30 protein-coding genes and 2 pseudogenes are annotated in these 41,924 nt (G+C 50.5%); 11 read left to right on the top strand and 21 right to left on the bottom strand.

Annotation, left to right across the window (positions count from 1 at the left end):
• Both V7D78_RS05800 and glnK read right to left on the bottom strand, forming a co-directional pair.
• A pseudogene (locus tag V7D78_RS05800) lies at positions 1 to 504 on the bottom strand (ammonium transporter); the annotation flags it as partial.
• 11 nt (positions 505 to 515) lie between these two features.
• Positions 516 to 854 carry a P-II family nitrogen regulator gene (gene glnK / locus V7D78_RS05795; RefSeq protein ID WP_333607492.1) on the bottom strand — a complete coding sequence of 113 codons (339 nt, stop codon included), beginning with the start codon at positions 852 to 854 and terminating at the stop codon, positions 516 to 518.
• A gap of 273 nt (positions 855 to 1,127) precedes the next feature.
• On the opposite strand from glnK, the gene V7D78_RS05790 reads away from it, so the two are divergent.
• Positions 1,128 to 4,445 carry a two-component regulator propeller domain-containing protein gene (locus V7D78_RS05790; RefSeq protein WP_333607491.1) on the top strand — a complete coding sequence of 1,106 codons (3,318 nt, stop codon included), beginning with the start codon at positions 1,128 to 1,130 and terminating at the stop codon, positions 4,443 to 4,445.
• On the opposite strand, the gene V7D78_RS05785 is transcribed toward V7D78_RS05790, so the two are convergent.
• From V7D78_RS05785 to V7D78_RS05770, 4 genes are all read right to left on the bottom strand, one after another.
• Positions 4,442 to 4,828, bottom strand: a complete 387-nt coding sequence (locus V7D78_RS05785; RefSeq protein ID WP_333607490.1) for a YacL family protein — start codon at positions 4,826 to 4,828, stop codon at positions 4,442 to 4,444. The genes V7D78_RS05790 and V7D78_RS05785 overlap by 4 nt on opposite strands.
• Positions 4,829 to 5,147: 319 nt before the next feature.
• Positions 5,148 to 7,745, bottom strand: a complete 2,598-nt coding sequence (gene acnB, locus V7D78_RS05780; RefSeq protein ID WP_333607489.1) for a bifunctional aconitate hydratase 2/2-methylisocitrate dehydratase — start codon at positions 7,743 to 7,745, stop codon at positions 5,148 to 5,150.
• Between the two features lie 396 nt (positions 7,746 to 8,141).
• Positions 8,142 to 10,205, bottom strand: a complete 2,064-nt coding sequence (locus tag V7D78_RS05775; RefSeq protein WP_333607488.1) for a M13 family metallopeptidase — start codon at positions 10,203 to 10,205, stop codon at positions 8,142 to 8,144.
• A gap of 130 nt (positions 10,206 to 10,335) precedes the next feature.
• Positions 10,336 to 11,838 (bottom strand): DUF3612 domain-containing protein, encoded by a 1,503-nt coding sequence (locus V7D78_RS05770; RefSeq protein WP_333607487.1) that lies wholly within the window; start codon positions 11,836 to 11,838, stop codon positions 10,336 to 10,338.
• 168 nt (positions 11,839 to 12,006) lie between these two features.
• On the opposite strand from V7D78_RS05770, the gene V7D78_RS05765 reads away from it, so the two are divergent.
• The gene (locus V7D78_RS05765; protein ID WP_333607486.1) at positions 12,007 to 12,522 is read left to right on the top strand and encodes a malate synthase; all 516 of its coding nucleotides are present in this window, start codon (positions 12,007 to 12,009) and stop codon (positions 12,520 to 12,522) included.
• Here the strand turns inward: V7D78_RS05765 and V7D78_RS05760 are convergent.
• Genes V7D78_RS05760 through V7D78_RS05750 form a run of 3 tightly spaced genes read right to left on the bottom strand, consistent with a single transcriptional unit; the run spans position 12,519 to position 15,051 of the window.
• Entirely contained in the window at positions 12,519 to 13,505 is a 987-nt protein-coding gene (locus V7D78_RS05760; RefSeq protein ID WP_333607485.1) for a DUF4862 family protein, read from the bottom strand. The two genes, V7D78_RS05765 and V7D78_RS05760, sit on opposite strands and share 4 nt — an antisense overlap.
• A gap of 44 nt (positions 13,506 to 13,549) precedes the next feature.
• The gene (locus V7D78_RS05755) at positions 13,550 to 13,858 is read right to left on the bottom strand and encodes a hypothetical protein (protein WP_333607484.1); all 309 of its coding nucleotides are present in this window, start codon (positions 13,856 to 13,858) and stop codon (positions 13,550 to 13,552) included.
• 11 nt (positions 13,859 to 13,869) lie between these two features.
• Positions 13,870 to 15,051, bottom strand: coding sequence for an NAD(P)/FAD-dependent oxidoreductase (locus V7D78_RS05750; RefSeq protein ID WP_333607483.1), 1,182 nt, complete (start codon positions 15,049 to 15,051; stop codon positions 13,870 to 13,872).
• 387 nt (positions 15,052 to 15,438) lie between these two features.
• Here V7D78_RS05750 and V7D78_RS05745 point away from each other — a divergent pair, with 387 nt between their 5' ends.
• Complete coding sequence (locus tag V7D78_RS05745) at positions 15,439 to 17,181, top strand: S8 family peptidase (RefSeq protein WP_333607482.1); 1,743 nt, start codon at positions 15,439 to 15,441, stop codon at positions 17,179 to 17,181.
• 93 nt (positions 17,182 to 17,274) lie between these two features.
• Here V7D78_RS05745 and V7D78_RS05740 read toward each other — a convergent pair whose 3' ends face one another.
• Both V7D78_RS05740 and waaA read right to left on the bottom strand, forming a co-directional pair.
• Positions 17,275 to 19,563 carry an SEL1-like repeat protein gene (locus V7D78_RS05740; protein WP_333607481.1) on the bottom strand — a complete coding sequence of 763 codons (2,289 nt, stop codon included), beginning with the start codon at positions 19,561 to 19,563 and terminating at the stop codon, positions 17,275 to 17,277.
• Between the two features lie 126 nt (positions 19,564 to 19,689).
• Entirely contained in the window at positions 19,690 to 21,672 is a 1,983-nt protein-coding gene (gene waaA, locus V7D78_RS05735; protein WP_333607480.1) for a lipid IV(A) 3-deoxy-D-manno-octulosonic acid transferase, read from the bottom strand.
• 140 nt (positions 21,673 to 21,812) lie between these two features.
• Between waaA and V7D78_RS05730 the strand changes: the two genes are divergently transcribed.
• Together V7D78_RS05730 and V7D78_RS05725 are read left to right on the top strand one after the other, a co-directional pair.
• On the top strand, positions 21,813 to 22,721 hold the full coding sequence (locus V7D78_RS05730) for a glycosyltransferase family A protein (RefSeq protein ID WP_333607479.1): 909 nt from the start codon (positions 21,813 to 21,815) through the stop codon (positions 22,719 to 22,721).
• A gap of 45 nt (positions 22,722 to 22,766) precedes the next feature.
• A complete protein-coding gene (locus V7D78_RS05725) occupies positions 22,767 to 23,696 on the top strand; it encodes a glycosyltransferase (protein WP_333607478.1) in 930 nt (309 codons plus the stop codon).
• Between the two features lie 40 nt (positions 23,697 to 23,736).
• On the opposite strand, the gene V7D78_RS05720 is transcribed toward V7D78_RS05725, so the two are convergent.
• The 5 genes from V7D78_RS05720 to prlC all read right to left on the bottom strand — a co-directional run bounded on the left by V7D78_RS05720 (position 23,737) and on the right by prlC (position 28,445).
• Complete coding sequence (locus tag V7D78_RS05720; RefSeq protein ID WP_333607477.1) at positions 23,737 to 24,210, bottom strand: peroxiredoxin; 474 nt, start codon at positions 24,208 to 24,210, stop codon at positions 23,737 to 23,739.
• 66 nt (positions 24,211 to 24,276) lie between these two features.
• Positions 24,277 to 25,041: a class I SAM-dependent methyltransferase gene (locus tag V7D78_RS05715; protein WP_333607476.1), complete on the bottom strand. Its 765-nt coding sequence runs from the start codon at positions 25,039 to 25,041 to the stop codon at positions 24,277 to 24,279.
• Positions 25,038 to 25,742, bottom strand: coding sequence for a DNA-3-methyladenine glycosylase I (locus tag V7D78_RS05710; RefSeq protein ID WP_333607475.1), 705 nt, complete (start codon positions 25,740 to 25,742; stop codon positions 25,038 to 25,040). The genes V7D78_RS05715 and V7D78_RS05710 overlap by 4 nt, the downstream gene beginning before the upstream one ends.
• Before the next feature lie 29 nt (positions 25,743 to 25,771).
• Complete coding sequence (locus V7D78_RS05705) at positions 25,772 to 26,281, bottom strand: hypothetical protein (RefSeq protein WP_333607474.1); 510 nt, start codon at positions 26,279 to 26,281, stop codon at positions 25,772 to 25,774.
• 121 nt (positions 26,282 to 26,402) lie between these two features.
• Entirely contained in the window at positions 26,403 to 28,445 is a 2,043-nt protein-coding gene (gene prlC, locus V7D78_RS05700; protein WP_333607498.1) for an oligopeptidase A, read from the bottom strand.
• Positions 28,446 to 28,657: 212 nt separating this feature from the next.
• On the opposite strand from prlC, the gene gorA reads away from it, so the two are divergent.
• From gorA to V7D78_RS05685, 3 genes are all read left to right on the top strand, one after another.
• Positions 28,658 to 30,013 (top strand): glutathione-disulfide reductase, encoded by a 1,356-nt coding sequence (gorA, locus tag V7D78_RS05695; protein WP_333607473.1) that lies wholly within the window; start codon positions 28,658 to 28,660, stop codon positions 30,011 to 30,013.
• Positions 30,014 to 30,159: 146 nt separating this feature from the next.
• Complete coding sequence (locus V7D78_RS05690; protein ID WP_333607472.1) at positions 30,160 to 30,651, top strand: TspO/MBR family protein; 492 nt, start codon at positions 30,160 to 30,162, stop codon at positions 30,649 to 30,651.
• Between the two features lie 212 nt (positions 30,652 to 30,863).
• A complete protein-coding gene (locus V7D78_RS05685) occupies positions 30,864 to 31,931 on the top strand; it encodes a DUF3083 family protein (protein ID WP_333607471.1) in 1,068 nt (355 codons plus the stop codon).
• A 13-nt stretch (positions 31,932 to 31,944) separates the two neighbouring features.
• Here V7D78_RS05685 and V7D78_RS05680 read toward each other — a convergent pair whose 3' ends face one another.
• Positions 31,945 to 34,020 carry a GGDEF domain-containing protein gene (locus V7D78_RS05680; RefSeq protein WP_333607470.1) on the bottom strand — a complete coding sequence of 692 codons (2,076 nt, stop codon included), beginning with the start codon at positions 34,018 to 34,020 and terminating at the stop codon, positions 31,945 to 31,947.
• Positions 34,017 to 35,201, bottom strand: a complete 1,185-nt coding sequence (locus tag V7D78_RS05675) for a sugar ABC transporter substrate-binding protein (RefSeq protein ID WP_333607469.1) — start codon at positions 35,199 to 35,201, stop codon at positions 34,017 to 34,019. The genes V7D78_RS05680 and V7D78_RS05675 overlap by 4 nt, the downstream gene beginning before the upstream one ends.
• A gap of 247 nt (positions 35,202 to 35,448) precedes the next feature.
• Between V7D78_RS05675 and V7D78_RS05670 the strand changes: the two genes are divergently transcribed.
• From V7D78_RS05670 to V7D78_RS05660, 3 genes are read left to right on the top strand one after another with little or no spacing between them, the layout of a single operon-like run.
• Positions 35,449 to 36,498 carry a hypothetical protein gene (locus tag V7D78_RS05670; protein ID WP_333607468.1) on the top strand — a complete coding sequence of 350 codons (1,050 nt, stop codon included), beginning with the start codon at positions 35,449 to 35,451 and terminating at the stop codon, positions 36,496 to 36,498.
• 23 nt (positions 36,499 to 36,521) lie between these two features.
• Positions 36,522 to 37,124: a hypothetical protein gene (locus V7D78_RS05665; RefSeq protein ID WP_333607467.1), complete on the top strand. Its 603-nt coding sequence runs from the start codon at positions 36,522 to 36,524 to the stop codon at positions 37,122 to 37,124.
• A gap of 9 nt (positions 37,125 to 37,133) precedes the next feature.
• Positions 37,134 to 38,858 (top strand): GMC family oxidoreductase N-terminal domain-containing protein, encoded by a 1,725-nt coding sequence (locus V7D78_RS05660; protein WP_333607466.1) that lies wholly within the window; start codon positions 37,134 to 37,136, stop codon positions 38,856 to 38,858.
• 5 nt (positions 38,859 to 38,863) lie between these two features.
• On the opposite strand, the gene V7D78_RS05655 is transcribed toward V7D78_RS05660, so the two are convergent.
• From V7D78_RS05655 to V7D78_RS05645, 3 genes and pseudogenes are all read right to left on the bottom strand, one after another.
• Positions 38,864 to 40,636 (bottom strand): GGDEF domain-containing protein, encoded by a 1,773-nt coding sequence (locus V7D78_RS05655; protein ID WP_333607465.1) that lies wholly within the window; start codon positions 40,634 to 40,636, stop codon positions 38,864 to 38,866.
• Between the two features lie 202 nt (positions 40,637 to 40,838).
• Positions 40,839 to 41,495 carry a PEP-CTERM sorting domain-containing protein gene (locus tag V7D78_RS05650; protein WP_333607464.1) on the bottom strand — a complete coding sequence of 219 codons (657 nt, stop codon included), beginning with the start codon at positions 41,493 to 41,495 and terminating at the stop codon, positions 40,839 to 40,841.
• Positions 41,496 to 41,631: 136 nt separating this feature from the next.
• A pseudogene (locus tag V7D78_RS05645) lies at positions 41,632 to 41,924 on the bottom strand (EAL domain-containing protein); the annotation flags it as partial.

The raw sequence follows: 41,924 nt of genomic DNA, 5'->3' as shown, positions 1-41,924 counted from the left end.
TAACTCATACAAGCCAAATACCGCTTTTCCGCCCCAGGTCCAGCCGCCTTGCATCGGATAGATAAAACCGGTCATCACCACCGCAAAGGCTAAAAAGGCCCACAATTTCATGCGCTCTGCTACTGCACCAGAGACAATAGACATCGCCGTGGCGACAAAGACCACCTGGAAGAAGAAGTCGGACGCGCCGGAGTAAACCGCATCACCGGTAAAGTCATCTTGCTCAGCAAAAGATGCCAGGGTGGCATCAACATCAATCTCGGCAATACCTTGCAGGAATAAGCCGCCGTCGTACATAAAGTAATAACCACACACCAGATACATGATGCAGGCAATAGAATAGAGCGCGACGTTTTTGGTTAGAATTTCAGTGGTGTTTTTTGCCCGGACCAAACCCGCTTCCAGCATGGTAAAACCGGCGGCCATCCACATCACCAACACCCCGCACATCAGGAAGTAGAAGGTGTCCATGGCAAACTGTAAATGATAAATTTGTTCTTGCATGTTAAGGCTCCTTAGATCGCTTCAGCGTCAGTCTCGCCGGTACGGATCCGTACGGCCTGCAGCAATTCATACACAAAGATTTTGCCGTCACCGATGCGTCCGGTATGGGCGGCTTTCTGAATAGCTTCCAGCAAGCGATCTACCTGATCATCCTGAGTGGCAATTTCCAGTTTCACCTTAGGTAAAAAATCAACCTGATATTCGGCGCCCCGATATAATTCGGTGTGACCTTTTTGACGTCCGAAGCCTTTTACTTCGGTAACCGTTAAACCTTCTACCCCAATGTCAGCAATAGCTTCGCGAACATCGTCCAGTTTGAACGGCTTGATGATGGCACAAACAAGCTTCATGATGGTTTTCCTTATTAAACTTCTGCGATTGCACTACAGACAAGGAAACCTCGTGCCACTTTTATTTATATGCTTAATATCAATCGCTTAGGTAAAAACCTTGGGCATTGATTAGAAATAACGCACCATTAAGGTGCGTTATTTCCCGCTCAGTGTGCAAAATATTATCTCGCGGCAGCATGCTTGCAGAAGCGTTATTAACAACTATGCTAGTAGTGTTTAGCTGAGCATATAAATAACAACACTCACCCTACTCTGGCCCAAGGTTGAATTATGTACTTGGTGGTAAAATTAACTGGCTATCTGCTTTTACTGTTGTTGGCTGCGGGCTCATTTGCGCAGCACTCATCATTGCTTAGCCGATTTCCTGATGCGTCCCGTTTTGCCCGGCTTAATATTGATCAGGGACTGTCGCAAGCAACGGCAATGGCCTTGGCTCAGGATCATGCGGGTAATATCTGGATAGGTACGCAAAACGGTTTAAATCGTTATGATGGATTTGAGGTGAAGGTATTCAGGCCAGATAACCTGCAAAGCCTGTCTATCAGTGATAATTTTGTTACCTCGATACAGATAGATAAGCATGACACCTTGTGGCTGGGTACCTTAAATGGCCTCAATCGTTTTAACCCGTTACTGGGGCAATTTGAAAAAATCAGCTTAAAACGCAGCCAGCAAGACGATGAACCTATGGTGTTAGCCTTGCACTTTGACCATCAACATCAGCTATGGATAGGCACTAATCAGGGTTTAGCTTTACTAAAAGAACCTGCAGCTACAGTGCAATGGACAACCGGTAATGAAGCAAATGTTACGTCAATTTCTGCGGATACTGCAGGCAATTTATGGTTTGGTACCACCCGGGGTCTGGCGCGCTTAGATCAACAGCAGCAACTGATAGCTGTGCCCAATTTTCCGTTTGCCAATGCTTCTGTGATGGCGGTATACCATGACAAGGATGATCGGCTATGGGTTGGGCTGGAGCATGAAGGTCTGCTTTATAGCGAACCGCACAGCGAGCAATGGATTGCGCTTACGGTGTCCGGTTATACCCATGGCGTGCAAAATAAAGGTATCCATAGTATTACTATGGATAGCCATGGCGATATCTGGCTGGGCACCCAGCATGGCTTAAGTCAGTTACGGCTGATAAACGGTCAATGGCAGCAACAAGTGGCTTATCATTACCAACGGCATAATTCGGCCGCACTGGGCAGTGGTAAGGTGGTGTCTCTGTTGGAAGATAAAGACGGCAGTCTGTGGGTTGGCAGTTGGAGTGGTGGCGTATCGCGTTTGCATTTCGCTAATAACCTTTTTGTCAGTCTGACCCATGATTCAGCGTTACTTGCAACGTCGAGAAACCCTGCCACCATTAGTTTGGCTTCGGCTAATAATTCACTGTGGGTCGGTTCAGCAACCGGTCTGTTCCGACTGGATTTAGCCACTGCAGACTTTCAGTCAGCAGCTGATCCGGACCACAGTTTCCAGTTTTTTTGCGTGTTATCAAGAGAGCACGAAGTATGGTTTGGCCATGCGCAGGGTATCACTGCCATCAATAAGCTGTCTGGTGAGTATAGGCCTGTGCACCTTATGGCAGATATTCCAGAGGGGGCCATACGAAGACTATGGACCTCTGGCAACCTGCTGTGGCTGGCCATTGAAAATCGGGGCTTGTTTATTGTGAACGAGCAAGCTCAGCACCTTATCAAGCAACACCCTTTTGACCGCGAGATCACCTTTATTCAGTCCATTAACGAGCAGCTTGTTCTGGTAGGGTCTTACAGCGGACTCTTCTGGTTTGATGCTAAAACGGGCAGTCTGATTTATAAACACCAACTTAGCAGCCCTGAAGTACAGAGTGCAGCCAGTTTAGCCTCTGCACCTATGGCTTATCTGGCAACGGCCGATGGCCGCCATTGGTTAGCCACAAACGGTAGCGGGCTCTACGAGATACTGCCTGAAGACAGCTCCTTGCGTCCACAGGGTGTGCGTTTTAAGCAGTTCGCTGAAGCCGATGGTCTGGCAAGTGGCCAGCTGAAAGCGGCAGAAACCGACCGTCATGGCCATATCTGGCTTAGTAGCGCTTTTGGCGTGTCAGTGTTTATGCCCCAGACAGGCCAGTTTCGTCACTTTGCCTATCGGCATGGCACTTTACGCCGCGACTATATCAATGGCTCCAGCACCACCTTGGCAGACGGTACTATTGTATTTGGTGGCATCGATGGTTTTACCTTGTTTCAGCCGGACCAAGTACTGGCTTATCAGGTTGGTAACATTGCCAAACCTGCAGTACTGGACATCAGCATTAATGGTGCCCCGTTAACGTCTGAGACGACCTTAATGCACGATCTAACCCGAATTCACATTCCGGCTTCTGGTAACCGCAGCTTTAGACTGCTGTATTCCACACCAGAATACATTGAAACAGAACAGGTACAGTTTCAGTATAGGCTTGATCCACTTAACTCAGATTGGCTGAACCAAAGCGCTGCGCTGCGACAAGCCAGCTATGACCGGCTACCACCGGGCCTTTATCAATTCCGGTTACGTGCCGGCTTAGACAATGCCCATTGGAGTGATGAAAGGGTACTTGAGATTGAAGTCTTACCTTTTTGGTGGGAAACCTGGCAAGCCCGGCTACTGCTATTTTGTTTATTGCTGGCAATGCTGCTGATAGCACATAGTTTTCGCCTGAAAAGTTTGCATAAGAAACAAGAAGAAATGGCCTGGTTGGTAGAAGAACGCACAGATGCACTCAACGAAAAAACCAAAGCGCTGCAGGAATCTAAAAATAAAGCTGAGCAAACTCTTAAACAGCTTGAGTCGACCATGACCGAGCTGGTACGTACCGAAAAAATGGCCGCTCTGGGCCAACTGGTGGCAGGCGTAGCGCACGAAGTGAATACCCCTCTGGGTGTTGCATTAACCGCCAATAGTGTGCTGACAGAAGAAAGTAAGTTACTTCGTAGTAGGCTGGCTGCCGGGAATATCCGGCGTCAGGAGTTTGAAGAATACCTGGAGAAATCAATGCAGGCCGGGCATTTGCTGGAGCGCAATTTGCTCCGGGCTGCGCAATTGATATCTAACTTTAAACAGGTTTCCGTAGATTTAACCGCAGATCAGCAGCGCCATTTTAATCTTGCGCAGTATTTAAACGAATTACTGGAAAGTTTGAGTCTGATGTGGCGTAAGCGCCAAATCAACATAGAAGTGAATTGCCCGGATAATATTAATATGTTCAGTTACCCGGGGGCTATTGGTCAGATCATCACGAATTTTACACAAAACTCGCTGATTCATGGTTTTAAAGACCGGGAACATGGCAACATAATGATTAGTTGTCGCCAGCAGGATAATCAGGTGCAAATTGTATTTGCAGATGACGGAGCTGGCATCAAAAGCGAGCATATTGCGCGTATTTTTGACCCTTTTTTTACCACTAACCGTTATCATGGGGGCACCGGTTTAGGCTTGCATATCGTGTTTAACCTCATCAGTCAAAAACTCGGTGGCAGTGTCGACGTTGCTAGCAGCCCGGGTCAGGGTACCCGCTTTACCTTAGTCCTGCCCTTACAGATTGAAGCAGGTTAACCCATCAAAAATTGCTGCCACTGCCGCAGTAATTGCAGTAAATCTTCCAGGCCGCACTGACAGCTACTGCCATGCTCGTCCAGTTGCAGTGATTCATCCAGCTCAAGCGCCTGCAGTTGCGCGTGGCTTGTGGCATCTTGCTGTAACAGGCCATTCAGGCTAAGTGTCACTTCGGCTTTCTCTACCTGTAGCAGGTATTCCCTGCCCTGATATTGCAGGCTCTGGTAGGGCTTTAGTGCGCTAAGCTGGTCTATTAATGGCTGATAGGCCGCTGGCTGCTGACCAAATTCGTCCAGTAAAAACCGCCCCAGCATCTCATGCTCGGCTGAAAGGCTCAGGCTAAAGCGGCGGCTTGATCTGTCGTAAGTAAAATCGTGTTCCATGCTTTTCCTATTACGAAAAAATAAGCTGATGCTTATTTACGTGTGCCGAACCGGCACCTAAACAGAAGAACCTGCAGCGGCTTTGCGCGCAGTTCTTAGCGGGCCTGCATCTCTTATCGGGGCGACACAGAGTGTCTGAACGCACGCGCCAGCGGGAGTGAGTTGCTGTGGCGCGCCCGTAAGAGTATGCAGGCTCCGCTCACGCAAAGCCCCATCTATTGCGTAATCGCTATCACCAGATATTCTTAAGTAACTCACTTAATGAAAAAGGCCTGCATCAGCAGGCCTTTGTTCATCCACACAGATTATAGCAAAGCCATTACACCGCTTGCTGAATAATCACGTTGTCCGCTTTTTTAGTGTACTGCGGCATACGGTGGAAGTTCAGGTAACGGTAAGTATCGGCGGCGGTAGCGTCGATTTGCTTAGCGTAATCCAGATACTCTTCTACTGTAGGCAATCTGCCGATAATAGAGGCTACCGCGGCCAGTTCTGCTGAGGCTAAGTACACATTGGCACCCTGACCTAAGCGGTTCGGGAAGTTACGGGTAGAAGTAGAGACCACCGTCGACTTTTCTGCTACCCGAGCCTGGTTACCCATACACAATGAACAGCCTGGCATTTCAGTACGGGCACCTACTTTACCAAAGATACCGTAGTAACCTTCTTCGGTGAGCTGTGCCTGATCCATCTTGGTAGGCGGCGCTATCCATAAACGGGTAGGTAACTGGCCTTTAAACTTGTCCAGCAACTTACCTGCGGCACGGAAGTGACCAATGTTGGTCATGCAAGAGCCGATAAACACTTCATCAATTTTGTCGCCAGCCACTTGTGACAGTAAACGCGCATCATCCGGATCGTTTGGTGCACATAATACCGGCTCTTTAATATCGGCCAGGTCAATTTCAATGATTTCGCTGTACTCCGCATCAGCATCGGCATCCATCAGTTGTGGATCTTTCAGCCAGGCCTGCATCGCCTGCACCCGACGTTCGATAGTACGGACATCGCCATAACCTTCGGCAATCATCCACTTTAACATCACGATGTTCGATTCCAGATATTCGGCAATCGACTCTTTTGACAGCTTAATGGTACAGCCCGCCGCTGAACGCTCAGCTGACGCATCTGACAGCTCAAACGCCTGCTCAACCGTTAAGTGTGGTAAGCCTTCGATTTCCAGAATGCGGCCAGAGAAGATGTTCTTCTTGCCTTTTTTGTCTACCGTTAACAGGCCCTTTTGAATGGCCACGTAAGGAATAGCATGCACTAAGTCTCGCAGCGTAATACCTGGCTGCATTTCACCTTTAAAGCGCACTAAGACTGACTCAGGCATATCCAGTGGCATAACACCGGTCGCTGCCGCAAAAGCCACTAAGCCAGAGCCGGCCGGGAAGGAAATACCAATAGGGAAACGGGTATGGGAATCACCACCGGTACCAACGGTATCAGGCAGTAACATACGGTTTAACCAGCTGTGGATAATACCATCGCCCGGACGCAGTGATACACCGCCACGGTTCATAATAAAATCTGGCAAGGTGTGGTGCGTATCGACATCTACCGGCTTAGGATAGGCGGCAGTATGACAGAACGACTGCATGGTTAAATCGGCAGAGAAGCCTAAACAGGCTAAGTCTTTTAACTCGTCACGGGTCATTGGCCCTGTGGTGTCTTGTGAACCCACAGTAGTCATTTTCGGCTCGCAGTAAGTGCCCGGGCGTACGCCTTTGACACCACAAGCTTTGCCCACCATTTTTTGCGCCAGGGTAAAGCCTTTGCCTGAATCGACCTTGGCTTGTGGCCGACGGAATTTGTCTGACGGGCCATGGCCTAAGAATTCACGGGCACGGTCAGTTAAACCACGGCCAATGATTAACGGAATACGGCCACCGGCGCGCACTTCGTCAATTAATACGTCTGTGGCCAGGCTAAACTCGGCTAACACTTCATCGCTGCCGTGGCGCACAATTTTGCCTTCATAAGGCAGAATGTCGATCACATCGCCCATTTCCAGCTTGCTGACGTCTACTTCAATCGGCAGGGCACCGGAGTCTTCCATGGTATTAAAGAAGATAGGAGCAATTTTGCCACCCAGCACAAAGCCACCACCGCGCTTGTTAGGCACGTATGGAATGTCGTCACCCATAAACCACAGCACTGAGTTAGTGGCAGATTTACGTGATGAACCGGTACCCACCACGTCACCTACATAAGCCAGTGGGAAGCCTTTTTTGTTCAACTCTTCTAACTGCTTGATCGGGCCAACGCTACCAGGTTGATCCGGGTGAATGCCTTCACGGGCGTTTTTCAGCATAGCAAGGGCATGCAGCGGGATATCTGGCCGTGACCAGGCATCCGGTGCCGGTGATAAGTCATCCGTGTTGGTTTCGCCAGACACTTTAAATACCGTCACTGTGATTTTTTTCGCCAGCTCAGGCTTAGCTTCAAACCACTGTGCATCAGCCCAGCTTTGTAATACTTGCTTGGCATACTGATTACCGGCCTCGGCTTTGTCAGTGACATCATGGAAGGCATCAAAAATCAGCAGGGTGTGCGATAAGGCTTTCGCCGCGACCGGGGCTAATGCTTCGTTATCCAGCAGGCTGATTAACGGCTCTATGTTGTAGCCGCCCATCATGGTGCCTAACAGCTCGGTTGCCCGCTCAGCGCTGATCAGGCTGCAGCTGGCTTCGCCTTTGGCTAAGGCAGCTAAAAAGCCGGCTTTTACGTAAGCGGCTTCGTCTACACCAGGTGGTACCCGGTTAATTAATAAGTCCAGTAAGGTGTCTTCTTCACCTTGTGGCGGGTTTTTTAACAGGTCAACTAAGGTAGCAACTTGTTCAGCATTAAGCGGTTTTGGTGCAATGCCCTGTGCGGCGCGCTCGGCCACATGTTCACGATATTGTTGTAGCACAGTAAGATCCTCTTGGTCGTTGGCTGTATTTTTGTCACCACAGCGTCATGCACTGGAATGAATGTGGCTAATTATATGAAATTTCGTTGTTGATTGACATCAGGCCGCTACAGCCCGCAATTATAGCCACTATAAATACGGTGAATGTGAAGCCGGATGTTATATAAACTTTGTTATAGTGGTATGACCAGAAAAAAGGCTGAGCAACCTAATGCTCAGCCTATGCATTGTAGCAGAAAAACCTTACCCAAAGGATTACCCTATGGATTTCAATATGCACGAAGGCGGCAAGACCGATTACTGGTACGCCAGTCCGACCCCATGAGCTTAGCTGTACTAAGTGATTGGGGTAACAGGTGTAGCCAGCACCCGTACAGATTGAAAGACGACGGGTAATTACCAGATCTTAACGCGCTGCTCTGGCGGTAAGTACATAGCATCACCCTCTTTAATATCAAAGGCGCTATAAAACTCTGGGATATTTGGCAGTACCCCGATAACACGATAATGCGCCGGAGAGTGTGGCCCGGTGCTTAACTGACGGCGTAAGGCTTCTTCCCGGAATTTAGTGCGCCAGATTTGTGCCCAACTGATAAAAAAGCGTTGCTCGCCGGTAAAACCATCCATTACCGGCGCCTCATTACCGCCTAACGATAATTGATAGGCCTTTAACGCTACGGTCATCCCCCCCAGATCGCCAATGTTTTCGCCCAGTGCTACAGCACCGTTGACGTTGACGCCCGGTAGTGGCTCAAAGCGATTGTACTGACCAATCAACTTGCCACCACGCGCCTGGAACTGGGCTTTATCCTGCTCTGTCCACCAGTTACGCAGGTTGCCGTCGCCGTCATACTTAGCGCCCTGATCATCAAAGCCATGGCCGATTTCGTGGCCAATAACACCACCAATACCGCCATAATTTACCGCATCGTCCGCGTCCATATTAAAGAATGGCGGCTGTAAAATGGCCGCCGGGAACACGATTTCATTGTTTACCGGGTTATAGTAAGCATTGACCGTTTGCGGGGTCATAAACCACTCGCTTTTATCAATCGGCTGGCCCAGCTTGGCTAACATCTGATCGTAACTCCAGTGGCTGGCGCGCATAAAGTTACCCACCAGATCATCCGCTTTGATTTCCAGCGAGGAGTAATCTTTCCAGTTATCCGGGTAACCAATTTTCGGCGTAAATTTGCTGAGTTTTTCCAGTGCCGCTACTTTGGTATCGTCAGTCATCCATTCCAGCTCTTTAATTGACTGTTCATAGGCTTTAATGACGTTAGCGACCAATTGCTCCATGCGCGCTTTGGCTTCTGGTTTAAAGTGCCGCTCAACATACAACTTACCGGTTAACTCACCCAGCACCTGATCAGAGGCATCCACTGCGCGCTTCCAGCGTGGTTGCTGCTCTTCAATGCCACTTAGCGTAGTGCCGTAAAAGGCAAAACGACGGTCAGAAAAAGCGCTGCTTAAACGATCGGCATAGCCATGAATGGTTTTCAGGCTCAGATAATCTTGCCAGCTTTGTAAATCGGTGCTGTCCATGACATTGGCAAAGCCAGCAAAATAGCTGGGCTGACGCACGATAATGTCGTTTATGCCAGTGAGTTTCACGCCATTGGCAAAGTCGTCCCAGTTAAAATTACCCAGGCTGGCATTCAGCTCTGCCACTGACATCTTGTTATAGGTTTTATCGGCATTACGGTTATCAAGCCTGGTCCAGTGGTGCTCTGCCAGCGCTTTTTCCAGTGCATACACGCGCGCTGCCGCCCCAGCGGGATCGGCGTAGCCAGCCAGAGCAAACATATCGGTTAAATAAGCCTGATAGGCGTTAATAATCTTTAATGAGGCTTCGTCTTCGTTAAAATAGTAATCACGATCTGGCAAGCCTAAGCCGCCCTGACCGATATAAACCGCATATTCGGTGGAGTTTTTTGCATCGTTATTGATAAACCAGCTAAAAGGAATAGCGACGCCGTCACGCTGCAGTTGGGCAAATAAACCAGCCAGCTGTTCTTTGTTTTCCAGTGAACTAATAGCATTTAATTGCGGCTGTACCGGGCTGATACCCAGCCGCTCTATGGTCGCTTCATCCATAAAGCTGTTATAAAAACTGCCCAGCTTCTGCTCGTCTGAGCCGGGTGTTAAATCAGTACGGGCTGCCACTTCATCAATAATATCTTTGACGGCTTGCTGTGAGCGCTCTGCCAGAATATGAAAAGAACCGAAGGTTGCCCGATCAGCTGGGATCTCGGTTTCTGCCAGCCATTTACCGTTAACGGCTAAAAAGAAATCTTCTGAAAAAGCCACGGCCGGGTCAAAATACTGGGTATCAACACCTGATACCAATACTGATGTGGTCTGGGTAGTGCTAGTGCTATCCTGTTGTGCTGGTTTACTGCAAGCGCTTAAGCCAAGTGCTAAGGCCACGGCTGTGGCAACCAGGGTAAGTTTTTTCATTATCGTTATCCTGTGTTTGGTTACAAAAAGTTCGCCAGGCTATGGTACTCCGCCCCTGGCTGCCTTGCCAATTAGCTGACACATTAAGTTGTAACAGAATATAAATATGTCTTTCGTATATCGTGTTTTATTATGTACAACGGCTATAGCAGCTAGGGTTACGGGGGCAACTATTGCCTCTGGCACAAATCAGCTGCACCGGTTTTTCTAAACTACGCGCTACCCAGTTAATATTTAAAATATGGGCGACACTGGTCAGCGCCGTTTGGATACTTTTTGGCACTTTGGCGCCGCCGGCACTGTTAATGCACAGTTGTTTTAACTCTGCGGCCATGCCATCGGCATCTTCGCCTTGCGCCAGCAGCGCAGGGTTCACATCGATACCGGCACACAGCACATGGGTATTACCGGCTAAATCCTGGACTTTGGTTGACTCGCAGCAGTAAATGCGCGGCACGCCGTTGACATCCAGTAAGGATAACTGGGCAGAGCTGGCCACGCCTTCCACATCAAACATCCGAAAAACAGCCCAATGCTGACAGGGATCTTCTACCTGACGCATATTGCCCCAGGGCAGCGGTATGCCATTGCCCCGATAAACGGCTTTTAGTTTACCCGGGGTGTAAGCATCAAAGTAATGCCAATGGGTATAGGATGACACCGCCGTCATGCGGCGCATCGCCACTGAGGCCGACACACCGGCTTGCTGATGGCTGCTGATTTCATAACCATGGCGATCAAGCAATTGCCGGAACGGTAATTTAGGGCAAAGTAAGGCACCGGCAAAAAAACTGGATTCAAAATCGCGCCAGGCATGAAGCATATCCTGCGGCTGCACCGCCGTAGAGTGCGACAACTCATCGTCATGGGCACCACCTACAGTCATGCTGCTTTTTACGCCATCTTTGTTATGCAGTACAGCATGGCCAATATGTACCGCTAATTCGTATTTCAGCCGGGTAGGCACTTGCTGTAATAACCGGTTTAAGTGCAAGGTGCCAGGCGGGGTAAAAAATGAGGTCGCCACGTTTTTTGAGCGCACCCCCAGTTCATCCAGCAGCTCTTGCGGGGCCTCTTCAAACCAGCTGATGTGCAGGCCTAATTGCTGCGCTATCGCCATTAACTCCTCAACACTGAGTGGCATGCGCTTTTGGCCCACCTCTTCGGCGGCACGTTCCAGCTCTGGAAAATGGTTTTGATGGTGTTCCTGATGTGCACGGATCAACAATTGTGCAAATTGTTTACCACTGGTGCCGGTTTGCGACAGCATTTCCGGGATGGCAATTTGTAAAATCTCATTTGAAAATAAAAAGCTTGGCTCCAGCGCCATACCGTTAATGCCGCCACGACTGCCTTTTTGCGGTGTTAAGTCCTGGCCGGCGTCTTCACCATCTAAAAACCAGTCGAGATCTTTTTGAAACACTTCAGCAATCACTTCCAGCATTTCAACACCTGGCGTACGCTTACCACGCTCAATCATCGATAAATACGACACCGACGGCGCCTGCTCCGGGTTAACCCGGATGCAGCGTGTTGATAAATCTTCCATGGTTAAATTATTGCGTTTTCTCAGGTTTCTAATCTTAGTTCCCAGAAAATGCGACTTTCTCAGCAGGCTTTTATTGGCTTTCATTTTGTAAAATTCACACTGTAAAATTTTTATTGTCAAATTATGCTGTTTTTTAGACTAGACTAGTTTCTAACCGATAGCAACTGGTCTGATGTTTAAGGCTACACAAGATTGCACAGCGGTAACCTAAAAAACTAAACACTGTACCTGACACCAAACGAGGATGAGATTATGACCACACTGGCCCAACAACAGAGCACACCGTCACATAGCCATACCGCCTGGATGGCGACTGAGCTTAACGTGATTAATGAGCTGAATCAGCGCCATGTCAAACAGGTCATGGACTATTCAAAAAACTTTTTAGATAAAACCTTTCCGCTGGCTCAGGGCTCGCATAAAGATGTGGTGAGCTATGTGGTGTATTTTCAGCATTTGCTGGCGTTTTTTGCCGATGGCCGTAAAAGTGGTTTGCAAAACCCGGCGCAGTTTGTCGCCTTAAGCGGCCACCGCGAAGCGCCAGAGTCACTATTACTGCACAATGATGGGCGTCATGTTGAGCTGGTGTTTAACCGCCATGGCGAGCAAGGTTGTCAGGATAGCGCCGGTATTGACGATATTCAGCTGCAAACCACTGAGCCTGACTGCGTCTGGTTTAGTATGGTCAGCGGCCGTCAGGTCAGCTGTCGCCATAAAGCCGATAAAAGCTTTACCGGCAAAGATGGCGAGCGCTATAACCTGGGTTAAATATCTGCGCTTGCTTGTGCAAAATAACGATCTAAAATCGCCAGCGTATCGCGCAGATAACCGATACGCTCGGCAATGTCTGCCGCGAGTGGACGGATACCAATTTTCACACCTAGCACGAACAACTGGCGGGCATAAGAGCAGGCGGCTAAACATTGGTGCATCGCTTGCTCGGTCATCCAACTGCCCGGCTCGCCATGTACTACCTGTTCACTGCGGCGCGGCGGTTGATGGCTATCACGCCAGGCACCGTAGGCGCTGTCCTGATCTGATACGCCTGAAAACATCACACCACTTAACAGGCCCGCTGCTTGGGCTGCTTTAATATGTTCCAGCGCCCCTGCTACCCGACGCGTCTCAAACACCGAGCGGCCCCAGTTAATCACCATGCCTAGTTGCTGCGCTGCTGGCAGGTTGGCATTTAACTGCGTTAATACTTCAAGCTCATCGGTAAGGGCTAAAAAACCTTTTGAGGGGGCATGGCTGTCAACATAGGCATCACAGTGCTCGATCACGATCTTCGCGCCCTGCCAGTCCCAGCTAAGCATGGTGTTAATTGATGCCGCAAGCGCAGCTTTAGATGAGTGCGCCTTATGACGGGCTGGCGCCGTTTGAATTTGAATAGCGCGAACGGCCTGCCGGCCTAAATGAGCATTGAGTTTAGCAATGGCCGCACAGGCCTGCTGCATAAAACCCAGTGCAGCCTGGCGCCCCGCTTCATCGTTTGAGGCAATACCAAACAACGGGTTTTGACCGAGCGCATTCATAATGCCGGGGATACAGGTAAACACATAATCCCAGCTGGGGTCGATATTGGCTAAAAACCAGTTATCGTCATGTTGATGCAAGGCACTTAAAAACGGGTGCTCCAGGCCTTTTACATTCGGCAACACTTTTAATTGCTGATAAAAAGCGGTTTCCCGTGCGGGATTCCACTCGCTGTGATTGGGGGAGGCGGCATAGGCGCCAACATAATATTTCATCACACTCATTATCCGTATGGAAGCTTAGTCAGTTGAGGTTTAACTTAGTCATTAGGGCTATTAAGCGTAAACACCAGATGTTTACGCATGTCTTTTAGTACCACACCCTTTTTCAGCATATGGCCGCTGAAACGCTTTTGCCAGCTTAATAACTGTGGCTGTGCTGCGGCAAGTGCAGCATCATCAGCAAATTGCACCCGCACCAACAACGAGCCCGGAAAGGCCTCATACTCCAGGCTAAACCAGCACTGCACTACGCCGGCGAATTCTGCCAACGCCTGCTGCTCCAGTAAGGTTACCGCAGACAGCACCGCAGCTTGTTGTTTAATTTGTACTGTTGAGAGTTTTTTCATCGATTATTCACTTAACAATACTGTCCTGCTACCCAGCCGCTGGCCCAGGCCCACTGGAAGTTGTAACCACCGAGCCAGCCGGTGACATCGACGACTTCGCCAATAAAATACAGGCCGGGCTGATGTTTCGCTTCCATGGTTTTGGACGATAAGCCCTCGGTATCTACACCACCAATAGTCACTTCTGCCGTGCGATAACCTTCAGTGCCATTCGGTTTAAAAATGTAACCATGCAGGCTGTCGGCAATCTGTTTAATGCTTTTCGGGTTAAGTGCTTTCAATGGCTGGTTAGTCAATATCTGTATCTCTAGCAGTTTTTCAACGAGTCGTTTGGGTAATAGTTTGCTAAGAGCCGTTTTAACTTCCTGCTCAGGGTGGGCCTGTTGCTGATTGGCCAAAAACGCTGCCACATCGGTTTCTGGAGACAGATTAACCAGCACCTCATCACCCGGCTGCCAATAACTGGATATTTGCAAAATGGCCGGCCCGCTTAAGCCGCGATGGGTAAACAGCATATCTTCCGGGAACAAGGTGCCATTGGCCTGTGCCGTCACCGGTAGCGATACACCGCTGATTTCTTCAAATACGGCCTTATCACTCGGCTGCCAGGTCAGGGGCACCAGCGCCGCACGCAGTGGCAGTACGGTTAAGCCAAACTGCTCAGCCAGCTGAAAACCAAAAGGGGTTGCGCCTAAATTAGGCAGGCTCAGGCCGCCACTGGCCACCACCAGGCTGGAACATTGCCGCTCTAGCTCTGGCGTGCTTATAGTGTATTGGCCTGCAGCAAAGCTGACAGCGCTTATCTGCTGCTGCAACGCAATCTGCACATTGGCCGCTTTGGCTTCAGCGAGCAGCATATCCACAATGTCTTTGGCGCTGTCATCACAAAATAGCTGGCCCAGCGTTTTCTCGTGATAGGGAATCGCATGCTGTTGTACCAGGCCAATAAAGTCCCATTGGGTATAGCGGCTTAATGCCGATTTACAAAAATGCTTGTTTTGCGACAGGAAGTTTTCGTGGCTGGTATAGATATTAGTAAAATTACAGCGGCCACCGCCTGACATCAGAATTTTACGGCCCACCCGCTTGCCATTATCAAGCACCAGCACCTTACGACCACGTTTACCGGCCTCAATGGCACACATTAATCCGGCAGCGCCGGCTCCTATTACTATTACATCCCACTGCTGCATTTAGTGTTCAACTTACTGTTACGCTAATTCAAAGTGACTATTGTCGGCTACCTTTGCTAACGATGCAATCTCAGCCTTCTGACTGTTCAAGTCAATCATAAAGACATATCTTATAACGATAAGCTATAAAAAAAATTGTATATAAAACTCAACACCCTGCAGCAATGCTGCGCTGGCATTCAAGTAATAAAACTGATTAACAGCTAAACAATCCTTTTTTTGAAACAGTTGTTAACAGCTTTACTCGCTGGCTATATGTTGTCCATATTTTGTGCATTTACATATTCTTACAATTTCATTAAAACAGTTACGATGTTGCTGTGGTGTAACAGCATGCAGTCATCCGTTCCAGGGAAGCCACTAAACAATAATAATTAAGAGAACATAATGACATCATTTCCATTTAAATTAAGCCGTCTGGCTTTACTTTGTTTACCAGTAGCCCTCTGTAGCAATCTGCAGGCTGAAGAACGAGCTGATTACAACGATGGTCCCGTTACCCGCGTTATTGTTAAATATAAAGACAACCACAGTGAGCGTATGAGCCAGCAGTTACCCGTCAGTGTTGGTGCCCTGCGTCGGGCCGCGCGCATGCAGGAAAAAGCCGAGCGTTTTAGCAATCGTGCCGGTAAGCGGGTACGTTTTATCAGAGAAACTGCACTGGAGCGCCATGCGGTTTTTGGTGCTGATCGTCAATTATCTAAGCGCGAAACCGCGACACTGTTAGCTGAGCTGGCCGCGGATGACGAAGTAGAATATGTTGAGGAAGATCAGCTGCTGCAGGCCGCTTTTACGCCTAACGACACCAATTATACCAACCAGTGGCATTATTATGAAAACACAGGCGGCCTGCGTGCCCCTGCAGCATGGGACAAAGCGACCGGCCAGGGCGTGGTGGTAGCAGTTCTGGATACCGGTTTTCGGCCGCATATTGATTTAAATGCCAACCTGTTACCAGGCTACGACATGATTTCAGATGCCTTTATCGGCAACGATGGCAATGGCCGTGACAACGATGCCCGCGATCCGGGTGATTGGACCAATGCCGGCGAATGTGGCAATGGTCAACCCACCTCATTCCGCGCTTCTTCCTGGCATGGTACCCATGTGGCCGGCACTATTGCTGCGGTAACCAATAATAACCGTGGCGTAGCTGGGGTCGCTTACAATGCCAAAATTGTACCGGTCCGGGTGTTAGGGAAATGTGGTGGCTATACCTCAGATATCGCTGATGGCATTATCTGGGCAGCCGGTGGCACTGTATCCGGCGTACCGGCCAATGCCAACCCGGCACAAGTGATCAACATGAGCTTAGGTGGCGGTGGCGCTTGTAGCACCACCACCCAAAATGCCATTAATCAGGCGCGTAGCCGTGGCGCTGTGGTCGTGGTCGCTGCCGGTAACAGCAATGCCAACGCCAATAACTTTAATCCGGGTAACTGTAATGGTGTCGTTAACGTTGCTGCCACTAACCGCCAGGGCGGTCGTGCCAACTACTCCAACTTTGGCACCAGTATTGACGTGGCGGCTCCGGGCGGACAAATGACCTCAGCTAATGATCCTAACGGTGTCCTCTCTACCTATAATACCGGTAGCACCACGCCAGGTTCAGATAGCTATGGTTATAGCCAGGGCACCTCTATGGCCGCGCCACATGTTGCCGGTGTAGCCGCCTTAATCAAACAAGTTAAACCTTCAGCCACTCCAGATGAAATTGAAACCATCCTGAAAAACACCGCACGCAGCTTCCCTGCAGCCTGCAGTGGCTGTGGTACCGGTATCGTTGATGCCAACGCGGCAGTAATTGCTGCTCAGGGCACAGCCAGTGGTGGCGGTGGCACCCTGACCAACCTGTCAGCGACCACCAATAACTGGTTGCATTACACCATTACGGTGCCAACGGGTATGAGAAGCCTTACCGCTGCTATCTCTGGTGGCAGCGGTGATGCTGATCTCTATGTGCGCCGTGGTGCCCGCCCCACGACCACCTCGTACAATTGCCGGCCTTATCTGCAGGGTAATAACGAAAACTGCAGCTTTACCAACCCGGCAGCCGATACCTGGCATATCAGTATCCGTGCTTACAGCAGCTTTAGCGGTGTTAGCCTGGTAGTGGAATACAAACCTTAATGCTTGGGTAATGCAACAACAATAAAACAGGGCGCCATAGGCGCCCTGTTTTATTGTTTAAACAATGTTATGTTACTTATTAAGCAACTTACATCAAGGGCTTAACAAACGCTGCAATTGTGCGCGGGCCAGAGGCTCGTTTTGCGCTGCGGCTAACTGAAACAGATCGCGGGCTTTAACTAAATCACGTGCCACACCGCGGCCATTTTCATACATCCAGCCAAGGTTATATTGCGCCACTGAGTAGCCCTGAGCGGCGGCCTGAGCAAATAACTCTACCGCTATTTTATCGTCGGCCCTCACCTGGCGGCCATTTTTATAAAACAAGCCCAGTGCGGTTAAAGCTCTGGGGACCTGCGCCTCACGCGCTTGCTGATATAACTGAAAAGCCCGGCGTTCGTCCTGCGGCACACCATAGCCTTTTTCGTACATCCAGCCTAAATGCGCTCTGGCCCGGCCATGGTTCTGCTCTACCGCTTTTTGAAACCACAACACCGCCAGTTCATCATTCTGCGCCACACCGCGGCCAGTCTCATAGCGTAAGCCTAAGTTAAACTGCGCATCAGCATCACCTTGTTCAGCCACTTTTTTATACCAGTATACCGCCTGCTCGTCGCTTTGCGGCACACCTCGCCCCGCTCCGTGCATAAAGCCCAGATTATATTGGGCATAAAGCTCACCCTGCGCTGCCGCTTGCTGATACCAATGCACTGCTTGCTTGTCATTTCCAGCGACCCCTTGCGCGTTGGCATAGCGCAACCCCACCAAATATTGCGCCGGGCCATGCCCTTGTTCAGCGGCTTTTAGCAACCAATTAAAGGCTTGCACCTCATCCGCAGCTATGCCGTTACCATTGGCATAGCTCAGGCCAAGTTGATATTGCGCTAAGGCAGAGCCCTGGTTCGCTGCCAACTTAAATAACTCAACCGACCTGGGTAAATCCTGACTGCGTCCACGCGCTTCACTCAGCATAATACCTAAATAGTAACTGGCATCGGCATCGTTCTGTGCTGCCGCCCGCTCCAGATATTCCTGCGCCCGGCTGGTATTGGCGCGAACGCCCCGACCTTGTAATAAGCTTACGCCTACTTCACGTTGCGCTTGCAGCAGTCCGCGATCAGCAGCCAGCAAATAAAAGTTATATGCGCGCTCATCACTTTGCGGCACACCATTGCCTTGCTGATACAACAACGCCAGTTGCCAAGCCGCCCGCGCATGCCCCTGCGCTGCAGCTTGTTGCAGCAGGTTTACAGCCTGACTGACATCTGCTGCCACGCCACGGCCTTGTAAGTAGCGGTTACCTAACACAAATTGCGCATCTTCATCGCCTTGCTCTGCAGCTAATTGATACCACCTGGCTGCGGCAGCATCGTCTTGCGTTACCCCACGGCCACTGCCATACATAAAGCCCAGATTATATTGAGCCAACACATGCTGCTGCTCTGCAGCCTGTTTGTACCAATAGACCGCCTGAGTGTAATCTTGTGAAATACCTCTGCCATTGGCTAGTAAGGTAGCCAAATGGTATTGCGCAGCAGCCATGCCACGCTCAGCAGCTGCGGTAAACCAGTAAGCAGCATTAACATAATCTGTTGGCACACCGTGACCATTGGCATAAAGCGCCGCTAAATTAAATTGGGAATCTGTATCGCCATTTTCTGCCAGTGGCAGCCAATGCTCAAAGGCTTCAGAATAGTTTTGCCGGCGAAATGCCCGCATGCCGGTAGCAAAATTGGCATTGGCTAAGCTTATCGAGCTGGTTTGCTCCGGGGCCGGATTAATAGCGGTAGTGCTTTCGGCTATTGACGCCTGCTGTAGTTGTGGCTCAGTTGCCTGCGCCACTTCCGTGACTAAGGCTTCTTCCGGGACGTCATCAGGCTGTTGCTGCAGACGTAATACCGTAGCGGGGTTAGAGGGGCCAACAGGCAGTGCTTCCACCGTACCCGTGTAGGCTACTATAGCACTGCGAGGCTCGGCTATAGCGGCTACTGTTGTCTCATCAGCTGTCGCTTCCGCTACTGGCACGCTGGCAGCAACTGTCTGCTCAACCACAGCTTGCCGTATTTGAGCAGCGGCTTGCTCGATATCACGTTGTGCTGCACGCTGGTCAATAAAATCGGTACCGCCTGACGCCGACTGCTCCAGCCAATAGGCTGCCTGCAATGGGTCCTGCTCAACACCATGACCTAATGAGTATAATCTGGCCAATTGTAACTGTGCTTTAGGCACACCCTCCAGAGCAAGATCCTGGAACAGACTGGCTGCTTCCTGATATTGTCCCTGTTGATATAAAGCCATAGCACGTTCAAAGTCTGCCGTTTGATCTGCCAGCGCAAAAAAACTCGCCGCATACATTGTTATTATTATTTTATTTAGCCGCATAGATGCCCTCCAGCGGTCAGTTATACCAAAGAAGCTGGCATACACCAAGTGCTGAATGCAGGCTGAGCGTGCAGCAAATAACCAAATAACTGCGGTAAAGCGCAAGATATATGGGTTTAGCGGTTTTTAATCATTGTGATAGCCTTGCAATAACGCCGTCCAATCCTGCAGCTGCCAATAAAAGCCGGGCAACCTGGCTTGCTCTTTTAACAATGAGCGCTTTAAGCGGGCCAGGTTGTGTTGCTGCCATTTGCCAGGCTCTCGCCGGCCACATTTATCAAAGTCCAGTAGCCACACCTTAGCGGCGCTATCGAGCATAATGTTGCGACAGTTTAAATCGGAATGATAGACCCCCAGTCGGTGCATCTGGGCTATGGCTTTGCCGACTGCCTGCCATTGTTGCGCAGTGATCTGCTGCTGTTGCAGTATCGTCGCTAAGTCCTGACTGTCCGGGATCAGTGCTATCAGTAAATCAGCCTTGTACATTAAACCGCAGCGCTGATAACGTGCCGCCACCGGCCTGGGGACTGCCAGCCCCTGTGAGCGCATCCAGCTTAACAAATGAAACTCCTGCATGGCGCGGCTTTTGGCTACCGGCTGCCAGAAAAAACTGTCGCGGCTGAGTTTAGCGATTAAGCCACCACGATAATAATGCCTTAGTACCAACTTATGCTGATCATGCTGCACAAAGTAAGCGGTATTGCGGCCACTGGAGCTACCAACAATGGCCTGTTGCGCCTGCCACCACTGGTGTTGAAACTGCCCGGCAGTGATATCTATGAAAAAATCTTCATCGTACCAAAAGTGGTTTGCGCCTTGTTGCTTGGTCTTATACTGCATACGCGCTCCCCATATAGCTTGTATCACCGCTAAGCTTTTTGCTGTTGCGCCCTGTTGCTGTAAAAAAAATGTTTGCGCCCGCTGCCCCTGCGCCTGGCGTAACGGCGCATCTGCCAGTAATTGCCGGGTATTGACTAACAACTCTGCGCTATCCGCTACCAGGCTCACCGCCTGACGCTGCTGCAATTGCCGGTAGGCATCATTAAAATTAAAAATATGTGGCCCGCTTTGCACCGCCTTAGCAAAACTAATAGCCTCCAGCGGGTTATGACCACCGCGCGCAATAAGGCTGCCACCAATAAACACTAAGTCTGCCAGCTGATACCAGGCCAGTAACTCGCCCATAGAATCCCCCAGCGCAATATCAATGTTGTTATCGGGCAGGGTGTCGCTGCTGCGCCGCCATAGCGTTAATCCTGCACCAGTAACCAATTTGGCCACGGCATCAAAACGCTCAGGGTGGCGCGGCACCATAAATAGCATCAGCGTTGGAAATTGCTGTTTTAACTGCGGGTACAGCGCTAGTAACTGTTCGTCCTCACCGGCATGGGTGCTCCCTGCTACCCACAGCAAGCGCCCGGCAAAAGCGGGGGCAAAGCGCTGCAGCAAAGTGTGCTGCGTGTCGGGTATTGCCAGTTCAAATTTCAGGTTACCCATCACCAACAGCTTACCGTTATAACCCAGCGCCTTAAAGCGCCTGGCGCTGGCATTATCCTGAGTCAGTAAACAGCTAATCTGGTTCAGTAATGGCTTTGTCAGCCAGCTAAAACGCCGGTAGCCGCGCGCCGATCTCGCTGATAAGCGGGCATTCACCAGCAGCACAGGAATGGCCTGCTGTTGACATTGTCTAAATAAATTTGGCCACAGCTCAGTTTCTACGATAATGAGCAGCTTTGGCTGTAAAGCCGCTAAAAAGCGTGTTACCGCTTCCGGGTAATCCAGCGGTAAATAGCAATGTTGTACGTTGTCAGCAAAACGACTGCGGATGGTGGCAGTGCCGGTTGGCGTGGTGCAGGTCACTGTAATGGGCGTGTTGGGGTAATCTTTACGTAATTGCTGGATCAACGGCGTGGCGGCAATCACCTCACCAACCGATACCGTATGCACTACTATACCGCCCGCCTGTAAAGGTAACTGGCGCAGGCCAAAGGCAAACCGCTCAGGTAGCCGCTGCCGGTAAGCCGGATCTTTACGTGAGCGCCAAAAAAAATACAGCAATAACAGGGGCAGCAGCAGATACAGCGCCAGTGTATAAAACAGCCTAATCAAATCTGTAACCCCGGCATTTAGCTATTTCCTGTAGTTTGTGCTTCCATCAGCTTAGGGTTAAGTTTACCATCTACACTTATTGAGCATAGCGCTTCAAGCTAATATTTCTGTTTTATCACATTATTTATCAGGCCCATTACATGAATCATCCTGCTGATGTTAAACAAGATAGCCTGTTCAGCCGAACTCTGGAACTCGCTTTACGCTTTGCCGCCTCAGGCTTATTGCCGGGCCGCTGGTTTATTAACAACAGGCCAAAAGCCAGTGAACTGACCGCGCGTTCAGGCCATCTTAAACTGGAAATTGTCAGCCATTGCTGGAATTACGCGCGCTTTTTAGCTTATCAGCTGGCTTCTATTGCTAAGTATCCGCCCACAGCCTGCAGCTTACACTTTACGCTGTTTTATTCAGAGCAAGACTACAAAACTTGTGAGCTTATCAAGCAATATCAGCAGCTTGAGCTGCCTAATGTCAGTTGGAATTTTCAAGCCTTAGCCACACCTAAATTGCTACGCCGGGCCATTGGCCGTAATAAGGCGGCGAAAACCAGCAGTGCAGACTGGGTCTGGTTTACCGATTGTGATGTGTTGTTTTTTGAGAACTGCCTGGACAGCCTGGCGCAACAGTTGCAAAACCGCCAGCAGTTACTGGTGTTCCCGCGCACCCTTAAGGCCACGGAGTTACTGGAAGCGGATGCCAACTTACTGACCGAGCAGGTAGATTTAAACAGTGATATTCGTAGCACCGAATTTAAGTTACGCCATTACAAAAAAGCCACTGGTCCTATTCAGATAGTGCATGGCGATGTCGCGCGGCAATGTGGTTACTGTGACTCGCTGAGTGTTTATCAACGGCCTAAACCGGTATGGGTGAAAACCTACGAAGACCGGGCGTTTCGCTGGTTATTGGGCACCGATGGTGTGCCTATTGAAATTGACAACCTGTACCTGATCCGCCATGTGCAAAAAGGCCGCTATCAACCAAAAAGCCGGCTATCTGCACTGCGCAGAATGAACCGGCGTATCAAAGCAGCCTTGTTTAATAAATAACGCAGATACATTTTTAAGTCATATCTTATAAGAGCAAGGCATAGCATGAGCAGAACACCAAGAAAAAGCCTGAAACACGCCATCAGTTGGTGGTGGCAAACCCGGGTAATGGGGTTATTACGGATCCGTTTGGGTAGCAGCGTGAAACGGCAACTGGCAAAACCGCAGCAAAGCATCCATTTTAACAAAGATGCCGACGAGCTGGCACCAGCTAAAAGCAGCGGTATTACGGTCATTTTAACAGCTTATCGCCGCGCCAAATATTTACCTGATCAAATTGCCGCGCTGCGGGCACAAACAATCCCACCCGATGAAATCTGGGTATGGTCCAACCGCAGCGAACAAGAATTGCTTGACGTGTCTGATCTGGCCGATCGGGTAGTGGTATCCAACAGTAATTATCTGTTTTGGGGCCGCTTTGCGCTGGCCAATTTAGTGCGTACCCGCTATGTGGCATTTTTTGATGATGATGTGTTACCGCAACCTAAATGGTTTGAGAGTTGCCTCAACACTATTGCTGCCGGTTATGACGGTATTTTAGGTGGTTCGGGCGTTATTTTACCGCCAGCAGGTGGCTACTCGAATAAAAATAAAGCAGGCTGGAATGGCTTACACAGTAACGAGGTTGTCGCAGTGGACCTGGTTGGGCATGCCTGGTTTATGGATAAAACACATTTAAAATATATGTGGTTTGAACAACCGTTGCATTGGGAAAATGGCGAAGACATCCATTTGTCTTACATGGCACTGAAGCACGGCGACATTAAAACTTATGTACCGCCGCATCCGGAGCATGATCAAAGCATCTGGAGCTGTCGTCCAGACTTTGGCAAGGTGGTTGGCAGAATGGATGTGGCAACCTCAAAAACCAAAGATCACCGGCCTTTGCGCACAAATATTGTTGATCATTATCGGGCAGACGGCTGGACTATTGTTAGTTGCCTTGAGCAAAACGACGGCTCTACTGGCAACTGAAACACCCTCCTGGCATTGGCATGCCGGGAGGGTAATACACTTACAGCGCCGCTAAAATCACTTCGGCTTTGCTGACTTCAAAGGTTTTTGGCGGTTCAACGTTTAACAGTGTGACCACGCCGTTATCGACCACCATCGCATAACGTTGTGAGCGCAAGCCACCAAACTCACCGGTTTCCATAGTCAGACCAATGGCCTGATGAAAAGCGGCGCCACCATCAGCTAAAAAGGTGATCTCTTCTGCATTCTGGCTTTTTTTCCAGGCGTTCATGACAAAAGCATCGTTTACCGCTACACAGATAATCTCATCTATGCCTTTGGCTTTAATTTGATCGGCCAGGGTAATATAGCCCGGTAAATGTGCAGCTGAGCAGGTAGGCGTAAAAGCACCTGGTACGGCAAACATCACCACTTTTTTATTGGCAAAAATCTGGCTGGTAGTCGGGTTTAACACCCCTTCTTTAGTCAGTTTAGAAAAACTGACTTCTGGTAACTTATCGCCTACTTTTAACATGATCCCATTCCTTTATTTTAATGAATTAAAACGCCACAACACTCTGGGCTTAAACCAGCCTGTACTTCAGCTAATAGCACTATTGACGTAAACATCGAACCTGTTGTTTTTACCGCTGACCGACATCGTCGGTTTTGCACCGGCTAAAAAATCAGCATAACCCGGCCGTTTTACCACGACCCGCTTTTGCGCCAGTTTCAGTGCCGGCGCTAACAGCGCATCGGCATCATCGTCTCTGCCCACCACATCATGAAAGGCGCGCATCTCTTTTTTGACCAGGGCGCTTTTGTCGCGCGGTGGAAACATCGGGTCTAAAAACACGACATCGACCGGCGGGCTGTCCGCTAATGCCTCCAGGGCAGAGGTATGTCTTAAGCGCATCCGCGCCAAGAGCTCGCTTAGCTCAGCATGCTGCTGCGCCCGGCGCAAACCATCAAATAACAAGGCGGCCACCGCTGGGTTACGCTCAACCAGGGTAAGGCTTGCGCCAAGGCTCGCCAGCACTAACGCATCACGGCCCAGCCCAGCTGTAGCATCCAACACCGTTAAAGCACGCTTTTTATTTAGGCCTACCGCCTTAGCAATAGCTTCAGTTACTCCGCCACCATGAGCACGCCGGTAACTGGCAGCACCACTGGCAAAGTCGACCACTATGGCACTTTGTTTGGCTAACTGCTTATTCAGTAAGCCCAAACTACCGTCTTGCAACAACAAGTGCCAACCATCGGCCTTTAGTGCACGTTCAAGCGCAAATACATGGCACAGCTCCTGCGCATAAGGCTCAGACGCTGGCTCATGGCACAGCAGCGGCACAGTGAAAGGCAGGTTCATTGCTGCATGCCTACGCTGTTATCACCCACACTAAATGCCACTATCTGGCTGATTTGCTGCAAACTCAGCCCCGATTGCTCTTGCCACAGGTTAAATTGCTGCTGTATTTGCTGCAAGCTGCGCTGGCTGTTAATGCCACCATCAAAGACGCCATAAGCACGTAAATAGGCTTCAATATCCTGCGTCAGTAAAAAGGTGTCTTTGCCAATGGCTCTAAGCGCATAAGGGCCGGTATTGCCACCTAGCCTGGCACCGTGCTTTTTTAAATAGGCCCACAAACCAATAATGTTGTCGCTGGGCCAATCAGCGATAAAGCGGGCAAAGCTGCCGTAATCCTGCAGTACATCGTACATCATCAGCGCATTAGCCCTAATGGTAAACACTTTATTCAGATTGCGGATAATGCGCGGATCAGCAGCTTTTTGCTCCAGCATCTCATCACTGAGCAACAATACTTTTTCAATATCAAAATCAAAAAACAGCTCACAAAAACCCGGCCATTTTTGCCTTACCACGCGCCAGACAAAACCCGACTGAAACACTTTTTTGCTTAGCTCCGCCAATATCAGGCTGTCGGGCAAGCGGGCAAGCTCAACGCTGGACAAGGGCAGGCTAGTCAGTGCCGCCACGGCTGCCGCACCACCTTTACGATCGCAGGCCCGCTGATAAATGGCCGCAAAGGGCTCTGCTCTGTTGCTCATACCACTCCGTGAGTAAACCTTAAAGGCTGCTAGTAGCTGCTATGCTGCACCAGCTTGCATTGGCCGCCGACCAATTCTACTGCCGGCTCGGTCACGACCGCACAATCAGACATCCGGCCTAAGCGCATGTTTTCGGCTTCGGCAGCGGCATTGTAAGCGGCAATTTTGCGCAAAATATCGCCTTCATTGCCATCTTTAGTCGAGTAGGCTACATAGCCCGCCGGTCCGCCACAAGGCTTATGGCCAAAGGCCGCTACCCGGCACTGGCTGTTATCATCAGCACGGGCATCGCCTATCAGTGCCAGCGCTTCACGACGTAATACGTTTGGATCAGCATCAACACTCAGTGTCATTTGTTTATCCCTCGCTTTTACCGCAGCCAGCGGATTGGCCACCGGATCTATCGCTTCCACCAAAGGCGCCGGCGCGACCCGCGTCTCCTGCTCCGAGACCGCCTGCTGGCAACCACTCAGCCCCAACAGCAACAGCGCTGCGGTTGCCGTACAGTGGCTAACGACATTTTTTTTAAGCTTGTTCATGCGTGCCTCACTTAAGTTGTTGGTCAGTGGCGGGCCGCTTCTTGTCAGCAAGGCCTCTGTGATATAGCAATCCTGACAGAGCAACACTGAATAAGCAATTAATCCATGATTTGTTAACTGCTTAACCGGCTATACCCATATGTCGCAACAAGGCCTCATTGGACGGCTCACGGCCGCGGAAGCCTTTAAATAGCTCCATCGGTTCGGCACTGCCACCGCGCTCTAAAATCCACTGTAAAAAATCGTGGCCGGTATCGGCATTAAACACGCCTTCTTCTTCAAAACGGCCAAAAGCATCCGCCGACAGTACTTCAGCCCATAAATAACTGTAATAGCCAGCGGCATACCCCCCGGCAAAAATATGGCTGAAACCATGTTGAAAACGGTTAAAGCGCGGCGGTATGATCACCGATACCTCAGTGCGCACTTCATCCAGCAATTGCTGCACCCGGCCACCAAATTCTGGCTGGTATTCGGCATGCAGCCTGAAATCAAATAAGGCAAATTCCAGCTGTCGTACTAAAAACAAGCCTGACTGGAAGTTTTTCGCTGCTAACATTTTATCCAGTAAATCCTGTGGCAGCGGCTCAGCGCTTTCATAATGGCCAGATATAATGGCCAGCGCTTCAGGCGCCCAGCACCAGTTTTCTAAAAACTGACTAGGCAGCTCTACCGCATCCCAGGGCACGCCGTTAATGCCAGCTACCGCTGCAGCATCCACCTTGGTCAGCATATGGTGCAGGCCATGGCCAAACTCATGGAATAAGGTCACCACTTCATCATGGGTAAACAGCGCCGGTTTGCCGCCAATAGGTTTATTAAAGTTACAGGTTAAATAAGCTACCGGACTTTGCAACTGACCATCACTCAGCCAACGCCGGCCGCGGCAATCATCCATCCAGGCGCCGCCTCGCTTATGCGGCCGCGCATATAAATCCAGATAAAAGCTACCCCGTAGCTCACCCTGTGCATCGGTAATATCATAAAAGCGCACATCCGGATGCCATACATCCACCCCCTCGCGCTGGGTAATGCTGATCCCAAACAACTTATTCAGTACACTAAACAGGCCACTGACCACTTTGGGCTCAGGAAAGTATGGCCTGAGCATTTCATCAGATATCGCATACTTGGCTTGCTTCAGTTTTTCGGCGTAATAACTGATATCCCAGGCACACAATTCAGCGGCGCCCTGCCCGGCGGCAAAGGCGGTTAGCTCAGCCAAATCCTGCTGTGCCTGCGGTTTGGCGCGCCGGGCTAAGTCATGTAAAAAATCCAGTACCTGAGACGGGCTGTCTGCCATCTTGGTGGCCAGCGACTCCTCCGCCGCGTTATTAAAGTCCAGCAGTTGCGCCAACTCGTGTTTCAGCGCCAGGGTTTCTTCAATGATGCTGCTGTTATCAAACTGGCCCGCGGTTGGCCCCTGATCAGACGCCCGGGTACAATAAGCGCTGTACAACTCCTGGCGTAAGGCGCGGTTATCCGCGTAAGTCATCACCGCTATGTAGCTGGGGAACTCCAGCGTAAACACCCAACCACTGAGCTCTCTCCGCGCAGCTTCCTCTGCCGCTGCCGCCACGGCATCTGCCGGCAAACCGGCTAAATCGGCCTCAGCGGTGATGTGCTTAAACCAGGCCTGAGTGGCATCCAGCGTGTTGTTTGAAAAAGTGGAGCCCAGCTCAGACAGCCGGGCCTGAATATCACCATAGCGCTGCTTTTTATCGGCCGACAAACCAATGCCTGATAACTTAAAATCACGCAAGGCTTGAGTTATCACCTGCTGCTGCGCCGCGCTTAACGTCGCAAATTCGGCGCTTTGCGCCAGTTGCAGATACGCCTGATACATGCCCTCATGCTGCCCAAGCCAGGTGCTGAACTCAGATAACAATGGCAAGCAGCTTTCGTATGCTGCACGTAATTCAGGATTATTAGCCACGGAATTTAAATGTGACACCGGCGACCAGAGCTTAGCCAGTCGGTCACCACTGTGCTCTAAACGGGCAATTAAGCCTCGCCAGCTGCAATCACCACTAGCTAACACTTGCTCTACCGCGGCACGAGCCTCGGCAATAGCCTGCTCTACTGCCGGTTTCACCTGCTCGGGGCGGATTTTTGAGAAAGGCGGTAAATCGGTAAATTGTAGTAGCAGATTATCAGCAGACATAATGGCTCTCTTAATGGCGGTGTGAGTAATGACGTTGTAAAAAAGTAGCGACATGAGCAATCATCGCCTGATACAAGCTTCAAGGCTTATTGTTGGGCACCAGACGCAGATTTTCAATAGCGACGCATGGCTTAACCATCGACCTTATCTTGTTTTATCAGCAGAGCAACCCTATATCTGTTTCATCATCCAGCCAATTTTTGGAACCCATTATGACCCGACATTTTCAATACCTGTCTATCGGCGGCGGCAGCGGTGGCATTGCCTCGGCTAACCGCGCAGCGCAACGCGGTGCCAGCGCAGCGGTAATAGAAGCTAAAGCTGTCGGCGGCACCTGCGTTAATGTCGGTTGTGTGCCGAAAAAAGTCATGTGGTACGGCGCCCATATCGCCGAAGCCATCAAATATAGCCAGGCTTATGGCTTTGATTTACAGCAACAGGGGGTTAACTGGGCCACACTGGTGAAAAACCGCGAGGCCTATATTCAGCGCATTCATCAAAGCTATCAAAAAGGCTTTGCCAACAATGGTGTTAGCTTTATTGAAGGCTTTGCCCGCTTTGTTGATGCCAATACCGTAGAGGTCAATGGCGAGCGCATTACTGCAGATCACATTACCATCGCCGTCGGAGGCCGCCCCACGCGCCCGGAAATACCCGGCGCTGAGTATGGCATAGACTCAGACGGCTTTTTTGCGCTAAACAGCCAGCCCAAAAAAGCCCTGGTGGTGGGGGCAGGCTATATCGCCGTAGAAATCGCCGGCGTACTGCATGCCCTTGGCAGCGACACCCAATTATTAGTGCGTGGCGACAGGCCGCTGCGCAGCTTTGACAGCGACATCACCGACATGCTGCTAGAGCGTATGGCGCAAGATAAACTGCCACTGCAAACCCATACCAATGTCACTCAGGTTAGCAAACAAGCCAACGGTAACCTAAGTGTCAGCTGTGATAACGGCACGGTATTCGATGACATTGACTGCCTCATCTGGGCCATTGGTCGTGAGCCGGCGACCGACAGCTTAAACCTGGCCGCAGCAGGGGTCATCACGGATAAAGAGGGCTATATCCGCACCGACACATACCAGAATACCAATATTAAAGGCATATACGCGGTAGGCGATATCACCGGCGAAGCCCAGCTTACCCCGGTCGCCGTAAAAGCTGGCCGCTTGTTGGCCGAGCGCTTATTTAATCCAGCCATGCCCGATGCGCACATGGATTATTCGCTGATCCCTACCGTGGTCTTCAGCCACCCACCTATCGGTACCATTGGCCTGACCGAAGCAGAGGCGCAACAGCAATACGGTGCCGACAAAATTAAAATATACCGCTCCAACTTTGCCGCCATGTACAACGCCATCACCCCTCACCGCGCGCTCAGCCGTTTTAAACTGGTGTGTGCCGGTAAAGATGAGAAAGTAGTCGGCTTGCACGGTATTGGCGAGGGCATGGATGAAGTATTACAAGGCTTTGCCGTCGCGATGAAAATGGGCGCTACTAAAGCCGATTTTGACGCCACCGTAGCACTGCACCCGACCAGCGCTGAGGAATTCGTCACCCTGCGTTAAACACCTCGGGGTGTCAGGCCTTGCATTTTGCAGTTGTTAACAACTGCAAAATGCAAGGCCTGACCCCACTGGTTGGCAAAAGAGGGTTGATCGAATTATCTGGCGTTACGTAATTAGCGCTATGTTTGCTAAAGGCTGGATGAGCTATGCACCTTGCGATGATTTTGCGTCAAATACTGATGTTAGTTGTGTTTCTGGCCGCCACCTATCTGGCCGCCGCGCTGGGGGCACTAGGTTCGATCAATGCACCCGGCTTTTATCAGCAATTGCAGTTACCCACACTGGCACCACCGGCCTGGTTGTTTGGCCCGGTGTGGACCCTGCTGTATACCTTAATGGCCGTGGCCAGCTGGTTAGTATGGCGCAGCGCCGGAGCCAAAGCCCGGCCGTTACTGGTATTATATGTGCTTCACCTGATTGTGAATGCCAGCTGGAGCTGGTGCTTTTTTGCCTTGCAGCAGGGCGCGCTGGCGCTGGTAAATATTGTCGTGCTCTGGCTGATGATCGCCGCGCTGCTATTCGGCTACTGGCGGCTGCAACGTCTGGCGGCATTATTATTGGTACCTTACCTGTTATGGGTCAGTTTTGCCCTTTGGTTAAATCTGCAATTATGGCAACTTAATCCCAGCTTACTCTGAGCCTTTGTGCGCAGCCACAGCGGCAAAAGTGCAAAACTTCAGCAACTTTAGTGTTCACTGCGCTAAAATGTTGGCACAATAGGCACCGCTATGGGCAGGCTAACGGCAATCGCCGCGACCAAAGCATACCGGATACAACTTTGCGCCAAAACAAAGTTTCTCCGTTGCAGCTTTATATAATGCCCGCCAGTTATTCATCAACAGGAGTGATCATGCCAGTCAGCAGCCAACATAAAGTGTATTTGCCAGCCAATGCCAAATCGAACCAGTATATTCTGGCCGAAATCAAAGCCACCGCCGAGCTGTACCAGCATTTTGCCGATGATCAGCAATGCTACCAGCAGCTGAGCCAGCAATTATTCACGCTGGCTGAAAAAAATGGCCTGCATAACGTACATTTAATCGCCAATGACAAACTGCCGGTGGTACGATTTCACACTGAAGCTTTTGTGTTTCAAACAGCTGAGCAAATTTTGTTTTTCTACAACCCGTCTTACCACGAAGCGCAAAACCTGTTCAGCCAGCCTGAACATCGCGCCCGTAAAATTCGGCTGTTGTTTTTAGCCACTAACGATGAAATTCGCGCCAATGCCGCTGTCTTTCACCAGAAAGTGCAGCAGCTACTCGCTGAGCTGCAACCCTTGCTGCCGGTTCAGGGGTTAAAAATCAAAATTCGTGATCACCAGCATATTTCTTACGACTTACTGGCCAAAGCCAAGGGCAATAAAGAAAGCTATGGCTACAAATTACGCGCTATTGCTGCGCGCTATAAGACCCGCCAGTTAGATTTACCTGAGCACAGTGCGCTAAGCTATGCCCATATCACTTTGCCGCTGAGCCGTGATTTAAAACAACAGTGTGGCATTGCCGACACCCTGGATTACAGCCCGCTGTATCAGCAACTGGAAAGTCAGTTAAAAAGTGCAGCAGCCAGCAAGCAGCTGAACCGGGTGGCCTTTGTCGCCAATGGCTTAACACCGCTGGTACGTAACTCTAAGTTTGATCAGCCTGAAACCACTGCCGAACTGCAATTATTAGGCTTTGACCCGGCCAACCAGGCCGCACAATTTATCAGTGACTGGCAGGGCGATAATCTGGTAGAAGCAGTGCATATTCTGGTGGTGGCCGGTAACGAAGATGTCACCGAAATTGGCTTTGGTCGTTTTATGAACCAGGTGGAGGCCGCTCTGCGTAGCTTCAGCACTAATATCGGTTTAAAAGGCGACAAGCAAGATTTAATAGTGCGTTTTCATCAGCATATCAGCTACAGCCAGGACTAAACAGTCACTCCGGCTAAGCCTGTAATTTACGCTGCTGCTTATATTGATACATACGCTGATCCGCCAGCCGGATCAGCTCTGCATAGGGGTCTTGTTCAGTACAGGCCGCACCCAGACTAAAGGTTACTGCTAAACGTAGCCGGCCATCTTCGGCCGGCACCGTTAAATACATTGCCTGCATTGAATCCTGCAAGCGGCTGAGCAAACGCTGGCAGGCGGCCAGGTCACTGTGCAATAAAATATAAAATTCATCACCGCCAATACGGGCAATCACATCTTGCTCGCGGCAACATTGCTGTAATTTCGACGCCACCAGTTGGATCAGTTGATCACCATATTCATGGCCATAGTGATCATTCATCTGCTTTAAATTATCTACGTCTATCACTATGACGGCCAAACTCTGGCCGGGGTCAGCTTTATGCTGCTCCAACGCCGCTAAAAAAGCTTTATCAAAATAATGGCGGTTACCCAGGCCCGTCAGTGCATCGGTATTGGCAAAACGCTGCAGTTTTTGATGTAAGCGTAACTGATCCAGCACTGTCGCCAGTAAGCGACTCATGATAAAAAACACTTCGCGCTCTGCCGCACTCAGTGCTGGCCCGAGCAAGGCCAACTGACCACACACCGCCTGGCTGGCATCACGTATTGGCACCAGGGTCCAGCAGCTCTGCTCAGCGGCTTGTTGCCGAAATTCAATCTGCTGATATCCCCACTCACTGCACTGCTGTATAAAAGGCAAGGTCGCCAGCTCAGCATGAGTAAAACGCTGCTGCGCCGAGGCATTGCTCTGGCGGTTGAGTAATACCGCCGCTTGCAAATGGCCAAACTGCCTTTTTAGGGCCTGCACCAGGGTCGTCAGTAGTTGCTCTTCGTTATCCGCGCGCTGAATATCTACCGTTAGCTGCATTAAACCCTGCATTAACTCACTTTGCGTGCGCAGTTGCTGCACAGACTGCTCCAGCTCAGCAGTACGCAGTTTAACGTTATGCTCTAAATTGCTATTGGCCTCATGCAGCTGCTTAAACTGACCTTGTATGGTTTGGCCCATGTTGCGTAGCAAGGCCACCAATTGCTGCACCTCGTAAAACACCGACTGCTCGGTACTGGCCTGATAATCGCCGGCAGCCATGCGTCCGGTGAGGGTTTGTAACTGTTGCAGTGGCGATGTCATGCGCCGGCCAATCAGCCAGGCGGCGAGAACTATCACCAGCAAAAATGCCAGCGTTAACAGTAAAAAATTGTCTAAGGTGTGACGCGCCGACACCAAATGCACCGACTCTGGCCGGCTCAGTTGCAGTTGCAGCTCGGGGTTGGCCGGATCCAGCGCATAGTGCAGTGACTGCTGCACCCGGGTTATCGCCTGCCCGCTGCTGTTCAGCTCAGCCTGGTACCAGCTAAAACCATGACTGGAAAGAGTAATGCCAGTGGTGCTCAGATCAATATTGGAGCGGCTGGCCGCATATTCAATCAACCGTTGCAGTTGCACAAAGGCCAGCAGCACGCCATCCGTGGTATAGGTTTCGGCAATGGCGCCACCGGTTAGTGAAAACACTGGCTGCGCCAGCACCAGATAGTGTGCATCAGTGCTGCCACTGATAGCAGCCAGCTCCGCGGAGACAAAACGGGTGATTTTCGGAGATACTGCAGTAATTTGCCGGTTATAACGGCCTTTTAAACTGGCCTGAGCAAAACTTTCCAGTGCCGTTAGCGGTACCCTCAACAAGCTGGAGGGCACCACTTCCATCGCAAACACATCCTGGTCCAGCAAGATCACCCCCTGAACCGGCGCAAAGCTATCGCTGTATTGTTGCATTTGCTCAACAGCACGCGCCGCTACAAAAGACACGGTTGCAGAGCGAACTACAGCCCCTTGCTCACTTAAGCGCGATAGCTGTAGCTGCATTTGACCCAGGCTACGCTCCAGCTCGACCGCCAATTGCTGAGCTTCACGTGTTAGCTGAATTTCGCCCTGGCTGATGGCCTGAGCGGCAAATTGCCATAGCAGATATACCGACAACACACCGGCAGGTAGCATAGCCCAGAGCACCGTTAAGCCAATAAGGGTATTACGAAAGCCAAGTTTCATATGCCGTCTTTTGCCAGTTCGCGTTCGGTGAGGCGTTGCATCAGCCTGGCCGCATCCTCGGCGCTCATCACTCCATTTAAATAGCGCTCCAGGCCTTTGGTCATACTGCCCCAGGCATAGGTCATTGCAGGCTCAACCGGTAATGGCGCGGCCGCTAACAACTGCTCAAATATCACAGCATGCTCAGGAGCCATGCTGGTTTTGGCATCGGCAAAGGCCTGGCTTTCCACCGGAAATACTTTTAACTCCTGCCACAAACGCTGCTGCACCGCTGGGCTTTGCATAAAGCGCAGCAGCTGCAGTAAATCGGCTTGTTTTGCTTTAGATAACCCCTGATTAGGAAACGCCAACACATGAGTCGAATACATCGGCTTGAGCGCTTTATCCTGCCAGGCCGGGAGCATGGCAATGCCAAGCTTATCGCCAAGCTGCGTCATAAGTTCACGCAACACCCAATCGCCATTAATAGTATATGCCATCTCACCGGCTTTAAATCGGGCAAAACTGCAGTCATAGCCGCAGCTTTCATCCACTAAGCCCTGATCACGCAGGCTGCGGTATGCGGCCAGCGCGTTTACCATCATGCGGCTATCCAGCGTTAAACGGTTATCGGTCATAGGCTGGCCGCCCATTGCCGATAAAAATGGCAGCAGGTAGTACACCTGGCCATAATCCCAGCCAATGGCATTAACGCCAGCCTGGTGCAATGCCGGTTGCTGAGCCTGTAATTGAGCCCAGGTTTGCGCTGGTTGCTGCACCAGCGCCTTATTGTAAAACAGCATTAAATGGTTACCCTGCATTACCGGGGCGCCGTAAACCGTGCCGTTAACCCGGGCAGTATTCCACACCGCCTCACTAAGGTTGGTACTTTGTTGCAGCGTCTCGGGAATAGCGCTAAAGCCCATAATGCGATATAAACCCAGATGATCAGCCGGGATCAACACCACATCAGGTGGGTTGCCTTTTTCAATACTCTCCACCATAGATACTTTGATATCATCCTGATTTTGCCAGTAGCGCTGTACCTTAATGCCGCTACTGGCAGAGAATTCATCAATTAAGGCGCCAATAGACTGGCTTTCAAAGGTATAAGCAAAGCGGATAGCTTGTTCACTGTAGGCCAGTGGACTGCAACTCAGCAGCCACAAGCTTAACCATGCGTACAATATTCGTTGGGTCATTCACTACCTCTTTGCTTTTTTATTGTTGTTATCAGGCCACGTCAACAGCACCAACAGCACCAACAGCCAGGTCAGTATGCCATAAAGATGTACCCCATATCCAGTCAACATTTGTTCATTAAAGCATCAGTTTGTTAAAAGCATGCCGCTTTTTCGGCGGCACTAGCCGGCTGTGAATTTTGTGCTACGCTAATGTATAACCTGTATCAGGATTTAGCCCCGCATCAGCCCCAATAAGGAGCCGGCTATGTCAGTACCGCCAACAGGGCAGCGAGCCTATACCGAGCGGATACTGCCCTTTACCACCGAGGATGGCGTCAAGCTTAACCTGCATAATGTGCGTGGCAGCACAACACCGCATAAGGGGCCCGTGCTGTTGGTGCATGGCGCCGGAGTTCGCGCAAATATTTTCCGGGCACCGGTGCCAACCAGTTTAGTCGACGCCCTAATCGATGATGGTTATGACGTATGGTTAGAAAACTGGCGCGCCAGCATCGACTTTGCCCCTAACCTGTGGACTCTCGATCAAGCCGCCCGCTACGATCACCCCAAAGCCGTTGAAACCATAGTAGCCGATACCGGTGTAAGCAGGATAAAAGCGGTGATCCATTGCCAGGGCTCCACCAGCTTTACCATGTCGGCCATTGCCGGCCTGGTGCCCGCAGTCAGTACCATAGTCACTAATGCGGTATCGCTACACCCTGTGGTGCCAAGCTGGTCACGCTTTAAACTAAGCTATCTGGTGCCGCCAGTAGGGCTGATAACACCCTATCTTAACCCACACTGGGGCGAACATGCGCCAACGATTCCGGCAAAACTGATTAGCCTGATAGTGCGCCTTACCCACCACGAGTGCGATAACGCGGTCTGTAAACAAGTCAGCTTTACCTATGGCAGTGGTTTTCCGGCGCTTTGGCGCCATGAGAACCTGAACGACGCCACCCACGACTGGCTGAAACAAGAGTTTGGCCATGTGCCACTGCGCTTTTTTAAGCAAATTAACCGTTGTGTGCGCCGGGGTCACCTGTTGTCTTATCAACCGCTTGACGGCCTGCCTGACGATTACACCGCCGCCCCACCAAAAACCGATGCGCGCTTTGCCTTTTTTGCCGGTGAGAAAAACCTGTGCTTTTTACCGGAAAGTCAGTGTCGCAGCTTTGCCTACTTTGACCAGCTGAACCCGGGGTATCACAGCCTGCATCTGCTACCCGACTACGGCCATTTAGATGTATTTATGGGGAAAAACGCGGCAGTGGATACCTTCCCACTGATTTTGGCAGAGCTGAATAAAGACTAAACCGGCAATATAAGGAGAGTAGCATGCCAGCGCCAGGCTTAACCTTTAACGAAACCATGAAAGGTGGTTTTTCACTAAACGCCACCGATCCAGCCGATGGTTTGCAGCAAAGCCAGCAGGCAGGCAGCGCATTGGCGATGCATGCCACTGTGGACATTGACGAGATGGCCGCCTTTATTGCCGATCGACAGCACAGAGGCCAGCTGAGCGGCAGCATAGATTTCGCGCCGCTGGGTATGGCGATGCCAGCGCACTCTGGCGTATTTCACCTGTTTAAACCCACTGATGACCCCAGCCTTACGCTAATGGTATACGAGCTGGCATTTGAACATCAGGGCCAGGCTTATTATCTGGCCGGGCGTAAAGAAGTACAGCAAGGTTCGGTGTTTAAGCTCTGGCATGAAACCACCACGCTTTATACCTTGCTGCATCAAGGCACAGATGCCTCAGGCCCGGTAATTGGCGCCGGTATCTTAAGCCTGGGGATGATTGATTTACTTAAGCTACTCAGCACAGTCACGGTAACCAAAGCCGATGGTTTTACCGCTAAAGTTAAAACGGTCAGTGCTTTTACTGGCTTTTTTGCCCGGCAGTTATGGCGCACTTATGTCAGTCGCAAAGCCTAAGGGGACAACATGGATATTCAGTACGATTATGAAGCCATAGTGATTGGCAGTGGTTTTGGTGGCGCCGTGACTTGTTGTCGTCTGGCCAAAAAATGGCCGGGTAAGGTGATGTTGCTGGAGCGTGGCAAGCGCTATGGTATGGGCGAGTTTCCGCGCTCACCGCATGCGATGGCCCGCAATTTCTGGAACCTGCCCCCAGAGCAACGACCACGGCCGGGTCAGCTGCAACAAGAAGAGCAACATGGCTTATTTGATATCCGCAAATTTAAACAACTCGATGCCGTGGTCAGCGCCGGCTATGGTGGTGGCTCACTGATTTATGCCAATGTGTTTTTAGTACCTCCGGCGCATATCTTTAACGACAACTGGCCTGGCAGCACTAAGCTGGATGCGCTAACCCCCTATTATCAGGTGAGTAAACAGGTGTTAGGCGCCAGACCCATACCGCAAAGCACTGAGCCACGCCGGCAAATTATCCGCACCGGCTTATTTCAGCAATTTGCCAAAGCCGATGGCAAACCCTCGCAGCTACTGGATATCAATGTATTTTTTGGTAATGACTTTAGCCAGCCCACTGCCATTGGCGAGCAGCAACGCAATCGCTATGGCGCTTTGCAAACCTCTTGTGTGTATTGCGCCGAATGCGATGTCGGCTGTAATACACACTCTAAAAATACCGTCGATTTAAACTACTTATTTGTCGCTGAGCAGCGCTATCAGGCACAGATCCGCACCCAAGTGCTGGCCGAAAAAATTGTGCCGCTTAATGCCGTGGGTACTGAAGATACCAACGCCAATGGCGAACATGGTTTCCGGGTATACTGGAAAGATTTAACTCAGCAACATCAACTGCAAAGCGCGCTAGCCCGCCGGGTGGTAGTCTCAGCCGGCACCCTGGGCACTAATGAGCTGCTGCTGCGCTGTCGTGACCTTCATCACAGCTTACCGGCGCTAAGCCCGCAACTGGGACAGCACTTTTCTGGCAATGGTGACTTTTTATCCTTTGTGGTCGGCGGCAAAAAACCGGCCGATCCCAACTATGGTCCGGTGATTACCCAGGGCATTGATCATCACCTGTATCAGGATTTTAAAGCCGAGCAGGCTTTTATGCTGGAAGATGCCAGTTACCCCAACTTTGCTGCCTGGTATGTTGAGGGCATAAAACCCGGCAGCTCTAAACTGGCGGCACTGTTGCGCACCCTGCGCCTGAGTTTAAACCGTTTCTGGCAGGGCGGCAGCAATGGCCAGCTCGGTTATGCGATGAGTGAGCTGTTAAAAAATGATCTGTCTTACCACACCAGTGTGCTGCTGTGTATGGGGCTGGATAAAAGCGATGGCGTGATGCAGCTGGATAAACGCGGCAATTTGCAACTGGACTGGCCCTACAAAAACAGCATGCCACTGTACAAGGCCATTACCGATACCGGCGAGCGCTTTAAAGACTGGTGCCAGGCCAAAGCCTTTGTGCCTATGCCAAACTGGCTGTGGCCAATGCGCCGTAATGTTACTGTGCATGCCCTGGGCGGCTGCCGCCTGGCTGACAACACTGAGCAGGGCGTGACCAGCGCCGATCCGGCCAGCTTTGGCCAGGTGTTTGGTTATAAAGGCTTATATGTAGCCGATGGCGCTTTATTGCCCGCCGCAGTGGGGGCTAATCCGGTGGCGACCATTTGCGCGCTATCAGAGCGGGTGGCCGAGGGCATAACCGGCATAGTGCCTGACGCCAATTTATGAAGCACTCAGGGCGTATCGGCCGCATCCGTTGTGCTGCTGGGGCCACGGCGGCGGCTGTGAAAGATACTGGGGCCAATAGTTTTTTTCGCTTGCCGTTTAGCTGCGCTCGCCAGCTCAGACACATCATGCTGGCTATGGCAAAGCTCGGGGTCGGGCTCAACTACGCCTATTGATAACGATATCAACGGGTAGTGCACCGGCTGCCCTTGCCGGTCCAGCGTGGCGCAGCCACCGGCGGCCAGATGCTCATCACGGTAATAATATTTAACCCGCTCGCTAAAGCGTGCCTGAATACGCGCCAGCGTGGCCATGGCATGGTGGTGATTAAACACCACAATAAAATCATCGCCGCCGATATGACCAATAAAGTCACTGCGGCTATCAATCTCACTTTGGATAATTTTCGCCAGCAGCTCAATCACTAAATCGCCTTTGCTGTAGCCATAAATGTCGTTATAGGGCTTAAAAAAGTCGATATCTATATAGGCCACGCTAAAGTCACGGCCCTGCTGCAGCAAGGCATCGATATGCAGGTTTAGCGGCACATTGCCCGGCAATAAGGTCAGCGGATTGGTGTAACGGGCAAAAAACACTTTGTTTTCGCTGATTTGTTTTAATACTTTGCGCACTGAACCCAGGCCATAATATCGGCCCTCGTCGGTGATCAGAAAATGCAGGCCAGCGTCGTCAGCATCATCGCTGATAAGGCTGCTGACATCGTCTATCGACAGGCTCTTATCAACAATCAGTGGCGCCTTTTGCATGCAGTACTGAATGGCTTTTCGCTGATACAGTGCCCTGCCAAAGGTATGCGAAAAATGCTCATGTAATAGGCTGCGGCTGACCACGCCTATAGGCCGCTGCTGGCTATCTACCACAGCCAGGCAGTGCAGGCTTTTATCTTTGGCAAACAGCTCAGCGACACTTTGTGCCGGTGTCATATAGGACACGGCTGGTGGCGTGCTTATCACCGGCTCCAACGTCTGGTTCAGCTTCAGCTGGCTGCTTAACGGCAGTGGTGATAACACCGAGGGCGGGCAATGCAAAAACTCGGCATGTGGCCGGCCCAGTAAATAGCCCTGACCATATTCGGCGCCGAGCTCGCGACACATTTGCAGCTCTTCGCTGGTTTCTATGCCCTCAGCAATAATGCTGGCGCCGGTGTCTTTGGCGATTTCGATGATGTTTTTGACAAAGGCTTTTTTTATCGCATCCTGATGCAGCTGATCAATAAAATAGCGGTCAATTTTAACTATATCCGGTTGTAGTTCTGACCACAGCTTAAGGCCGGAAAAACCACTGCCTAAGTCGTCTATCGCAATTTTAAAACCAAACTCGCGATAATGTTTTACCGCATTAATAAACAGTTGAGTGTCTTCTACCTGATATTGCTCTGACAGCTCAATGACAATTTGCTCAGGTGCCAGCCCTGCCGCTTCAATCATTTTTTTGGTCAGGCCCGAGGGGTGATCTGAGGTCAGCAACAGCAGCGGGTTCACATTTAAAAACAGTAACCCCGTGGCCTTGGCGTTAGCAAAGGCATTAATGCTCAGCTCACGGCACAATAGCTCCAGCGGCTCCAGTAAATTAAAATTAACGGCGGTTTTAAATAAATTACCGGGTGAGTGCAAGGCACTATTCGACGGCCCGCGAATAAGGGCTTCAAACCCCAGGCTCTGGCCATCGGCCAACCGCACTATCGGCTGAAACAAGGGTGTCAGTAGCCGGTGCGTCAGGATTTTTTGCAGTTCGTCGCGATGATAATCACTTAACGCCAAGCCGTATACTCTCTCATTTAGATTGGTTATGTCAGCGTTCCACGCCAGTTATCAGCATCCTGCTTTTAACCTGTGAGCATAAGGCTGTTTTATGACGGCAGTATGACAAGCAGTGACAGCGTTAGCGGCATCAGCGCTATAAATACAAAAAAGCCAGCATTGCTGCTGGCTCAGTTTGACACCGCAAAAGGTGTTATTGACGCTATGCTTGCTTGCCACGCAAGCGGCGACTACCAACTAAAGCCAGTAAGCCCAGACCAAAAGCGGCCAACGTTGCTGGCTCCGGTACCGCTTGTGTTGTTTGGCCGTTTTGTAACGCTACGACGCTGATACCATCTAAAAAGTTACCGGTTGAGCCGTCATTCAGTGAGGTAAAGCGTAACAGGGTATTGCGGCTATTCGCAGTAAACACGCTGCTGAACGTCGTCCAGCCGGCAGTAGTGTGGTCATTAAATACCCAACTGATATCGGCCAGATCTACTTTAAACTGCTCACTGCCGTTATTACGGGCACGATAGAAAAAGCTGAACTCATATTGCTGGCCAACATCAGTAGCAAATAACTGAAAAATAGACCAGGGGCCAGCGTTATTAGGGTTAACTGAGTCTTTAATACCATGGGCATTCAGCTCAATAAACTGGTTGCCACTGGCAGCAGTAACGCCTTGCAGAGCATTCCAGATTTCAATATTACTGCCTTCCCAACCCGCTACCTGCTCACTGATAAACACTTTCCAGTTGCCCGGGTTAACGGTGTTGCTTTCAAAATCGCCGTTGACGATCAATGTAGCCTGACTGCTAAAACTGGCTGCTAACAAACTAGCGGCACCTAACAGCATACGAATAGGTGTACTGAACATTTTGGTCCCTCAAAAATAATTGATTAAAAAGCCAGCTAAGCATATCAGCTTGCCAAATTTTTAGAAACAGGTGTTAACGAAAATAATCAGCAAGATGCTGTAACAGCTGCTGCTTAGGCACAGGTTTAGAAAAATACTAGCCTTGAAATAAGCTGCACCCTAATTTTTTCAGCAAGGCTAATGCCCTGAGGTTTCCACGCCTTCGGCCACTACCGATAATCCTAAGCCTTTAGCCAGTAAAATAATGGTAGAGACAATTTTTTCATCTGAGACGTCATTTTCAATGTCATATACAAAGCTTTTGTCTATTTTTAGTTCGCTTAACGGTAATTTTTTTAAATACGCCAAAGATGAATAACCTGTGCCAAAATCATCTAAATAACTGATCCTAACTCTGATACACCCGCTGCAAGCCATGACCGCCTCCCG

The sequence above is a fragment of the Arsukibacterium sp. genome (assembly GCF_036735525.1).
Classification (GTDB): domain Bacteria; phylum Pseudomonadota; class Gammaproteobacteria; order Enterobacterales; family Alteromonadaceae; genus Alishewanella.
This window is presented reverse-complemented; position numbering and strand designations above follow the sequence as displayed.

Excerpts from the sequence above, each read along its gene's own strand:
- glnK (WP_333607492.1), bottom strand. The coding sequence starts at position 854 with ATGAAGCTTGTTTGTGCCATCATCAAGCCGTTCAAACTGGACGATGTT.
- V7D78_RS05790 (WP_333607491.1), top strand. The coding sequence starts at position 1,128 with ATGTACTTGGTGGTAAAATTAACTGGCTATCTGCTTTTACTGTTGTTG.
- V7D78_RS05785 (WP_333607490.1), bottom strand. The coding sequence starts at position 4,828 with ATGGAACACGATTTTACTTACGACAGATCAAGCCGCCGCTTTAGCCTG.
- V7D78_RS05775 (WP_333607488.1), bottom strand. The coding sequence starts at position 10,205 with ATGAAAAAACTTACCCTGGTTGCCACAGCCGTGGCCTTAGCACTTGGC.
- V7D78_RS05770 (WP_333607487.1), bottom strand. The coding sequence starts at position 11,838 with ATGAAAGCCAATAAAAGCCTGCTGAGAAAGTCGCATTTTCTGGGAACT.
- V7D78_RS05765 (WP_333607486.1), top strand. The coding sequence starts at position 12,007 with ATGACCACACTGGCCCAACAACAGAGCACACCGTCACATAGCCATACC.
- V7D78_RS05760 (WP_333607485.1), bottom strand. The coding sequence starts at position 13,505 with ATGAAATATTATGTTGGCGCCTATGCCGCCTCCCCCAATCACAGCGAG.
- V7D78_RS05755 (WP_333607484.1), bottom strand. The coding sequence starts at position 13,858 with ATGAAAAAACTCTCAACAGTACAAATTAAACAACAAGCTGCGGTGCTG.
- V7D78_RS05750 (WP_333607483.1), bottom strand. The coding sequence starts at position 15,051 with ATGCAGCAGTGGGATGTAATAGTAATAGGAGCCGGCGCTGCCGGATTA.
- V7D78_RS05745 (WP_333607482.1), top strand. The coding sequence starts at position 15,439 with ATGACATCATTTCCATTTAAATTAAGCCGTCTGGCTTTACTTTGTTTA.
- V7D78_RS05740 (WP_333607481.1), bottom strand. The coding sequence starts at position 19,563 with ATGCGGCTAAATAAAATAATAATAACAATGTATGCGGCGAGTTTTTTT.
- V7D78_RS05730 (WP_333607479.1), top strand. The coding sequence starts at position 21,813 with ATGAATCATCCTGCTGATGTTAAACAAGATAGCCTGTTCAGCCGAACT.
- V7D78_RS05725 (WP_333607478.1), top strand. The coding sequence starts at position 22,767 with ATGAGCAGAACACCAAGAAAAAGCCTGAAACACGCCATCAGTTGGTGG.
- V7D78_RS05720 (WP_333607477.1), bottom strand. The coding sequence starts at position 24,210 with ATGTTAAAAGTAGGCGATAAGTTACCAGAAGTCAGTTTTTCTAAACTG.
- V7D78_RS05715 (WP_333607476.1), bottom strand. The coding sequence starts at position 25,041 with ATGAACCTGCCTTTCACTGTGCCGCTGCTGTGCCATGAGCCAGCGTCT.
- V7D78_RS05710 (WP_333607475.1), bottom strand. The coding sequence starts at position 25,742 with ATGAGCAACAGAGCAGAGCCCTTTGCGGCCATTTATCAGCGGGCCTGC.
- V7D78_RS05705 (WP_333607474.1), bottom strand. The coding sequence starts at position 26,281 with ATGAACAAGCTTAAAAAAAATGTCGTTAGCCACTGTACGGCAACCGCA.
- prlC (WP_333607498.1), bottom strand. The coding sequence starts at position 28,445 with ATGTCTGCTGATAATCTGCTACTACAATTTACCGATTTACCGCCTTTC.
- gorA (WP_333607473.1), top strand. The coding sequence starts at position 28,658 with ATGACCCGACATTTTCAATACCTGTCTATCGGCGGCGGCAGCGGTGGC.
- V7D78_RS05690 (WP_333607472.1), top strand. The coding sequence starts at position 30,160 with ATGCACCTTGCGATGATTTTGCGTCAAATACTGATGTTAGTTGTGTTT.
- V7D78_RS05685 (WP_333607471.1), top strand. The coding sequence starts at position 30,864 with ATGCCAGTCAGCAGCCAACATAAAGTGTATTTGCCAGCCAATGCCAAA.
- V7D78_RS05680 (WP_333607470.1), bottom strand. The coding sequence starts at position 34,020 with ATGAAACTTGGCTTTCGTAATACCCTTATTGGCTTAACGGTGCTCTGG.
- V7D78_RS05675 (WP_333607469.1), bottom strand. The coding sequence starts at position 35,201 with ATGACCCAACGAATATTGTACGCATGGTTAAGCTTGTGGCTGCTGAGT.
- V7D78_RS05670 (WP_333607468.1), top strand. The coding sequence starts at position 35,449 with ATGTCAGTACCGCCAACAGGGCAGCGAGCCTATACCGAGCGGATACTG.
- V7D78_RS05665 (WP_333607467.1), top strand. The coding sequence starts at position 36,522 with ATGCCAGCGCCAGGCTTAACCTTTAACGAAACCATGAAAGGTGGTTTT.
- V7D78_RS05660 (WP_333607466.1), top strand. The coding sequence starts at position 37,134 with ATGGATATTCAGTACGATTATGAAGCCATAGTGATTGGCAGTGGTTTT.
- V7D78_RS05650 (WP_333607464.1), bottom strand. The coding sequence starts at position 41,495 with ATGTTCAGTACACCTATTCGTATGCTGTTAGGTGCCGCTAGTTTGTTA.